The organism is Parafrankia soli (assembly GCF_001854695.1).
GTDB classification, from domain to species: Bacteria; Actinomycetota; Actinomycetes; order Frankiales; family Frankiaceae; genus Parafrankia; species Parafrankia soli.
Map to the genome: position 1 here is coordinate 1 of NZ_MAXA01000036.1, position 57,671 is coordinate 57,671.

The 57,671-nt window shown below is 72.8% G+C and carries 46 protein-coding genes and 2 riboswitches (1 of these 48 running past the window's edge); of the genes, 29 read left to right on the top strand and 17 right to left on the bottom strand.

Going from position 1 to position 57,671, the window contains the following annotated elements; translation table 11 throughout:
• A partial coding sequence (locus BBK14_RS04835; protein WP_131802166.1) for an RNA-guided endonuclease TnpB family protein occupies positions 1 to 475 on the top strand: 475 nt, incomplete at its 5' end.
• A 431-nt stretch (positions 476 to 906) separates the two neighbouring features.
• Complete coding sequence (locus BBK14_RS04840) at positions 907 to 1,710, top strand: MFS transporter (protein ID WP_241831140.1); 804 nt, start codon at positions 907 to 909, stop codon at positions 1,708 to 1,710.
• A 117-nt stretch (positions 1,711 to 1,827) separates the two neighbouring features.
• On the opposite strand, the gene BBK14_RS04845 is transcribed toward BBK14_RS04840, so the two are convergent.
• From BBK14_RS04845 to BBK14_RS41180, 3 genes are all read right to left on the bottom strand, one after another.
• Entirely contained in the window at positions 1,828 to 3,042 is a 1,215-nt protein-coding gene (locus tag BBK14_RS04845; protein ID WP_071059998.1) for an ABC transporter substrate-binding protein, read from the bottom strand.
• A 1,581-nt stretch (positions 3,043 to 4,623) separates the two neighbouring features.
• Positions 4,624 to 6,756, bottom strand: coding sequence for a serine/threonine protein kinase (locus BBK14_RS04850; RefSeq protein WP_071059999.1), 2,133 nt, complete (start codon positions 6,754 to 6,756; stop codon positions 4,624 to 4,626).
• Between the two features lie 80 nt (positions 6,757 to 6,836).
• A complete protein-coding gene (locus tag BBK14_RS41180; RefSeq protein WP_275078444.1) occupies positions 6,837 to 6,971 on the bottom strand; it encodes a hypothetical protein in 135 nt (44 codons plus the stop codon).
• A gap of 78 nt (positions 6,972 to 7,049) precedes the next feature.
• On the opposite strand from BBK14_RS41180, the gene BBK14_RS04855 reads away from it, so the two are divergent.
• Positions 7,050 to 7,820 (top strand): dienelactone hydrolase family protein, encoded by a 771-nt coding sequence (locus BBK14_RS04855; protein WP_071060000.1) that lies wholly within the window; start codon positions 7,050 to 7,052, stop codon positions 7,818 to 7,820.
• A 56-nt stretch (positions 7,821 to 7,876) separates the two neighbouring features.
• Here BBK14_RS04855 and lysA read toward each other — a convergent pair whose 3' ends face one another.
• Positions 7,877 to 9,190, bottom strand: a complete 1,314-nt coding sequence (lysA, locus tag BBK14_RS04860; RefSeq protein ID WP_071060001.1) for a diaminopimelate decarboxylase — start codon at positions 9,188 to 9,190, stop codon at positions 7,877 to 7,879.
• 709 nt (positions 9,191 to 9,899) lie between these two features.
• Between lysA and BBK14_RS04870 the strand changes: the two genes are divergently transcribed.
• Both BBK14_RS04870 and BBK14_RS04875 read left to right on the top strand, forming a co-directional pair.
• On the top strand, positions 9,900 to 11,312 hold the full coding sequence (locus BBK14_RS04870) for an esterase-like activity of phytase family protein (RefSeq protein WP_116429998.1): 1,413 nt from the start codon (positions 9,900 to 9,902) through the stop codon (positions 11,310 to 11,312).
• A gap of 449 nt (positions 11,313 to 11,761) precedes the next feature.
• A complete protein-coding gene (locus BBK14_RS04875; protein WP_071060003.1) occupies positions 11,762 to 11,992 on the top strand; it encodes a hypothetical protein in 231 nt (76 codons plus the stop codon).
• A 453-nt stretch (positions 11,993 to 12,445) separates the two neighbouring features.
• Here BBK14_RS04875 and BBK14_RS04880 read toward each other — a convergent pair whose 3' ends face one another.
• Positions 12,446 to 13,939, bottom strand: a complete 1,494-nt coding sequence (locus tag BBK14_RS04880) for a class I adenylate-forming enzyme family protein (RefSeq protein ID WP_071060004.1) — start codon at positions 13,937 to 13,939, stop codon at positions 12,446 to 12,448.
• 353 nt (positions 13,940 to 14,292) lie between these two features.
• On the opposite strand from BBK14_RS04880, the gene BBK14_RS04885 reads away from it, so the two are divergent.
• The 11 genes from BBK14_RS04885 (at position 14,293) to BBK14_RS04935 (ending at position 24,925) form a co-directional block, all read left to right on the top strand.
• Positions 14,293 to 15,516, top strand: coding sequence for a CaiB/BaiF CoA transferase family protein (locus BBK14_RS04885; protein WP_071060073.1), 1,224 nt, complete (start codon positions 14,293 to 14,295; stop codon positions 15,514 to 15,516).
• Positions 15,513 to 16,016: a Zn-ribbon domain-containing OB-fold protein gene (locus BBK14_RS04890; protein ID WP_071060005.1), complete on the top strand. Its 504-nt coding sequence runs from the start codon at positions 15,513 to 15,515 to the stop codon at positions 16,014 to 16,016. The genes BBK14_RS04885 and BBK14_RS04890 overlap by 4 nt, the downstream gene beginning before the upstream one ends.
• Entirely contained in the window at positions 16,013 to 17,215 is a 1,203-nt protein-coding gene (locus tag BBK14_RS04895) for a thiolase family protein (protein WP_071060006.1), read from the top strand. Before BBK14_RS04890 ends, BBK14_RS04895 begins: the two co-directional genes overlap by 4 nt.
• 100 nt (positions 17,216 to 17,315) lie before the next feature.
• Positions 17,316 to 18,785, top strand: a complete 1,470-nt coding sequence (locus tag BBK14_RS04900; protein WP_071060007.1) for an aldehyde dehydrogenase family protein — start codon at positions 17,316 to 17,318, stop codon at positions 18,783 to 18,785.
• A gap of 29 nt (positions 18,786 to 18,814) precedes the next feature.
• Positions 18,815 to 20,023 (top strand): amidohydrolase family protein, encoded by a 1,209-nt coding sequence (locus BBK14_RS04905; RefSeq protein ID WP_071060008.1) that lies wholly within the window; start codon positions 18,815 to 18,817, stop codon positions 20,021 to 20,023.
• 1 nt (position 20,024) lies between these two features.
• Positions 20,025 to 20,276, top strand: a complete 252-nt coding sequence (locus BBK14_RS04910; protein WP_071060009.1) for a ferredoxin — start codon at positions 20,025 to 20,027, stop codon at positions 20,274 to 20,276.
• A gap of 5 nt (positions 20,277 to 20,281) precedes the next feature.
• Entirely contained in the window at positions 20,282 to 21,061 is a 780-nt protein-coding gene (locus BBK14_RS04915) for an SDR family NAD(P)-dependent oxidoreductase (RefSeq protein ID WP_071060074.1), read from the top strand.
• A gap of 4 nt (positions 21,062 to 21,065) precedes the next feature.
• Positions 21,066 to 22,313 carry a cytochrome P450 gene (locus BBK14_RS04920; protein ID WP_071060010.1) on the top strand — a complete coding sequence of 416 codons (1,248 nt, stop codon included), beginning with the start codon at positions 21,066 to 21,068 and terminating at the stop codon, positions 22,311 to 22,313.
• Between the two features lie 31 nt (positions 22,314 to 22,344).
• Complete coding sequence (locus BBK14_RS04925) at positions 22,345 to 22,779, top strand: nitroreductase family deazaflavin-dependent oxidoreductase (RefSeq protein WP_071060011.1); 435 nt, start codon at positions 22,345 to 22,347, stop codon at positions 22,777 to 22,779.
• A 44-nt stretch (positions 22,780 to 22,823) separates the two neighbouring features.
• Positions 22,824 to 23,891 (top strand): phosphotransferase family protein, encoded by a 1,068-nt coding sequence (locus BBK14_RS04930; RefSeq protein ID WP_071060012.1) that lies wholly within the window; start codon positions 22,824 to 22,826, stop codon positions 23,889 to 23,891.
• Positions 23,888 to 24,925, top strand: a complete 1,038-nt coding sequence (locus BBK14_RS04935) for a phosphotransferase (RefSeq protein WP_071060013.1) — start codon at positions 23,888 to 23,890, stop codon at positions 24,923 to 24,925. The genes BBK14_RS04930 and BBK14_RS04935 overlap by 4 nt, the downstream gene beginning before the upstream one ends.
• Positions 24,926 to 25,006: 81 nt before the next feature.
• Here BBK14_RS04935 and BBK14_RS04940 read toward each other — a convergent pair whose 3' ends face one another.
• On the bottom strand, positions 25,007 to 25,717 hold the full coding sequence (locus tag BBK14_RS04940) for a TetR/AcrR family transcriptional regulator (RefSeq protein WP_071060075.1): 711 nt from the start codon (positions 25,715 to 25,717) through the stop codon (positions 25,007 to 25,009).
• A 338-nt stretch (positions 25,718 to 26,055) separates the two neighbouring features.
• On the opposite strand from BBK14_RS04940, the gene BBK14_RS04945 reads away from it, so the two are divergent.
• Together BBK14_RS04945 and BBK14_RS04950 are read left to right on the top strand one after the other, a co-directional pair.
• On the top strand, positions 26,056 to 27,243 hold the full coding sequence (locus BBK14_RS04945) for a cytochrome P450 (RefSeq protein ID WP_071060014.1): 1,188 nt from the start codon (positions 26,056 to 26,058) through the stop codon (positions 27,241 to 27,243).
• Positions 27,244 to 27,658: 415 nt separating this feature from the next.
• A complete protein-coding gene (locus BBK14_RS04950) occupies positions 27,659 to 28,219 on the top strand; it encodes a VOC family protein (RefSeq protein ID WP_071060015.1) in 561 nt (186 codons plus the stop codon).
• A gap of 97 nt (positions 28,220 to 28,316) precedes the next feature.
• On the opposite strand, the gene BBK14_RS04955 is transcribed toward BBK14_RS04950, so the two are convergent.
• Together BBK14_RS04955 and BBK14_RS04960 are read right to left on the bottom strand one after the other, a co-directional pair.
• On the bottom strand, positions 28,317 to 29,768 hold the full coding sequence (locus BBK14_RS04955) for an extracellular solute-binding protein (RefSeq protein WP_241831142.1): 1,452 nt from the start codon (positions 29,766 to 29,768) through the stop codon (positions 28,317 to 28,319).
• 128 nt (positions 29,769 to 29,896) lie between these two features.
• Entirely contained in the window at positions 29,897 to 31,528 is a 1,632-nt protein-coding gene (locus BBK14_RS04960) for a serine/threonine-protein kinase (protein WP_241831143.1), read from the bottom strand.
• Between the two features lie 278 nt (positions 31,529 to 31,806).
• Here BBK14_RS04960 and BBK14_RS04965 point away from each other — a divergent pair, with 278 nt between their 5' ends.
• Positions 31,807 to 32,463, top strand: a complete 657-nt coding sequence (locus BBK14_RS04965; protein WP_071060017.1) for an AMIN-like domain-containing (lipo)protein — start codon at positions 31,807 to 31,809, stop codon at positions 32,461 to 32,463.
• On the opposite strand, the gene BBK14_RS04970 is transcribed toward BBK14_RS04965, so the two are convergent.
• Positions 32,464 to 33,921 carry an NHL repeat-containing protein gene (locus BBK14_RS04970; protein WP_241831153.1) on the bottom strand — a complete coding sequence of 486 codons (1,458 nt, stop codon included), beginning with the start codon at positions 33,919 to 33,921 and terminating at the stop codon, positions 32,464 to 32,466. It lies immediately after the preceding gene.
• Between the two features lie 817 nt (positions 33,922 to 34,738).
• Here BBK14_RS04970 and BBK14_RS04975 point away from each other — a divergent pair.
• The 5 genes from BBK14_RS04975 (at position 34,739) to BBK14_RS04995 (ending at position 42,297) form a co-directional block, all read left to right on the top strand.
• Entirely contained in the window at positions 34,739 to 35,713 is a 975-nt protein-coding gene (locus tag BBK14_RS04975; protein WP_071060019.1) for an AAA family ATPase, read from the top strand.
• Positions 35,710 to 37,371 carry a DUF58 domain-containing protein gene (locus BBK14_RS04980; RefSeq protein WP_071060020.1) on the top strand — a complete coding sequence of 554 codons (1,662 nt, stop codon included), beginning with the start codon at positions 35,710 to 35,712 and terminating at the stop codon, positions 37,369 to 37,371. Before BBK14_RS04975 ends, BBK14_RS04980 begins: the two co-directional genes overlap by 4 nt.
• Positions 37,368 to 39,860 (top strand): transglutaminase TgpA family protein, encoded by a 2,493-nt coding sequence (locus BBK14_RS04985; RefSeq protein ID WP_071060021.1) that lies wholly within the window; start codon positions 37,368 to 37,370, stop codon positions 39,858 to 39,860. Before BBK14_RS04980 ends, BBK14_RS04985 begins: the two co-directional genes overlap by 4 nt.
• 160 nt (positions 39,861 to 40,020) lie before the next feature.
• The gene (locus BBK14_RS04990) at positions 40,021 to 40,923 is read left to right on the top strand and encodes an acyl-CoA thioesterase (protein WP_241831144.1); all 903 of its coding nucleotides are present in this window, start codon (positions 40,021 to 40,023) and stop codon (positions 40,921 to 40,923) included.
• 165 nt (positions 40,924 to 41,088) lie between these two features.
• Positions 41,089 to 42,297, top strand: coding sequence for an amidohydrolase family protein (locus BBK14_RS04995; protein WP_071060023.1), 1,209 nt, complete (start codon positions 41,089 to 41,091; stop codon positions 42,295 to 42,297).
• A 27-nt stretch (positions 42,298 to 42,324) separates the two neighbouring features.
• Here BBK14_RS04995 and BBK14_RS05000 read toward each other — a convergent pair whose 3' ends face one another.
• A complete protein-coding gene (locus BBK14_RS05000; RefSeq protein WP_071060024.1) occupies positions 42,325 to 43,002 on the bottom strand; it encodes an enoyl-CoA hydratase-related protein in 678 nt (225 codons plus the stop codon).
• Positions 43,003 to 43,105: 103 nt separating this feature from the next.
• On the bottom strand, positions 43,106 to 43,531 hold the full coding sequence (tnpA, locus tag BBK14_RS05005) for an IS200/IS605 family transposase (RefSeq protein WP_071060025.1): 426 nt from the start codon (positions 43,529 to 43,531) through the stop codon (positions 43,106 to 43,108).
• Positions 43,532 to 43,552: 21 nt separating this feature from the next.
• On the opposite strand from tnpA, the gene BBK14_RS05010 reads away from it, so the two are divergent.
• Positions 43,553 to 44,794, top strand: coding sequence for an RNA-guided endonuclease InsQ/TnpB family protein (locus tag BBK14_RS05010; RefSeq protein WP_241831145.1), 1,242 nt, complete (start codon positions 43,553 to 43,555; stop codon positions 44,792 to 44,794).
• A gap of 90 nt (positions 44,795 to 44,884) precedes the next feature.
• Here BBK14_RS05010 and BBK14_RS05015 read toward each other — a convergent pair whose 3' ends face one another.
• The 3 genes from BBK14_RS05015 to BBK14_RS05025 form a co-directional block, all read right to left on the bottom strand.
• Positions 44,885 to 46,444 carry a serine/threonine-protein kinase gene (locus tag BBK14_RS05015; RefSeq protein WP_020458294.1) on the bottom strand — a complete coding sequence of 520 codons (1,560 nt, stop codon included), beginning with the start codon at positions 46,442 to 46,444 and terminating at the stop codon, positions 44,885 to 44,887.
• Between the two features lie 95 nt (positions 46,445 to 46,539).
• Positions 46,540 to 47,610 carry an iron-containing redox enzyme family protein gene (locus BBK14_RS05020; RefSeq protein ID WP_083390724.1) on the bottom strand — a complete coding sequence of 357 codons (1,071 nt, stop codon included), beginning with the start codon at positions 47,608 to 47,610 and terminating at the stop codon, positions 46,540 to 46,542.
• Positions 47,607 to 48,461 carry a hypothetical protein gene (locus BBK14_RS05025; protein WP_071060028.1) on the bottom strand — a complete coding sequence of 285 codons (855 nt, stop codon included), beginning with the start codon at positions 48,459 to 48,461 and terminating at the stop codon, positions 47,607 to 47,609. The genes BBK14_RS05020 and BBK14_RS05025 overlap by 4 nt, the downstream gene beginning before the upstream one ends.
• Positions 48,462 to 48,761: 300 nt before the next feature.
• On the opposite strand from BBK14_RS05025, the gene BBK14_RS05030 reads away from it, so the two are divergent.
• Positions 48,762 to 49,025 carry a hypothetical protein gene (locus BBK14_RS05030; RefSeq protein ID WP_071060029.1) on the top strand — a complete coding sequence of 88 codons (264 nt, stop codon included), beginning with the start codon at positions 48,762 to 48,764 and terminating at the stop codon, positions 49,023 to 49,025.
• Positions 49,026 to 49,148: 123 nt separating this feature from the next.
• Here BBK14_RS05030 and BBK14_RS05035 read toward each other — a convergent pair whose 3' ends face one another.
• Complete coding sequence (locus BBK14_RS05035) at positions 49,149 to 49,556, bottom strand: ChaB family protein (RefSeq protein ID WP_071060030.1); 408 nt, start codon at positions 49,554 to 49,556, stop codon at positions 49,149 to 49,151.
• A 434-nt stretch (positions 49,557 to 49,990) separates the two neighbouring features.
• Positions 49,991 to 50,084, top strand: a riboswitch (glycine riboswitch).
• Between the two features lie 3 nt (positions 50,085 to 50,087).
• Positions 50,088 to 50,201, top strand: a riboswitch (glycine riboswitch).
• Positions 50,202 to 50,287: 86 nt separating this feature from the next.
• Between BBK14_RS05035 and gcvP the strand changes: the two genes are divergently transcribed.
• From gcvP to BBK14_RS05050, 3 genes are all read left to right on the top strand, one after another.
• Positions 50,288 to 53,530, top strand: coding sequence for an aminomethyl-transferring glycine dehydrogenase (gcvP, locus tag BBK14_RS05040; RefSeq protein ID WP_071060031.1), 3,243 nt, complete (start codon positions 50,288 to 50,290; stop codon positions 53,528 to 53,530).
• A 295-nt stretch (positions 53,531 to 53,825) separates the two neighbouring features.
• Entirely contained in the window at positions 53,826 to 54,569 is a 744-nt protein-coding gene (locus tag BBK14_RS05045) for an FkbM family methyltransferase (protein ID WP_235013541.1), read from the top strand.
• A gap of 58 nt (positions 54,570 to 54,627) precedes the next feature.
• Complete coding sequence (locus BBK14_RS05050; protein ID WP_071060032.1) at positions 54,628 to 55,080, top strand: MaoC family dehydratase; 453 nt, start codon at positions 54,628 to 54,630, stop codon at positions 55,078 to 55,080.
• 99 nt (positions 55,081 to 55,179) lie between these two features.
• Here the strand turns inward: BBK14_RS05050 and BBK14_RS05055 are convergent, their stop codons facing one another.
• Positions 55,180 to 56,448 carry a class I SAM-dependent methyltransferase gene (locus BBK14_RS05055; protein WP_071060033.1) on the bottom strand — a complete coding sequence of 423 codons (1,269 nt, stop codon included), beginning with the start codon at positions 56,446 to 56,448 and terminating at the stop codon, positions 55,180 to 55,182.
• A gap of 165 nt (positions 56,449 to 56,613) precedes the next feature.
• On the bottom strand, positions 56,614 to 57,671 hold the final stretch of the coding sequence (locus BBK14_RS05060) for an MMPL family transporter (protein ID WP_071060034.1). It continues 1,531 nt past the right edge of the window; only the last 1,058 of its 2,589 coding nucleotides appear in the window; the start codon falls outside the window, past its right edge; it ends in the stop codon at positions 56,614 to 56,616.

Consider the following 57,671-nt stretch of genomic DNA (forward strand, 5'->3'; position numbering starts at 1 on the left):
CCTGTCCCGCAAGGCGAAGGGCTCGGCGAACCGGGTGAAGGCCCGCGCGAGGGTCGCGGAGATTCACGGCAGGATCGCGGATCGGCGCCGGGATCATCTRCACAAGCTGTCCACGAGGATCATCCGCGAGAACCAAACGGTGGTCGTCGAGGACCTGTCCGTCCGCACCATGGTCCGCAACCACTCGCTGGCCCGYKCTRTCTCCGACGCATCCTGGTCGSAGTTKCGGGCGATGGTGGAGTACAARGCCGACTGGTACGGTCGCACCGTGATAGCGGTCGACCGTTTCTACCCGTCGAGCAAAACGTGCTCGGCCTGCGGATCGGTCGTGGAAGACCTGCCGCTGGACGTCCGGGGGTGGACCTGTCGTTGTGGCGCGGTCCGCGACCGGGACATCAACGCGGCACGGAACATTCTGGCCGCGGGGCTCGCGGTGTCTGCCTGTGGAGATGGAGTGAGACCGCCTCGCTCCTGAAGCGAGGAGGCGTCCGTTGACGAAGCAGGAACCCGGATCGCGAGGTACGGGAACCCCCGGAGTTCACACCGGGGAGGATGCCAAGGAACGGTCCGCCGCCCGGGTCCCGGGTTGCGCCGGGTGCCGGGTTGCGGTGGGTCCTCCCTTGCGCTGAGTCCGCCGTCACATGCTGGTCCGCGTCCTTGAACCGGAAGGATTTCCTCCGCTTGTGTTAGCTTAACCGGAAGAGATCCTTCCGTTAATGACCTAGGTCGTGCGGCCGGTCGCAGCGGCGCAGGGCCAGGCCGACGCGACCCACGAAGGGCCGAACATGACCGATCTGTCCACGCAGGCGGAGCCCCGCTCGGCGCAGGCCCGCGCCCGCGCCCGCACCTCACCGGGGCGGGCGCGGGCCGAGCTCGTCGTCGTCGGATTCGGCGCTCATGGTGTCCATGTCGCAGTCCCTGCTCGTGCCGGTGCTGCCGACGCTGCCCGCCGAGCTGAACGCCTCGGCCAGCGAGGTCGAGTGGCTGCTGACCTCGACGCTGCTCGTCGCCGCCATCGCGGTGCCGGTGTTCGGGCGGCTGGGTGACATGTTCGGCAAGCGCCGGCTGCTGCTGGTCGCCCTCGCCATGCTCGTCGTCGGCTCGCTGCTCGCCGCCCTGACCGACAACATCGCGCTGCTGATCGTCGGCCGTTCGATGCAGGGCGTGTCGACGGCGGTCATCCCGCTCGGGATCAGCCTGCTCAGCGCGTTGCTGCCGCGCGAGCGTGCCGGTTCGGCCATCGCCCTGATCAGCGCGACGCTCGGGGTGGGAGCCGCGGTGAGCCTGCCGATGGCCGGCCTGCTCGCCGACCACTTCGACTTCCACATCCTGTTCTGGATCACCTTCGCCGGCGGCGCCGTCGCGCTCGCCGGCGTGTTCGCGATCGTGCCCGAGGCGCCCAACCGCCGCGGCGGCCGGATCGACTTCGTGGGGGCCGTGCTGCTGAGCGCGGCGCTGGTGGCGCTGCTGCTCCCGCTCGCCGAGTCCGCCAACTGGGGCTGGGGCTCCGCCCGGGCGATCGGCAGCTCGCTGGCCAGCGCCATCGGCGGGAGCATCCTGGTGGCGGAGACGATGACCGTCGGCGCGGCCGAGCTGCCCTCCCTCACCGGCTACCGGGAGCTGTTCGGCCTGTGCGCCGGGGCAGCGGTGGCGGCGGCGGTCGCCGCGCTGGCGATCCCGCGCCACCGGGCGGCCACGCCCGCCAGCTGAGATCCGTCCCGAACGGAAGCGGCTGTCCCGCGGGAGTCGACTCCCGCGGGACAGCCGCCTGCTCGTCGGTCGAGGTCCCGGCCGAACGGCCGACCGTCCAGCCGGGTGGTCGGCTGGTCAGGAACTGGAGCCGTCGGCGCAGAGCCGTCGGTTGGCCACCTCGAACGCGGCGCCGGCCTGGTTGATCCGGACGAACGCGTTGCACTGCAGCGGCTGGGTGGCGTTGGTGCCGAGGTTCACCGGTTCGATCAGGCCACCGGCGTCGTAGTTGGTCACCTTCCGCAGCCCGCTGATGAAGGCCTCGCGGGTGGGGCAGTCACCGGCGATCTCGAGCCCGCGCAGGAACAGGTCGGTGTACAGGTAGGCGTACATCGCGAACTGCTGCTCGGGAACGACGGTCTCGGGCGCGAAGCGGGTCATGGCGTCGCGGTAGCGCTGGATGGGGGCGTCACCCATCTCGAACGGCTTGAAGTTCACCCCGAACGAGACCCCGGCGAGGGACGGCCCGAGCTGGTGCAGGACGTTGCGGTCGTACCCGGTGAGCGAGAGGCTGCTGACGATCCGCACGTTGGCGGCGCGGGCGGCCCCCAGCACGTCGGCGAGGTCCTCGGGAGTCGAGAAGCCGATCAACGCGTCGGCGCCCATGCCGGACAGCTGCTGCGCCACCTGGGCCGGGCTGTCGGTGCTCCGCGCGAAGGAGATGGTGTCGCCCGTCGCGAGCCCGACCCTGCCGAAGGCGGCCTTGTACCGCTCGATCGTCTGCAGCGTGAAGGCCCCCGATCCGGTGATCAGGAAGGCGACCTTCTTCGCGCCGCTGAGCTGGAGGTATCGCCCGGCGGTCTCGGGCGCGACCTCGTACATGAACGAGAAGAGGTTCGGGTAGTTGGCCCAGGCCGGCTGGATGAGGCCCGAGACGGGGATCTTCTGCGCTGCGAGGCTGTCCACCGAGCCGCTGAGGAACGCCGTGGCCGTCACCAGTCCGAAGACCGAGCGGTCGCGGACGAGCTCCGTCGTGGCACGGGCGTCCTCCGTCGCGGACGAGCCGTCGTCGCGCCACTCGTAGGCGATGCGGCGGCCGTGTACCCCGCCCTCCTGGTTGGCCAGCCCGATCCGGGCGTCGAGACCGGCGCGGGCCGAGGAGAGCGCGCTGCTCCCGGTGCCCGAGTCGGAGTACACGAAGCCGATCTTCACCTGGTCGGGCGTCACTCCGGGGCTGTTGCAGGCGGCCGGCGAATCGCCACCGCCGCCCGTGCTCGAGCACCCGGTCACGGCGACAGCGAGGGCCGCGACCGCCGCCACGCTGAGCCGTCTTGTCAATCCGCCTAAGCGCACCAGTAACCCCACAGAAGATAAACAGCGACTTGACGGGGAGGCGCGTGGCGGTCCGCCTCCGGCCCGCGCCCAGGTCGGCGCTCCCCGTCCAAACCTTCATCGTTTATGAATCGTCTGGATGTTAGCAGGGCGGAGATAGCGGCAGTCGCGGCGGGTCCGCCGTGCCGCGCGATGCTCGGGCCGCCTTGCGCCAAATCGCGGAAGGGGCCGGAAGTACCCTCCAGAAACGGATCTGGTAAGGCGCCGGATTCATGATTTCCGTCACTGCAGGACGGCGTTCTCTCGATTCCTTCCGGGGCACCCGGGCCATGGTGGCCGTCGGGGATGAATCGGATCGGGCCGAATGTGATGGATTCAGCCGATGGTGTTGCCGCGGGCGTGCTTCCGGGCGCCCCAGGTCGACTGGACGGCGGCCGGCCGGAGCGTGGATTCGGCGGAATCGGATGGTTTAGCGGGAATCGTTCCGGCGGGCCGTGTCCGTGACGCCTGCCGGTCTGCCTGGACTGCCCGGCGCGGGCCGTGACGTGTGCTCGCGAAACGTACGCGGGCGAATAGGGGTGCCAGGTGCGGCCGACGGAAGGCGGTGGGCCGCCCGTGGGTTCGGCGGCGCGCCTCCCTTGGGCGAATGTCCGGCCTGGGAGCTGGGACGTCACCCCCTGTGGTGATTGGACGGTCGCGGGTGCGCGGCCTGCGTGGAACCGGCTCGGGAGCCGCCGGTCGACGGGCCCCACGGTTGCCCCGGGCCGCGGGCGGCGCGGCTCGTCGTACTTGCGCCAGGTGCTGGGATTTATGTAGTTAAGCGGCCGTAAATGTCCCATATGTGAGCGCGGATGATGTGTGACCCTGCACACTTCGCGGCTGGCGGGTCGGTGCGCATCTCCTGCGGGTCATCAACGCTGCTGGACGGAACGCGTCCGAGCGGTGGCCGGCCCGATCCTGGTGTCGTCGCCGCAAAGGATCGCCTGACGGTGCGCCGAGCCGGTGTCGGTCTTTCTGTTCCTGGTGGGGCTGGAGCGCCTCTTTCGTCGGTGACGGTCGGTTCTGAGTGCCTTCTGTGGGACGGGCGTCGCCAGCGGATTTCGGGGTATCTAGAACCTGGTTTCATGGAAATATGAAAGCTTTAAGGCGACGGACTCCTTTCGTGGATGATGTTTTTTGTGGCGTGTTTGCGGGTCGGCGTTCCCGCTCAAGAGAACGGGGTTTTTAGACTTTGTCCGCCGGAAGTAAATGGCCTGGGAAAGCGATCTGAGGCGGCGTGGCGCCCGTCCGGAGCGGTGCCGCTTGTGATCCCGGCGCCGGGTTTTTACGCGGCGAAAATGATGATTTCTCTCGATTGTGGCTGCGGGCGCGGCAGGCCCGTGGTTGCGGTGCGTCCCGCGGCGGATGACCGGACCGCCGTGCCCGTTCCGGGGCGGGCACGGCGAGGGCGCCCGACACCGGGGCCGGTGGCCGTGGTCCGCGCCGTCGCCCGCGTGCGCGGACGCCAGTGCGCTCATCGGTGAGACATGTCTCGGTTCCCCGCAGGCGTTGACAGGGGGCGGGGTCTTGCCCCACCCGGCCCGGGTCAGCCGGGGTCGGGGATCAGCAGTTGTTCGCCTGGAGCCGGAGGTCCACCGCCGCGGACGTGCCCTGACTGGTCCCGGGCGCCGGCGACTGTGTGACGACCGTGCCGAGGCTCGCCGCGCCCAGGCACTCGTACAGGTACGGGATGTTGGTGAACCCGAGCTGCCGCAGCGTGGTCGCGGCGTCGTCCAGCGACATCCCGCGGACGTCCGGCACGGTCGCGCAGTTCTGCGCCTGCAGGTAGAGGTGCACCGGGGCCGTGGGGGCCAGCCGGGCGCCGGCCGCCGGCTCCTGCCGGACCACGTTGCCCGTGTTCGCCGATCCGTAGCAGTCGTACAGGTACGGGATGTTGGAGAAGCCGGCCGCCTTCAGCGCGGAAGAGGCATCGGCGAGAACCATGTTCAGCACCCCCGGCACGGCCACAAGCCCATCACCGGGTAGCTGCTCGGTGACCGCTGATCCACCGGTCGGCTCGTCGCCCTGCCGGGGCGCCGGCTGCTCGCCGGTCGAGGCGGTCGAGGCGGTCGAGCCACCCGCGGCCGCTGACCCGGCCGCCGGTGATCCGGCGGCCTGGACGGGAGCGGCTGGGGCCGGGCCCGCGGTCGTGCCCGGGCCGGTCGCCGCCGGCGCGGACCCGACCGGGGCGGCCGGGTCCGCCGGCGCGGTGGCCGATGCCGACGAGGCCACGGCCGGCGCGGACGTCCTGATGGCGGCCCGTACCTCGGCGAGTTCCTGGGCCGTGCCGGAACCGCCCCCGCCCCCGACGGCGTCGGCGAGCGCCCACGACCCGGCGGCGAGGACGACGGCGGTGGCGACGGCGGCAGCGGCCCAGGGCAGCCAGCGTGGCCGGGCCCGCCGCCCGGGCCGCCCGGTTTCCGGGGACGATCCGAGCAGGTCGTCGGCGGTCCCGGCGGTCCCGGCCGCGGCAGCCGCGGCAGCCGCGGTGGTCTCGACATGCGCGGTGGTCGTGGCATGCGCGGTGGCCGGGTCGGGGGAGCGTGCCGGCACGGGGGACACGGGGGAGAGGTCGCCCGGCAGGGGAGACAACAGGGTCTCGTGCGCGTGGTCTCCCGCGGCGGGCTCCGCCGCATTCCCGGGCTGGCCTTCCAGGCGGACCCCGACCGGTGACAGGGACATCCCGGGCCGTGGTGAGATGACCGTGTCGCCGGGAGCGCCGGGAGCGCCGGCGGGGTCGGCCTCGTGGGGTCCGGCGGGGGCGGTGTCGGGACGGCGGTCCGCGATCACGGCGCCTGGGCCGCCACCCGGGACGCTGATCATTGTCGCCTCGGGTGCGTCCAGGCCCGCCTCGGCGAGGTTCGCTTCACCGAGGGCCGCGTCGGTGCCCGCCAGCGCCACCGTCAGCTCGGCGCGGGCGTGGCCGGCCGTGGCCGGGCGATCGCCGGGGGACTTCGCGAGCAGGCGGGCTATGACGGCCCACAGCGTTCCGGGCAGGGCCTCGAGGGGAGCGGGCGTCTGTTCCAGATGCGCCCGCAGCATGGCGATCGGATGTTCGGCGTTGAACGGCGGCCGGCCGGCCAGCAGCTCGTAGACGACGATCCCGATGCTGTAGAGGTCGGCGGCCGGCGTGGCCCGGGTCCCCTCGGACAACTCCGGGGCCATGTACCTCGGCGTCCCGATCAGCCCGGTGAGCCGGGTCATCGACGGGCCGTGGGCGATCCGCGCGATCCCGAAGTCGGTCAGCATCGCCCGCGGGTGCTCGGGGTCCGTGGTGTCGATCAGGATGTTGTCCGGCTTGATGTCCCGGTGGACCACACCCGTCCGGTGCACGGCGGCGAGCGCGTCCAGCACCTGGCTGACGAGGAGCACGGCCTCCCGCGGCGCCAGCACCTCTCGCGCGCGCAGGTACTTGCGCAGGTCGACACCGTCGACCAGGTCCATCACGATCGCGAGAGTGCCGCCCTCGACGACGAGGTCCCGGACCTTGACCAGGTGCGGGTGGTCGAAGCCCAGCAGGAGCTCACGTTCCCGCAGGAACCGCTCGACGACGTCGCTGTCGTCCGCGAGCTCGGCGCGAAGGATCTTGGCCGCCACCGGCGTGGCGTCAGCCTCGCGCTCGCCCCGCCACACCTCGCCCATGGCGCCGCGACCGAGTGGTGCATGCAGAACGTACTGCGAACCGAGTCGGCGCATCGCCGGCGTACCCCCCGCCGTAAGCCATGTGGCGGAGAGTGAGTCTAATCCGCCCAGGTCAGCGGATCAGCCGCTCCGGATCAGGTGGCCGGGAAGGTCGAGGCGAGCCAGCGGCGCCAGCCCTGCTCGTCGCGTTCGGCGACGGCGGCTGCCGCGGATGGAGCGCCCGTAGCGCCCGGAGCGGGCGGGGTGGATGAGGGGGACGGGGTGGGCATGGGCACTCCTCGGGTGAGGTGCTCCCGCCTTTGCCGATGGGGGCGCGCCATCCATGGTGCGTTCGCCATGATGTCGCCATGACGGTGGAGACGGTCAGCCTGCGCCTCGGCCGCGGCGGGAACGGGGTCGGGAACGAGAACCGGGGCTGCGCGGACGCCCCTGGCGGCACCGTTCCGGTGAGCGTCGCGGCGCCCGCTTCGGCAGTGTCGCCGCGTGGCGGGGTCATCGTCATCCCCGATGCACGCGGAATCACGAACTATGTGCTCTCGGTGTGCGAGCAGCTGTGCGCCGAAGGCTGGCTCGCGCTGACGCCGCACCTCTACCACCGGGACGGCCTGACCGAGGTGCCGGTGGCCGAGGGTTCGTCGAAGATGCTGACGCTGACCGCGGCCGGCATCGCCGCCGACGTGGACGCCTGCCTGGAACACCTGGCCACGGTGGGGCTCCCGCCGTCCCGGGCCGCGATCATCGGGTTCTGCATGGGCGGCACGGCGGCGTTCCTCACCTCCGTGCGGCACCGCCTCGGCGCCGCGGTCTCCTTCTACGGCGGCGCGGTCAGCACCCCGTACTGGACGGGCGCCCCGCCGCTGCTGGACGTCGCGGACCAGCTGCGCACGCCGTGGCTGGGGCTGTACGGGGAGAACGACACCTGGGTCACGCCGGACGAGATCCGGTCGCTGCGCGCCGCTGCCGCACGGGCGCCGGTGCCGACCGAGCTGATCAGCTATCCAGGCGCCCAGCACGCCTTCCACACACCCGAGCGGCCCTCCACCCACGACCCGGTGGCCGCCCGCGACGCATGGGCCCGGATGCTCCGCTGGCTGGAAACCCACGTAGCCACGACCTGAGCCACGCCGCCGGCGCCCTGCCGGGGGTGCCGGGCGGTGGGGTCAGAGCGGTGGCGTCAGAGTGGTGGGGTCAGGCCGTCGAGGAGCTCGAGGGCGACGAGGTCGTCGTAGGTCTCGCGGCGGCGGATGAGATCCGCCCGGCCACCGCGGACGAGAACCTCGGCCGGCCGGAGCTGGCTGTTGTAGTTACTCGTCATAGTCATTCCGTAGGCACCCGCACTGAAGATCGCGATGAGATCCCCGGAAACCATCGCCGGCAGGGCCCGGCCTTTTGCCAGATAGTCGCTCGACTCGCAGATCGGGCCGACCACGTCGTAGTCGACGAGGTCATCGATCGACTGCTGGTCCCGTGAGCGGGGAACGGTGCCGTTCACCGGAGTCACCGGCCACATGAAGTGGTAGCTGTCGTACATCGCCGCGCGGACTATATGGGTCATCCCGGCGTCGATCACGACGAGCTCGCGGTCGCCCGCGCGCTTGCGGTAACGGACGGTGGCGAGCAGGATGCCGGCGTTGGCCGCGATCGTCCGGCCCGGTTCGAAGACGACCTGCCCGCCGCGGTCGACGAAGCCCTGCAGTCGGGGGCAGATCGCCTCCGCGAAGTCGTCCCAGCCCGGGGCGCTGCCCTCGGTGTACTCGGCGGGGAAGCCGCCGCCCACGTTGAGGGTGGTGACGCTGTGCCCGTCGGCCTCGAGCCCGGCGGTGAGCGCCAGGATGCGGTCGAGCGCCGTCGCGTAGACCCCCGGGTCGAAGATGGGGCTGCCGATGTGCACGTGGAAGCCCTCGGCGCGCAGGAATTCGTCGGTGGAGGCGGCCCGGAACAGCGCCGCGGCCCGTTCGATGTCGACCCCGAACTTGGCGCCGCGGATGGCGGTGGTGGTCCGGGCGGGGGTGCGCATGTCCGGTGCGATGTCGGGGTTCACCCGGATCGCCAGGCGCGGCCGGCGGTCCTCCTCGCGCGCGACGCGCGCCAGCAGCTCGACCTCGGCCTCGGACTCGACGTTGATGCAGCGGATGTCGTGGCGGACCGCGGCGCGCAGCTCGTCGACGGACTTGCCCACCCCGGCCAGCACGATCCGCTCCGGGTCGACCCCGGCGACCAGCGCGCGGTGCAGCTCCCCGCCACTCACCGTGTCGATGCCGGCGCCCTGCCCGGCGAGCAGCCGGAGCAGGTGAACATTGCTCAGCGCTTTCGCGGAGAAACAGATGAGCGGGTTGATCGACTCGAATGCCTTCGCGAACCGCACATAGTGATCGACGAGGGTCGCCGCAGAGTAGACATAGGTCGGCGTACCGAATTTTTCGGCCACCTCGCGTAGCTCTGTCTGCTCACACCACAACGTGCCGTCGCGATAGGAGAACTCGTCCATCTGCATCCTCACCGTGATGGCCAGCGCCAGCCTGCCCGGCCCTTATCACCGGTCTCGGTGGTAAAGGCTCATTGAAGGCTACGGTACAGACCGCTCGCTTCCCCCTCGTGGATCTGCCGGTAGTGCCTGTGGACCTTCCGGCAGCGCTCCGCGGGCTCCGGTGTGCCGCCATCGATCCGGCGGTGGGCGGGCCGGCGGCTGTCCGCCGCCGGCCCGTCGCCGGGTGTGGGACGCCCGGCGCGGGAGGCCGGGCGTCGGGGTCGGCTGCGCGACCGGCGCGTTCCCAAGGTCGAACTCGTGCTGAACGTGAGTTTTCCGGCGTTCGCCCGCTGTGCGAACAGTTCGTGACGCCGGCCCGGGTGCTTCGCCGGCGGGGGCGAAACGCCCTGGTAGGGCGATATGAAGAGGCGCGTGCAGTCCACGGGCGGCAGGTCCGGGGGACTCCGGACGGCGCAGGGGAGATCTCGTGGGGCAAGTGGGGCGTTCGGAGCGCCGTCGGCGGACTGCTCGGGCGTCGGCCGCGGTCGTGACCGCGGCCCCGGCGGGACCGTCGCCCGCCGCGAAGTAGTCCCGCCGACAAGCGGGCCCGCCGCAAACCGGCAGGCCACCGGCCAGCAGGGATTCATCGGCGGGCCATTGCGGCCACCTGACGTCCGATTCCGGTCGCGTGGGCGGCTGGAACTCCACAACAGAGCAGAAAGGGGTACCGATGTCGGGTACTGGGGGGAAGACCGCGGCGCGCAGAGCGACCCGCGTGTCGGCGGTCGTGGGTTCGGCGGTCATGGGCATCGCGCTGGCGGTGCCGTTCGCGGTCGCCGTCGGACCGGCGGCGTCGGCGGTGGCACCGGCGGTGTCCGCGGGCGGGGACGCGGCCAGGGGGGCCGGGCCGGCCGGATCGGCCGTGCCGACGGTGCTGTCCACCGCGACGCTGCCCGACATCCCGTTGGCCGACTTCTCCAACGGGCTGATCCGAGGATCGGTCGACACCGACCGCGGGGTCGACCTCGGCGGGATCGGCAGCGACCTGTTCCCGGCCGGCCGCCCGAACGAGTTCTGGACGATCACTGACCGGGGCCCGAACGGGCAGATCAAGATCGACGGCAAGAACCGGCGGACCTTCCCGGTGCCCGGCTTCGACCCGGCCATCGTGCGGGTCCGGGCCGACGGCTCGACGATCAAGGTGCTGGACGCGCTGCCGATCACCACCGCGCACGGCAGGCCGGTCACCGGGCTGTCGAACATCAACGGCTTCGACGAGACCCCGTACACCTGGGACGCTCAGACCCCGCTCCCGTTCAACCCGAACGGTCTGGACACCGAGGGCCTGATCCGCACCCGGTCCGGTGAGTTCTGGCTGGTGGACGAGTACAGCCCGTCGCTGCTGCGGGTGAGCGCGCGCGGCCAGGTCCTGGCCCGCTACATCCCCGCCGGCGTCAGTCTGACCGGGGCTGACTACCCGGTCGTCGCCTCGCTGCCGGGCGTCCTCGGCGGGCGCAAGATCAACCGTGGCTTCGAGGGCATCGCGCTGGCTCCGGACGGGCGCACGCTGTACCTCGCAGTACAGAGCCCGCTGCAGCTGCCCGACGCCGACACCGGAAACGCCTCCCGCAACGTGCGGATCTTCCGGTTCGACACCGCCAGCCGCAAGGTGACCGGCGAGTACGTCTACCGCTTCGAGGACGTCGCCACCTTCGACCCGGACGCCGACGGCGACCCGTCCGAGATGAAGATCTCCTCGCTCGCCGCCGTGGACGGTAACACCCTGCTGGTCAACGAGCGGACCGACGCCGTCTCCCGGCTCTACAGCGTCGACCTGCGCCGGGCGACGAACATCCTCGGCAGCCGGTGGGACCGCACGGCGACCGCTCCGTCCCTCGAGTCGCTCGCCGACCCGGCGACGGCCGGCGTCACCGTGTTGCCGAAGCGTCTCGCTGTCGATCTCGAAGGCGTTGCGGGCATGCCGGACAAAATTGAGGGCATTGCGATCGTTGATCGACGGACGATCGCCGTCGCGAACGACAACGACTTCGGGCTCGGATCGTTCAGCGAGGCCGGCCAGCTCGTGGATTCGGGTGTCGAGAGCAAGATTCTCCAGCTGCGGCTGAACCGACCGCTCGGCTGATTCCGGGCCTCGCCCGAGGCTCCGTTTCCGGGCCTGCTCCCAGCTCCGACCCGTTCGCCGCCCGTCGGTAGGTGGTCCTCGGCCGTAACACGCCGGCTACCTTTCATGCCCGACTGGCAGACGCTCCACTCGCTCCCACGGAAGCCTCTACGGTTCCACTATCCCAGTCGGGGGCGGGCGGCGACGAGGTCGGCGGCTCCTGGCGCCCCGCCCGTCGGCACACCTGCCCTGTGTGCCGGCGTGAATGCGGTAGATCCAGTACAGCGCAGGCCATCTAGCGAAACGGAGCGGTCATCGATGGGTGGAGAAGACGGCACCGTCTGCCCCCGGACAGGCGCGGCCACCGTGTCTGCGGCCGGCTCGGCCGAGGTCCTCACATCAACGCGATCCCAATGGGAGATGGCCGGCACTCTCCCGGGCTTCTCCGCTCGCCGCGGGTCCCGCGAATCATGAGCGGCCGGCACAGCGCCCGGCGCCGGGCCACCCGACGTCCCCACGTGCGCCGCGTCGACCGGGCCTACCGCGTCTACCGGGCCCACGTCGCCGACCGGGCATATCTCGCCGAGCGCGCGGACGTCGCCGATCGCAGGTCGGCGTTCCTCGCCACCACCGCGAGCCTGGCCGTGATCGTCGCCGCCTTCGGAATGCTGGGCCTGATGGCCCTCGGTACCGCGGCGTGACCGGCCCCCTGTCCGCGGGCCGGTGCGCCGGCGGCGTCGCGCCGCGGCGGCTGGAACGACCCAGGGAATCCCCCCGCCCGCGCCCGCGAATCCGGGCGAGCGTGCCGCTTACCCGCGGCTGCCTGATGCCGTCGGGGGTTCCCGCCCGACGTCGCGGGGGTGGCGCCCGCGAGATCTGAACCGTACTGCCCACGATCCAGCGGGGTGATGATCGGCGTAGTGCGGATCATCGCCCCGCCGGGTGAGTGGCTCAGGCTTTGGCGGGCAGCTCGACCTCGTCCGGGAGGAGATCCGCGGCGTTCTTCGCCGCGATGCTCCGCACGGCGTCGACGTCCCGCGGGAGCACGTACCCGCCGTCGACCGCGCGGTCGAGCGCTCCCGTTCCTACGAGTAACCAGCCCGGGACCGCCGCACGGACTCTTTCCGGTGCGGGTGCGGGTGCGGGTGCGGGTGTCAGCGGGCGGCGCCGGTGTTCGCGGTGGGGACGGCTTCGTCGCGGGCGGCCACCATCGCGCCGCGGTTGACCTTCGTCGCCTCGCTGCGGGGGATGGCGTCCACCAGCTCGACCGTCTTGGGGACCTTGTAGGGGGCGAGCCGGCTCTTCGCGTAGCTGATGACCTCGCTCGCGGTGGGCGGCGCCGCGGGGTCGGCCGGTTCGATCACGGCGTGCACCCGGCGGCCCCACTCGGGGTCGCGCAGGCCGATGACCACGACGTCGGCGATCTTGGGATGGTCGATGAGCGCGGCCTCGACCTCGGCGGGGAAGACGTTGGCGCCGCCACTGATGATCATATCGACGCGGCGGTCCACCAGGTGGAGGTAGCCGTTGCCGTCGAGGTAGCCGAGGTCGCCGGCGCTCTGGAAACCGTCCGCGGTCCGGTGCAGCTTCGGGGCGGCGCCGAGATAGTGGGAGCTGGTGTCGGAGCCCGGTGTCCGCAGGTAGATCTCGCCGATCTCGCCGGTGGGCAGCTCCTTGTCGTCGGCGTCGAGGATGCGCACCTCGGTTCCCCGGATCCCGCGGCCCACGCTGCCCTGGTGCTCCATCCACTCGTCGCCGCGCAGCGCGGTGAGGCCGAGGCCCTCGGTCATGCCGTAGACCATGTGGATCTTCTCGGCGCCGACCAGGCCGGCCCAGCGGTGCACCAGCGACGGCGGCATCGGCGCCGCGCCCTGCGTGAACCACCGGATGCTCGACAGGTCACGCCCGTCCACGCCGGGCAGGTCGGCGATGCGTTGCAGCATCGTCGGCGTGGCGGTGAAGGTGGTGATCCGGTGGCGCTCGATGACGTCGACGACGCGGGCCGCGTCGAACTTCTCCATCACCACCAGGTGGTCGCCACCGAGCAGGTTGTAGAGCGTGGTCAGGCCGTTGGCGTGGTACATCGGGGCCAGCACGAGCACCGTCTGCGGGCGCGGTACGGGGCCCCAGCTCTCAGCGAGCGGCGTGGCCATCCGCGCGACGTAGACGGACGGCCGGTCACTCACGATGACCTTGGGTGTGCCGGTGGAGCCGCTGCTGCAGATGCCGTGGATCTGCGGCGAGGTCGCGTCGGGCAGGTCGGGCACGTCGAGGCGCTCGGTCGAGTCGATCCACGCGAGGTCCTCGCCGCCGAGATGGACCCGGGGTTCGATGACCTCCTTGAGCCGGCCCAGCTCCCACTCCGGCACGTCCCAGCGCACCGGTATCGGCACCGCGCCGAGCTTCCACGCCGCGAACACGGCCAGGACGAACTGCGGCGAGTTGCGCAGTCCGAGCCCGAGGTGCTCGCCGAAGCCCAGGCCGCGCTCGGCCAGCGCACCGGCGAGCTGGCTGGAGCGCCGGTCGAGCTCGCGCCAGGTGAAGGCGGGCTCCCCGCCGTCGAGCGCGATGTGGCGCAGGGCCAGATCGTCGGGGCGCTCGGCGGCTAACTGCCGGATGCGCCGAGCACTGCTGACCTGTTCTTCCACGGCATGCTCCTCTGACCGGTCCTGGCAGCGGCGTGTCACGGGGGGACGTCGGTGGGACGTCGGATGGGGAGAGCCCCCGGCGCGTTCGCCGGCCCGGGGCATGGCGGCGCGCTGAGAGAGTTCAGCTGGTTCACGGGGGGCGTCGCACGGAGACCGCCGGGGCCGCTCGGGCACCGGGCCATGGCTGTCTCAGGCACGGCATTTGGCGGGTGAATGCATGCTTGCAACCCAGATGTGCGAAGTCAACCTCTAGTTTTTCGACACCGATGGACTTCCCAAAGACGAGAGTGTCGTTCTACAGTGACGCCGGACACGGTGGCGACGGAGCCGACGCGACGGAGATGGGGTGGCCGATGGAGGACAGCGCTTCGGAGGGCGCGTTCAAGGGCGTGCGGGTCGTCGAGCTCGCCCAGTGGGTCTTCGTGCCCGTGGCCGGCGCGCTCCTGGCTGACTGGGGCGCGGACGTCATCAGGGTCGAGCGCCCGGAGGGCGACCCGTACCGGGCGCTGGCGACCCAGGGGATCGGGACCGACGGCGGCGGGGTGAACCTCTCGGTCGCCCTGGCCAACCGGGGCAAGCGCTCGGTCGCGCTCGACCTGCGCGGCGAGCAGGGCAAGGCGATCCTCCACAAGATGCTGGAGACGGCGGACGTCTTCCTCACCAACTTCCGGCCGGGCGCGCTGCGCCGGCTGGGGCTCGACGCCGACGAGCTCACCCGCCGGTACCCCCGGCTGGTCTACGCCCGCGGGCACGGCTTCGGCGCCCGCGGGCCTGACGCCGACCATCCCGGCTACGACTCCTCGGCGTTCTGGGCCCGCGGCGGGATGGGGTACACGCTGACCCCCGAGGAGCGGGAGTACCCGATCAGCCAGCGGGGCGCGATGGGCGACCGCAACGGCGCGATGGCGCTGGCCTTCGGCATCGCCGCCGCCCTGCTGGGGCGCACCCGCACCGGCCGGGGCACCGTCGTCGACGTCTCCCTGCTCGCGACGGCCATGTGGACGCTGTCCTCCGACCTCCTCGTCGCGCTGACCGGGCAGGCCCCGCGCATCTCCAGCGGCCCCGGTGACGGCCCGAACCCGCTCGTGGGCGCCTACCGGACGAAGGACGGCCGGCACATCCAGCTGGTGTTCCTCGAGTCCGACCGCTACTGGGCGCCGTTCTGCGAGCTGATCGGGCGCGGTGACCTCGTCGCCGACCCGCGGTTCGCCGACCTGCGGGCCCGCGGCGAGAACCGGGTCGCCTGCCGGGCCGAGCTCGAGGCGGCGTTCGCGACCCGGACCTTCGAGGAGTGGAAGGGCCTGCTCGCGGGCATCGACGCGCCGTGGGCCCCGGTGCAGTCCGTCCTGGAGCTGGTAGACGACCCGCAGGTGGTGGCGAACGGCTACGTCGGCGAGGTGCAGCTCGACGGCGGCGGCTCCTACCGATTACCAACTGTCCCCGTCCAGTTCGACTCCCAGCCCCCCGTGCCCCGGCGGGCCCCGGAGCACGGCGAGCACACCGAGTCCGTACTGCTCGAGCTCGGCTACACCTGGGAAGAGATAGCCGCCCTCACCGAGGCCGGAGCGATCCCGTGACGGCCGGCCCGGCGGCGGCGTCCGGCTCGTCCGGCCCGGCGGCGGCGCCCGAGCCGACGCGGCCGGTACCGGCGCCGGACGAGCGTTCGGCGCCGTACTGGGCGGCCGCGGCGCGGCACGTCCTCACTGTCGCCCGCTGCGCCCGCTGCTCCACCTACGTCGTGCCGCCGGACCACACCTGCCCGCACTGCGGCAGCACCGATCCCGGGTTCGCCTTCGAGCCGGTGAGCGGCAGGGGCACCGTGCGCTCCTGGACCGTGGTCCGCCAGTCGTTCCTGCCCGGCTTCCGCGGCGAAGTGCCCTTCCTCCTCGTCGACGTCGAGCTCGCGGAACAGCCTGAGCTGCGCGTCATCGGCCGGCTCCTGGACGGCCCCGACACCACCCTGCGCATCGGCGCACCGGTGGCGGTGGCCTTCGAGGACGTCGCCGACGGCGTCTCCGTCCCCGCGTTCGCCCTGGCCGAGCCGAGCGCCACTGGCCCCGGCGAGGTGCGGTCGTGAGCGCGCGGCCGGGCTCCAAGGGCCAGGTGGCAATCGTCGGCTACGCGCACAGCGACGTCACCCGGCACGCGGGACGTCCGCTCGGCGCGCTCGCCGTCGACACGGCACGTGCGGCGATCGCCGACGCCGGTCTCACCGCCGGGCAGGTCGACGGGTTCGTCACCTCGGCGCTGTTCCCGACCGCCGGCGCGCACGCGGCCGAGGACGGGGTCAGCCTGGTCTCCGCCGACTGGCTGGCCCAGCGTCTCGGCGGCTCGCCGCGGTACGTGGCCGGCTTCCAGGGCATCGGCCAGATCCCCGGCTCGGTGGCGCTGGCGGTGAACGCCGTGGCGAGCGGCGCGGCCGACTACGTGGTGATGCACCGCGCGCTGCACAACCCGAAGGGGAGCTACCACGCCAACCCGATGCGGACCGCCGGCGGCGCGCAGCAGTGGACGGTGCCGCAGGGCTTCTTCGGCCCGCTGTCGATGATCGCCCTGCCCTACAACGAGTACCTCCAGCGTTACGGTGCCAGCCGGGAGACGACGGCGGCCGTGGTCGCCGAGGCGCGCAAGAACGGCGCGCGCATCCCGTGGTCGTACTGGCACGACCGGCCGCTGACGACCGAGGAGTACCTGGCCGCGCCGCTGCTGAGCGACCCGATCTGCCGCTACGACTGCGACATCCCGGTCGACGGCGTCGCCGCCTTCGTCTTCACCTCGGCCGAGCGGGCCCGTGACCTGCCGCACCGCCCGGTGTACGTCGCCGGCCAGGCCTCCTCGGCGCCTCCTCGGCGCCGCCTGCCGCTGCACTGGCCGCTCGACGACATCATGGCCGGCGGCACCGCGCTGGCGAAGCGACTGTGGGAACAGTCCGGGGTGAGCCCCGCGGACGTCGACCTGCCGCAGGTCTACGACGGCTTCTCGCCGTTCGTCTACTTCTGGCTCGAGGTCCTCGGCCTGTGCCCGGTCGGTGAGGCGCACCGCTTCGTGCTGGACGGCGGGATCGACAGCGACCGCCCCGGCGCGCTGCCGGCGCTCTCCGGCGGCGGGGCCCTGGGCAACGGGCGGATGCATGGCATCCCGCAGATGCTCGAGTGCTACCTGCAGCTCGCCGGCCGGGCCGGGGAGCGCCAGCGCGAACGGGCGACCGTGGGCGTCGCCTGCGCGTCCTCGCCGCACTTCGGTGGCGCGGTCGTCTACAGCACCGCGCCCCGCTGACCCTGGCCTGCTGGCCCGGCCTGCTGACCCCGACCTGCCGCACCTGAACCAGTCACCCGACGCCCCGTGTGGGCATGTGCACCGAGAAGGGAACGAGCCCGTGGCAGCGATCATCGCGGAGCGCCGCTCGTACGTGGCCGGCACCTGGGTCGAGGGCGACGAGGTCTTCGCCGTCGAGAACCCGGCCGACGAGACCTCGGTGGCCGACGTGGCGGCCACCCCCCTGCCCGAGATCGAGCGCGCGATCACCGAGGCCCGCCGCTCCTTCGACGAGGGCGTGTGGGCGGACCGCCCGCCGGCCGAGCGGGCGAAGGTGCTGGGCGCGTTCCTCGACTACTTCCAGTCCGCGCGGGCCGAGCTCGTCGCCACCATGGTCGCCGAGGCGGGCCAGCCCACCGGGTTCGCCGAGCGGGCGCAGTTCGGCGCCGGCCTCGGCCTGGCCCGCGGCACCATCGACCTCTACCTGTCGATGTCGCACGAGGAAGCCAACCCGGTACCGCTGGACGACCTCGTCCGGGCCGGGGCGAGCCTGAGCTTCCGCCGGCACGAGCCCGTCGGCGTCGTCACCGCGATCACCCCCTACAACGGGGCGATCATCATGGCGATGCAGAAGATCATCCCAGCGCTGATCGCCGGGAACTCGGTGATCCTGCGGCCCAGCCCGCTCACCCCGCTGTCGTCGCTGGTCTTCGGCGCGGCGGCGGAGGCGGCCGGGCTGCCGCCGGGCGTGCTCAGCGTGGTGGTGGAGGCCGGCGCCGCCGGTGCCGAGCTGCTGACCACCCACCGGGCCGTCGACATGGTCTCGTTCACCGGCTCGACCGTGGTCGGCCGGCAGATCCTCGCCCAGGCCGCCCCGACGGTGAAGCGGGTCGCCCTCGAACTGGGCGGCAAGTCGGCCCAGATCTACCTGCCCGACGCCGTCGGGAGGGCCACCGCCGGGGCCGTCGCGGTCGTCGCCGCCACCGCCGGCCAGGCGTGCGTCGCCGCCACCCGGATGCTGGTGCCGCGCGAGCGCAAGGATGAGGTCCTCGACGCGGTGTCGCGCGCCTACGACGCCCTCACCGTCGGCCCGCCCACAGACCCGTCGGCGAAGCTCGGGCCGGTCATCAGCGCCGGCCAGCGCGACCGGTGCGAGCGCTTCGTCCGGCTGGCCGAGGAGAACGGCGGGAAGGTCGTCACCGGCGGCGGGCGGCCCGCCGGGCTGGAGCGCGGCTACTACTTCGAGCCGACCGTGCTCGACCTCCCCGACAACGCCAACCCGGCGGCCCAGGAGGAGATCTTCGGGCCGGTGATCAGTGTCCTGGGCTACCGGGACCTCGACGACGCCGTGCGGATCGCCAACGACAGCGACTACGGGCTGTCCGGCCAGGTCTACGGCGCCGACGTCGCCGCGGCGGTGGGCGTCGCCCGCCGGCTGCGGACCGGGGCGGTCAACGTCAACACCGCCGTGTTCAGCGCCTACGCGCCGGGCGGCGGCTACAAGCACAGCGGCCTCGGCCGCGAGCGCGGGCCGGACGGCATCCGCGCCTTCCAGGAAGTCAAGCACCTCGCCATCGGCGAGCTCCGCTGAGCTCGCTCCCGGACCGGAGGGAACCACTGATGACGTCATCACTGCCGCTGGACTGGCTGATCTCCGTCGACGACCACGTCCTGGAGCCGCCGAACCTGTGGACCGACCGGCTCCCCGCCAAGGACCACGACCGGGCCCCCCACATGGTGATCGACGACAAGGGAATGGACTGCTGGGTCTACGACGGCAAGCGTTTCCCGAGCTCCGGGCTGAGCGCCGTCGCCGGCAAGGAGAAGGAGGAGTTCAGCCCCGAGCCCCTCTCCTACGCCGAGATGCGGCCCGGCTGTTACGACGCGCGGGCCCGCCTGGAGGACATGGACCGGGCCGGCATCCTGGCCTCGCTGTGCTTCCCGACGGTGACCCGGTTCTGCGGGCAGATGTTCTCCGAGGCGAGCGACCGCGAGTTCGGCCTGGTGTGCCTGAAGATCTACAACGACTGGATGATCGAGGAGTGGTGCGGCAGTGCTCCCGGCCGCTACATCCCGCTCACCCTCATCCCGCTCTGGGACCCGCAGCTCGCGGTGAAGGAGCTGGAGCGCTGCGCGGCGAAGGGGTCCACCACCTTCGCCTTCTCGGAGAACCCGGCCCCGCTGGGCCTGCCGACCATCCACGACCGCGACGGGTACTGGGAGCCGGTGATGGCTGCCGCGAACGACCTGGAGATGGTCGCGTCGATGCACGTCGGCTCCTCGTCGCAGGTGCCGAAGATCGCTCCCGACGCGCCGTTCATGGCGAACCTGACCTGGGGCGCGATGCGTACCTCGGGCGCCATGCTCTCCTGGCTGTTCAGCGGGATGTTCCAGCGGTACCCGAAGTTGAAGATCGCGCTCTCCGAGGGCGAGATCGGCTGGATGCCGTACTACCTGGAGCGCGCCGAGCAGGTGATCGACAAGCAGCGCCACTGGGTCAAGCGTGGTGTCCGCTTCAACGAGCACGCCGGGGCGGACGCCCTCGACCTGGACACCCTCGACATCCGCGCCAGCTTCCGTGAGCACGTGTTCGGCTGCTTCATCGACGACGCGCACGGCATCGCCAGCATCGACGAGATCGGCGAGGACAACATCATGTGCGAGACGGACTACCCGCACTCCGACTCGACCTGGCCGAACTGCATCGACGTCGTGAAGAACCGGATCGGCCACCTGTCAGAGGAGGTCCAGTACAAGATCCTGCGCGGCAACGCCGAGCGGCTGTACCGGTTCACGCCGGCCGAGCCGCCTGTGCTCGCGAAGGCCTGACATGGCAGGGCGGACACCGCTCGCGGTCGTCGACCGCGAGCGGTGCATCGGCAGCGGCATGTGCGTGGACTACGCGCCGGGCACCTTCACCCAGGACGAGCAGGCCAAGGCGGTCGTCCTCGCCGAGGCCGACGACCCGRCCGACGTGGTCGGCATCGCCGTCGAGTCGTGCCCGACCGGCGCGCTGCGCCTGGCGCACGACGCGGGCCTGGCGCAGAACACAGGCCTGGCGCAGGACGGAACAGGAGCGTGACGAGCATGATGCTCGACGGCAAGATCGCCGTGGTGATGGGTGCCGGCTCAGGGGTCGGCCGCGCCTCGGCACTGCGGTTCGCCGAGGAGGGCGCCCGGGTGCTGTGCGCCGACATCCGGCCCGAGGGGATCAAGGAGACGGCGGCCGCGATCGAGGCGGCCGGCGGCACCGCGGCGGCAGCCGAGTGCGACGTCTCGAAGGAGGCCGACGTGGCCGCCGCGATCGAGGCGGCCGTGGCGCAGTTCGGCCGGATCGACATCGTCTTCAACAACGTCGGCGTCCCGACCCCGCGGCTGGGCGCGAAGCTGGAGGACCACACCGCCGAGGATTTCCAGCGGCTGGTCGCGGTCAACTTCGGGGGCGTCTTCAACGGCTGCAAGCAGGCCGTCCTGCAGTTCAAGCGGCAGGGCGGGGGCGGGGCGATCCTCAACACCGGGTCGGTCGCCGGCCTCGTCGCCTGGGGCGGCTCCGTCTACGGCGCCACCAAGGGCGCGGTGCACCAGCTGACCCGCGCGGTGGCCATCGAGGGCGCGCCGTTCGGCATCCGGGCGAACGCGATCTGCCCGGCCGGGATGCCGCACACCAACTTCATGGCCGCCGGCGGGCTCACCATCTCGGGGGACGCCCGGGAGAAAATGGTGGAGAACGTCGGGGCCACCCATCCGCTCGGCCGCCCGATCACGGCCGAGGACTGCGCCGAGGCCGCCGTCTACCTGGTCTCCGACCGCGCGCTCAACATCACCGGTGTGCTGCTGCCGGTCGACGGCGGATACGTGGCCAGGTGACCCGATGAGCACGACGGCCACTCTCGACCGCGAGCGGGTCCGGCAGCTGTTCGACCTGCGCAGCAGCTACAACGTGCACATGGGCGGCGGCTACCGGGAGGACCCGTACCCGGTCTGGCACCGGCTGCGCGAGCAGGCCCCGGTGCACCCGGGGATCGTCCACGAGCTGACCGGCTTCGACGGCCCGGCGATGTTCTCCGGTCTGCCGTACCCCGACCGCCCGCACTTCTCCGCCTTCAGCTACGCCGCGTGCGACGCCGCCTACCGCGATCCCGAGGTGTTCGCGTCGGCGGCCGGGCCGGTGGATCCCAACAACGGCCCGTACGGCGCGACGAACAGCATGCTGTCGATGGGCGGGAGGCAGCACCGCCGGTACCGGGGGCTCGTACAGCCCTCGTTCGTGCCGGGCAAGGCGAAATGGTGGATCAGCAACTGGATCGAGGAGACCGTCGACCTGCTCATCGACGGGTTCGTCGACGCGGGGCGGGCCGAGCTGAACGTGGACTTCTGCGCGGCCATCCCGGTGCTCACGATCACCAGCAGCTTCGGCGTGCCCGTCGACCAGGCGCTCGACATCCGTGCCGCGCTGACCAGGCCCGACGAGATCGTGCGGATGCTCGAGCCGATCGTCGCCGCCCGGCGTGCGGACCCGCAGGACGACCTGATCAGCATCCTCGTGCAGGCCGAGATGACCGACGAGAACGGGGTCACGCACCGGCTCACCGACGCCGAGATCTACTCCTTCTCGGTGCTGCTGCTGACCGCCGGCTCCGGCACCACCTGGAAGCAGATGGGCATCACGCTCACCGCGCTGCTGCAGCACCCCGAGGCGCTGGCCGCGGTGCGCGCCGACCGCTCGCTGCTCCGGCTGGCGATCGAGGAGTCGCTGCGGTGGTCACCCACCGACCCGATGTTCTCCCGCTGGGTGACCGAGGACGTCGACTTCTTCGGCGTGCACATGCCGGCCGGGTCGGTGCTGCACCTGTGCATCGGCGCGGCCAACCGCGACCCGGCCCGCTGGGACCGCCCGGACGAGTACGACATCACCCGCGCCCTGCGGCCGTCCTTCGCCTTCGGCGGGGGCGCCCACGTCTGCCTGGGCATGCACGTGGCCCGCGCCGAGATGCGGGTCGGGATCGGGGCGCTGCTCGACCGGCTCCCCGACCTGCGCCTCGACCCCGACCGCGAGGCACCCCGCTTCATCGGCATGTACGAGCGAGGCGCGACCGAGATCCCCGTCGTCTTCGGGTGACCCCGAGACCTCGGGGGTGAGGAGACATCCCATGAGCGAGACYGGCTACACCGCCCCGGACCTGAGTCTGCGCGGGGCCGAGCACATCGCGCGTTACCGGGAGACCGACGGTGAGGTCGGCTACCTCTGGAACGGTGTGCCGACCCTGCTGCTGACCACGGTCGGCCGGCAGTCAGGCGAGAAGCGCACCTCCGCCCTGATCTTCGCGCGGGACGGGGACGACTACCTCGTCGTGGCATCCACCGGCGGAGCGCCGAAACACCCGGCCTGGTACTGGAACCTGACGGCGCATCCCGAGGCCGAGATCCAGGTCCGTGGCCTGCACCTGCCGGTGGTGGGCCGGACGGCGTCCGAGGACGAGAAGCCCCGGCTCTGGAAGATCGTGACCGCGAGCTGGCCCAACTACGACGTGTACCAGACCCGCACGGACCGGGTCATCCCGGTCGTCGTCCTCACCCCGTCCTGAGAAGCCGGCCTGCTGCCGCGATCGCGATGAAAGGAGCAGTACGGATGAGCGTCGCACCGGTCTTCTCCAAGGGCCGCGACCTCGACGCCACGGTCGAGGTCCTGCGCCCGTGGCTCGCGGCCCGATTAGGCGTCGACGACGTCACGCTGGGCGAGCTGACCTATCCGACCGGGGCCGGGGTCTCCAACGAGACGATCCTGCTCGAAGCCCGCTCGGCGGGCCGCGTCGACGACCTGGTCCTGCGGATCGGGCCCAGGCCCGAACACCAGATGTTCCTCGACCCCCGGTTCCGGATGCAGTACGACCTGCTGGCCGCCCTGCGCCGCAACGGCTCGGTGCGCGTCCCGGAGACGCTGTGGTTCGAGGACGACGCCGCGCTGCTCGGGCAGCCGTTCTTCGTGATGCGCCGGATGCGCGGCCGGGTGCCGGTCAGCATGCCGGTCTACAACAAGACGGGGTGGCTGACGGAGGCGACACCCGCCCAGCGGCGGACCCTGTGGGAGAGCGCGATGCACCAGTTCGCCGCCATCCACATGATGCCTGTGGACGAGGTGGGCTTCGTCGACCTCGCCGAGCTGGGCAGCACCGGCCCCGAGCAGCAGCTCACCTACTGGAACCGCTTCGCGGCGTGGGCGCTCGAGGACGAGGCGCCCGATGCCGTGCGCACCCTGTTCGAGTGGCTGGCCGCGAACCGGCCCGCCGAGCCCGTGCCGGGCCTGTCCTGGGGCGACGCCCGGATCGGCAACATGATGTTCGGCGACGACTTCGAGGTCGTCGGCGTCATGGACTGGGAGCAGGCGTCGCTGGCCGGCCCGATGGCCGATCTCGGCTGGTGGCTGCACTTCGACGAGATCCACAGCTCCTTCCAGGGCGTGCCGCGCCTCGACGGTCTCGGCACCCGGCAGGAGACCATCGACCTCTGGGAGGAGCTGACCGGCCGGCGGGTCGAGAACCTGCTCTGGCACGAGGTCTTCGCCTGCGTCAAAACGGCCCTGCTCGGCCTGCACACCCGTCGGTCGATGCGGCTCCCGCTGGCGGGCAGGTCGGAGCGCGGCCCCTACCTGGAACGCGCCTACCGCCTGCTCGACCTCGACCCGGAGGAACTGTCATGAGCATCCCGGGCGGCCCCGCGCCATGGGACGAGGAGGTCGTGCGATCGCCCGAGTGGCTCACCGCGGTACTGGGTGAGTCGTGGCCCGGGGCGGTCGTCACCGGCACGACGGTGACGCAGCGGCTGCAGACCGTCGCGACGAAGGTGCGCTTCCAGGTCGAGTACGCGCAGGCGGTCGACGGCGCGCCGGCGGCGCTGTGCGCCAAGGGGTACTTCAACCCCGCCGTGCGCGGGCGAGGCACCCGCGTCGAGGCCGACTTCTACCGGCAGTGGGCCTCCACCCTGCCGGTGCGGACCCCGCCGTGCGTGCACGCCGCGGTCGACGAGGAGACGAACCACGCGCTCGTCCTGATGGAGGACCTGGTCGAGGCCGGTGCCACCTTCCTCGACCCGCTCGTGGGCTACGACGCCGAACAGGCCACCGGCACGCTCGACCAGCTCGCGGCGCTGCACGCGGCGACCTGGGAGGACAAGGGCGAGCTGACGGCCGCGTTCCCGCCCCGGCTCGCGTCGCTCGCCCGGGTCCTGGCGCCCGAGCAGCTCCAGACTCAGCTCGACGACGGCCGGGTGCCGGCGGTGCCGGATGACGTCCGCCGCGCGGACCGGCTGCTGGCGGCGATGGGCAGACTGGCCGGGATCAGTGACCAGCCGCGCTGTCTCGTCCACGGAGACCTGCACACCGGCAACGTCTACGAGCTGGCCGACGGTTCCCCGGGGCTCATCGACTGGCAGGTCGCCCAGCACGGCGTGTGGGCGTTGGACGTCGGCTACCACCTGGCGGCGGTCCTGGACCCCGATGAGCGGGCCCGCTCGGAGCGTGACCTGCTCGACCACTACCTCGGCCGGCTGGCCGCACACGGCGTCACCCCGCCCGCGCGCGACGACGCCTGGTGGGCGTACCGGGCTCACCTGCCGTACGGCTTCTACCTGTGGGCGATCACCCGGGCGGTGGACCGCCCGATCGTCGAGCACCTGACCGCCCGACTCGGCCTCGCCGTGGCCCAGCACGGGAGCCTGGACCTGCTCGGAGTCTGACAGCCGCCCGTCTCCGGCGCCCACCCGTGGCTGCTGGAGACGGGCGTGCCCGCGTTCGGGGCCGGGCTGTGGGGCTGGTGTCTACCGCGCGGCCTGTGGCAGCGGTCGCTTCCGCGCGGCCGCGGGAGCCTGCTGCGGCAGGACAGTCTGAACGGCGGGAGTCGCCGATTCCGGCGGCGGATGCGTCCGGGCCGGCTCGGCGGGCTGCTCCGCCTCCGGGCTGCCGCCGAGGGCTGCCAGGCAGAAGGACCACAGGTAGTCGCCGATCGACTCGGCCGTCTCGTCCGTTCTGGCGAACGCATAGTGGTGGTAGACGGAGGTCACCAGTCGGGCGACCACCGTGGCGTCGCGCTCGATGTGCCGCGGGGCGAGCAGGCCGGCCTCCTGCGCCGCGGTCAGCTCACGAGCGACCAGGTCGGCGAACGGCCGGGTCGCGTGCGCCAGCTCCTCCGGGTACAGCTGGTGCAGGCGCCAGTGCTCGGCGGGGATGAACCGGGCCCCGGCACCCTCCCAGCCCGGCGCGTTCAGCGACGACACCGCGGACCGCACGTAGTGGCGCAGCCGGGCGACCGGGCCCGGCAGGTGCTGCGCGGACGCCTCGTAGCGCGCGGTCTGGTTGGCGATGATGTCCTCGATGACGGCCAGCAGCAGCTGATCCTTGCCGGTGAAATGCCGGTAGAAGGTCTGCGTCGCGATGCCGGCTTCCTTCACGAGCTCCTGCGTCGTGAAGCGGGCACCGTTGAGCAGGATGAGCCGCTCGGCGGCCTCGACGATGACCTTCGCCTGCCGCATGCTGCGCGATCTCGAACGCTGGACCGACGGCGAGCGGTCGGCGGCGCGTTCGGCCCAGGACACTCTCCGACGTTACCAGTGTCGGCGTTCACACCGTTCGTCCCCGAGGGATCTCCGTGCGCACCGCACCTGTATTCCCGCCCGCCCGGTCCGCCCCTGTCGCGACCGGACCGCAGCCGGAGCGCGACCGACCACGACCGGGCCGGACTCGGGGCCATGGTGGCGCAGGTCACACCGGTATTCGTCGTTTGTGTGGGCTTGGCCGGGCGACTAAGACTGTCTTCTGGAAAGTGCCAGTGGACGCCGTGCCTGTGAACGCGACGAGGAGATCTACGACAGTGGCCGAATTATACTGGGATCCCTTCGACGAGGTGATCGACGTCAATCCGTACCCGCTCTGGAAGCGGATGCGTGACGAGGAGCCCGTCTACCGCAACGACAAGTTCGACTTCTACGCGCTTTCCCGGCACGCCGACATCGACGCCGCCCACGTCAACGCGGACACCTACAGCTCCGCGCACGGCACGATCCTGGAGATCATGACGCCGGAGCCGATGCCGCCCGGCTTCATGATTTTCACGGATGCCCCGGCCCACCACCTGCTGCGGTCGCTGGTGTCCCGCGCCTTCACCCCGCGCCGGATCGCCGCGCTCGAGGAGCACATCCGCGTCCTGTGCGCGGAGATGCTCGACCCGCAGATCGGCGCGGGCGGGTTCGACTACATCAGTGACTTCGCCGCGCAGCTCCCCTCGAAGGTGATCTCCCAGCTGATCGGGGTCGACCCGGCAGACCGGGAGGAGGTCCGCAGGACCATCGACCTGACCTTCCACATCGAGGAGGGCGTCGGGATGGTCAACGAGACCTCCCACGCCGCCACGATCAAGCTGCGCACCTACTTCGCCGGGCTGATCGAGGACCGCCGCAGGTCGCCGCGTGACGACATGATCACCGGTCTCGCCGAGGCCGAGGTCACCGACGGGAACGGCGAGCGCCGCAGGCTGACCACGCCGGAGGCGGCGTCGGTCACGAACGAGATCGTCAGCGCCGGGACGGAGACCGTCGCCCGGCTGCTCGGCTGGGCGTGTGTGCTGCTCGAGGCCCATCCCGACCAGCGGGCCGAGCTGGCCGCCGACCCGTCGCTGTTGTCGAACGCCGTCGAGGAGACGTTGCGCTACGAGGCGCCGTCCCCGGTGCAGGGCCGCATGCTCAAGAACGACGTCGAGCTGCACGGGACGACGATCCCGACGGGCGCGAAGGTTCTGCTGCTCACCGGATCGGCCGGCCGGGACGGGCGCAAGTACACCGACCCGGACCGTTACGACATCCACCGTAAGTTCGACGGCCACGTGGCGTTCGGCCGCGGCGCCCACTTCTGCCTGGGCGCGGCGCTGGCCCGGATGGAGGGCCGGATCGGGATCGAGGAGACCCTGCGCCGCTTCCCGAACTACCAGGTCGACCACGACAGCGCGGTGCGGCTGCACACCAGCACCGTGCGCGGGTACGAGCACCTGCCGCTCGTCGTCTGAGCGTCGTCCCGGTCCGGGAGGCCACGTCAGGGATCCTCCCGGACCGGGGTGGAGCCGGCGGGCTCAGGTGACGGGCTCAGGCGGGTGGTGGCGGCGGCTGGCTGAAGCCGGCGATGAGAGCGGTGATGTCCTCGGTGACGACGTCGGCGAACGACCGCGGCGCGTAAGCGCCGGCCGCCCAGTGGCGGGCGCCCTCGCTGACCAGCGACTGCGCCAGCCGAGCCAGCCGCGCCGCGTCGACGTGACCGGCCCAGTTCCAGCGGCGATGAGAACAGATGAGAACAGTTGACGCATTTCCGCCGGCACGGCTAGCGTTCCCCCGCGTCGCGGGACTGGCCGCTGTTGCGGAGCTCGGTCCCGGTCAACCCAAGCCCGCGGGTCCGGCCGGAGCCGCGTCAGACCCGAGGAGCGGACCGTGACCACCTCGCCCACCACCCCGCCCACCGCCGTCAACCCGGACGTCCTGCCCGGCGTTGCGCGCCAGATCGGCTACATCGTCCGCGACCTCGACGAGGCGATCGCCTCCTGGCTGAGCCTGGGCGTCGGCCCCTGGTACGTGCTGCGGGAGCACCCGCAGGCGGGGCTCTTCCGCGGCAAGGACTGCGAGGTGACCATGTCGGTCGCCTTCTCCAACACCGGCGACATGCAGGTCGAGCTGATCCAGCAGCACGGTGACGCGCCCAGCATCTACACCGAGTTCCTCGAGTCCGGGAAGGAGGGCTTCCACCAGCTCGCCTGGTGGGCCCCGGACTTCGACGCCACCATGAGCTCGATCGAGGCCGCGGGCTGGCCGATCGTCTGGACCGGCGGCGGTGACGGCGCGACCCGTTACGCCTACTTCGAGCCGCCCGCCGGCCCGGCCACCATCATCGAGATCATGGAGCTGAACCCGGCCACGGAGGGCATGGCCAAGTTCGTCCGCGCCGCCACCGAGGGCTGGGACGGCACCGATCCCGTCCGCACCCTCGGCGTCTGAACACATCCCGAGTGGGAGATCATCGTCCCGGTGCGGCGATCTCCCACTGGCCGTGGTGAGGGTGGTGCCCGGGGTCCGAACTGTCCCGAGCGGGAGATCACTTCACCAGGGTGGCGATCTTCCGCTGGGCCGCGGTGAGGGTGGTGCCGGGGTCGGCTCCTGTCATGATTGCGACCACCTCGTCGTTCAGCGCGTCGTGGACCTCGCCGCCGCGCTCACCGCCCCAGGCCGGCGCCTGGACGAGATCCGGAATCAGCGCGTCGAACTGGGTCAGCTCCGGGAACTCCCGGTAGAACGGCGCGAGCTGCCTGCGGGCCTCGGTGTCGACCGGCAGGAAGCTGAACGCCTCGGTGCCGGCGGCGATCACGTCCGGGGCGAGCAGCGCGACGACCAGCTCGGTGGCCATCTCCCGCTGGCAGCGGTCCGTCGACAGTACGGACAGCCCGTTGCCGCCCGCGACGGGGTGCTGAGTGCCCCCGGGCAGGGTCGGGAACGGGGCGACACCCACCTTGAAGCCCTGCGCGCCCTGATCATGGACGTAGCGCAGCCCCGCGGCCAGCGACGGCAGGGTGACCGCGCTGATCGCCGTCTCTTGCCGGATGCCGAAGCGCAGCAGGCCCTGCGTGGTCGGGTCGCTCGACTGTGTTCCGTAGGTGCCCACCTTGGCCAGGAACGCGGCGGCCTCGCGGACGGCCGGGCTGGTCAGGTCGGGCTGGCCGTCCGCCTTCATCGCGGGGGTGTTCTTCGAGCTGGCCAGCGTGGTCAGGTACCACTGGGCGAACCCGCCCGTCGGCAGGTCGATCGGCTGGATCTGCTGACCGGAGTTCCTGATCCGCTCGGCCGCGGCGAGCACCCCCGTGGTCGTGCCCAGCGTCTTCGGGTCGACCCCGGCCTTCGCCAGGACGTCCGCGTTGTAGACGAGTGCGAGCGTGGACACCTGCTGCGGCACCGCGACGAGCCGGCCGCCGTACTCGCCGAGCGGCAGGAACCGCTGGTCGTAGGACGCCCGCAGCAACCGGGGCGACAGCGGCTGCGCGCCGAGCTTGTCGGCGAAGGTCGGCAGCAGGTCGAAGCCGGCGACCGCGACGTCCGCCGGGCGCCCGGCGGCCCGGTCCGCGCTGATCTGCTGGACGAGCTGGGGGTAGCCGGTCGCGTCGGCCGTGAGCTCGACGGTCAGGCCGGGATGGGCCTTTTCCATGTACGCCTTGCCCGACTTCGCCGCGTCGTTGAGCGACCCCAGGGCGAACATCCGCAGCGTCTTCACCGCGGCGGCGCACTCCGGCGACGCCTTCGCGCCGGCGACGTCGTCCACGTTCGCGGTCGCCGGCCGTGCCGTCGGGCGCAGGCTCTCGGCCGGATCGGTGGCCGCGCCGGAGCCGCCGCCGCAGCCCGCGAGCAGGCCGACCGTGACCGTCCCGGCGAGCAGCGCGCCCAGCGGCCCGGCGCGGCGTGGGGACGAGCCGGCCCGGCGGGTGCCCGGGCCCAGGCGGGTGCCCGGACCTCGCGGGTCCAGGTGCCGTGGGCGGGGTTCTGACACGTTCCCGAGCATCGTCGCTCCCTTCGGTGGGCATGCCCTCGGTCCGCTGCGGGTGCCCGGTTTCCGTCGGTGACAGCATCGCCCCGGACCGGGCCGAAAGCCCAGGCCGCCACCCGACAGGGGCGCCCCTACCGGCGCGCTCAGCCGGGGAGGACCCGCAGCCCGCAGGGCGGCTCGGCGAGGTAGACCTGGTCGGGGCCGCCGGCGTCCAGGGTGATTGTCGGGCTGTCCGGGCGGGCGGTGCCGTAGTTGAGCATCCGGCCGTCGGCGGCCGAGTGGAGCTCGAGGGTGCAGTCCTCGCTGCCGCTGAAGTCGAAGACCTCGACGGTGACCGTGCCCTCGGTGCGGAAGGCCTCGGTGTCACCGATGTACGGGACGGTCGCGAACGGCAGCGACGCGTCACCCGCGGTCTCCAGGCCCTGGACCACGCAGCCCGGGTTGTTCACCCCGAAGCGGAACGTCCCAACCTGTGAGACCTGGTAGATCTTCTCCCCGTAGACGCCGGGGATCGAGCGGCTGTCGCCCGTCGCGGTGTCGGTGACGGTGACCGTGCAGCCGGTGTCGTCGGTGCCCTGGATCTCGTCGGAGATCCGCAGCCGCCATGGCGCGTCAGCGGTGAAGTCGGCGGTGAAGGTGGTGGTGTCGGACGTGCCGTCGTCGCCGCCGGAGGTGGTCAGCAGGGCGGCCGCCGTCCCGCCCGCGGCCAGCACGACCACGGCCGCCACGAGCGCGATGACCACCCGGCGCCGCCTGCGCCGTCCCGGCTGTGGTTGCTGCGGCGTCGACCGGTCGGGCCGTACCTGGTCGGACGTCGACTGGCCTGGCTTTGCCTGGTCGGGTGCCGGGTCGTCCTTGTCGTCTGTCGGCGGGATGGTCGCCGACCACGGCGGTGTCGCCGCCGCCACCGGCCGGGTCTGCAGGAACCGGGTGGCCGAGCCGTCGGCGCCGTCGGGCAGCGAACCCACCAGCTCGGTGAACAGGGCCTCGGCGGTGGGCCGGTCCGCCGGCTCGCGGGCCAGCGCGCTGGACACGAGCTGGCGCAGCCCCGGCGCGATCCGCTCGGGGTCTGTGGACGGCTCGGCCGCCAGCACCCGGTGCAGCACCGCCGCGCCGGGCCCGGTGCCGAACGGTGCCTCGCCGGTCGCGGCGAAACACAGCAGCGCGCCCCAGGCGAAGATGTCGGCGGCGGGGGTCGCCTCCGCGCCGGAGACCTGCTCCGGGGCGTGCCAGCCGGGAGTGCCGACGAACTGCCCGCTGAGGGTGATCACCGCGGCGTCGGCCGCCGCGGCGATGCCGAAGTCGATGACCTTCGGCCCGTGCGCCGTCCACAGGACGTTCGACGGCTTGAGGTCCCGGTGGATCATCCCGGCCGTGTGGATCGAGATCAGCGCGTCGGCGAGCCCGGCCGCGAGCACCGTCTGCTCGTCCGGGCCGAGCGGGCCGTGTAACCGGACGTGGGTCGACAGGCTCGGCGCGTCGACGAGCTCGGTCGCCAGCCAGGGCCGGTCGGCGTCCAGCTCGAAGTCGACCAGGCGGACGGTGTGCGTGCCGCCCACCCGGAAGCAGGCCTGGACCTCGCGCTGGAACCGGCGGCGGAAGTCCGGGTCGTCCGCGAGCTCCTCGCGGACGAGCTTCACCGCGACCCGGCCGAACGGGCCCTCGGCCAGGTAGACCACGCCCATGCCACCGGCACCGAGACGGCCGAGCACCCGGTGCCGTCCCAGCGAGACAGGGTCACTCGGTCGCGATGGTTGAACCTCGACGCCGCTCATGCTCACGGTCCGCGTACCCCCCAAAGCCCCAGACCAGGCCACCGTCCGGATTCCCGGCACGATTCGAGCGAATCGTACTGCGACACATATATCCGCAGGTGGGACGGCATTGATTTTCGTAGGACGCGGCCCACACTGCGGATATCGCCCCGTTCCCGCACGTCCGCCCGGAGGCCCTCGTGGAGCGCTCTCTCACCCCCCACCGCCTCAGTCCGCACCGCCTCGGCCCCCGCTGTCGCTCGCGGCGTGTCATCCGTCCCGGGACGGGCGGGGCCGCCGTGCTGGCGGTCCTGCTGGGTGCCGCCCTCACCACGCTCGCCGCGTGCGGCGACGGCACGGGCGGATCGGGGCCGGACGGGGCGCCGGCACCGCGCACCAGCGCGGCGGTCTCGTCCGGCCCGGCCGGCACGTCCCCGTCAGCCGGCCCCGCCGGCACCCCCGGATCGGGCGGTCCGTCCGGATCGGTCGGGGCGGAGGGGCCGGCGGCGGCCCCGTCGACCTGGACGACCCGCGAGGTGCGCGCTGAGCACCAGGTCACGCCGCCGGCGCGGCTGGTCGCGCTGCGCGCCGCGCGCAACGTGCAGGGGGGCGCTGCCTACAACCGGCTCGTGCTCGAGTTCGCCGGCGGCCTGCCCGGCTACACAGCGGGCTATGTCGACCAGGTGTTCCGTCCCGGCTCGGGGGCGCCGCTGCCGCTGCGCGGCCCGGTCACCTTCGAGATCGTCGTCACCCCGGCCGTGGCGCACGGCGACGCGGGGGAGTCCACGCTGACCACCCCCCAGTTCGGGGGTGAGCTGTCCGGCCCGATCAGCTACGCGCTCGCCGGTGACTACGAGGGCTACGTGCACATCGGCGTGGGGCTCGGCTCCCGGGTCGGCTTCCGCGTCGTCGAGCTGCGTGACCCCGCCCGGCTGGCGATCGACTTCGCGGGCTGATCACCCGAGGTCGGTCCCGGGCGGTGTGGTGGTCGGCCGGGGCACGACGGTCGGGGAGGGGAGCGGCGGCGGCGTGCCGTCCGGCGGTGCCGTCCGCGGTGGTCCGGTTGGTGGTGGCCCGGTCGGCGGGGGTGGAGTGGGTGGCGGCACGATGGTCGGCTCGGGCGTGGTCCGTCCGGGCGGGGTGGGCGGCCCGGTGGAGGTGGTCCGCGGCGCGGCCGTCCCCGTCGGCGCGGCTGGTGCGGTCGGCGTGGCCGGCCCCGGATCGCGGGCCGGGCCGGGCGCCGACGGCCGCCTTGCCGTCGGCAGCGGCGGCGCAGGCGGGAGCGGGCGGGCCGCCTCGGTGGCCAGACCGGCGAGATCCGGCGGCTGCTTGGCGATCGCCGTCCGCCCCCGGCCGTCGATGAGGACGGCGTTCGGCCCGGCCAGGTCGTTGATCCACACCAGGTCGCCGTCGACGGCCACCGTGAGCCGCGGTTGGTCGGCGGGCGCGGCGACCGGCACCGGATCGCCGAAGCCGCCGCGGGCGATGTCGTAGTCGAGCACCACGCCGAGCGCGGAGTCCGGCACGTACCCGTGACCGGCATGGACCACCGGTGTGCCGAGCTGGCCCGATCCGGGGATGTCCGGGATGGTCACCGTGGTCACCAAGCCCTGATCGACGTCCACGAGGAACAGGCGGCGGGTGGCCGGGTCGAGGAGGGGCACGGGGCCGCCGTCCGTGCGCGGCGGCGCCAGCAGGCCGGGGAGCGGTCCGCTGGTCGGGCCGGCGGGCGGCAGGGCGATCACGCGGCCCGTGTCGGGGGCGGTGACGGTGGCGGCGGTGGTGTCCACGGCGAGCGGGTGCCCGCCCGCGAGGACCACGTCGACGGCGTTGCCGGGCGGGGCGACCGGGTGCGGCGGCTCGGCGGCGCCGTCCCGCAGGGCGACGACTGTGCCCGCGGACCGGACCGGCACCCACAGGGTTCCGTCGTCGGTCAGCGCCGCGCGCCCCAGCGGCGGCGGGAGCTCCAGGACGGGGCCGGCGCCGGCGAGGTCGTCGCGGGTGAGCCGCCGGACCCGCCCGGACGCCGGGTCGACCGCGTAGGCCGCCGTCGCCGAGGTGACGATCGTCACCCCGGGTCCCAGATCCGCCGAGCGGACGGAGGCCAGCCGGGCAGGGTCGACCAGGTGCACCTGGCCCGAACCGGGGTCGGCCACGAGGACCGCCGCGCCGGTGCGGGCGACAGTCAGGTCACGTCCGACGGCGCCGGGCACGGTGACCGCGGCGTCGGCCCGCCCGGCTGGTCCGCTCAGGTGGGTGAGGGTGCCCGTGCTGGTGGTGGCCAGCCACACGCCGCCGTCGGTGAGCTCGAGCTCGGTGGGTGCGGCCCCGCGACCGGTCGCGACGAGGGCCGCCGCGGCGCAGAGGAACAGCACGCCCAGCCCGGCGCGGGCACGCCCACCGCGTGCCGGCATGAGGAACCGCCACGCGAACTGCCGAGAGGGCCGCCACGGGAGGCGCCGCCAACTGCCGGGAATCGTGGACCTCCAGGGGCGTCGCGGCTCCGCGGGCGGTTCGCCGCGGGCGGATCTTCGCGGGCGGCGAACCGCCCGGGCCGGGCGGTTCGGGCTCGGGGCGTGGCTGGTTGGTGTGTCGGGGCTGCGATCGGGGCTGCCGAGGCCTCCGCCCGGCTGGAGGGTGACCGGGCGGAGGCCGGCGACGGGTCGCCAGGCACGACCAGAAGACACAACCAGACACAACTGATGGTTGTTGTCAGATTGTGTTGCTGTCGTGACATGGATCGGGCGTGCGGTAGCCCCCGGAGGCCCGCGGCCCTCGAGGTGACCCGTCAACAGGTCTGACGCGCTGCAGCCTCGACTGGTTGCGACAGGATTTGGTCGAAGCGTGACATCTGTCGCCGGATGTGGCCGGATCGTTCCTCGGTGACCTGCGGGTGTGCGCCCGCGCGCGCGAGGGCGACGTAACCCTCGTCACGATTCCCACAATAGTTTCCGGACGGAGGACAACGAATCAGGCGACTCGGTCGTCTACTGCATCGGAACGGTTCGGCTCCGTGGCAGCGACGCCGCGGTAAAGGTCGCCAGCGGCACCGCCAGGTGGTGCTGGCCGGTGGTGCCGGTGGGCACTGGCGGCCAATCGCGGGAGGCGCGCCAGGAGCCGAGCCGTTCCCGGGCGGCACCCCCCGCCGCCCGCGGCGGGCCGCGCCGGTCGCTCCCCCTCGACCAGCGCGGCCCGCCACATCACGCAGGCCTCACCAGCAGGAGGTTCGGCATGACGGTCGAGGCGGATCGGGGCATCCCGTTCGCGGTCGCGTTCGACGACGTGGTGGCGAACGTCGAGCGGGTGATCCGCGGCAAGCGCACCGCTGTCGAGCTCGCGGTGATCTGCCTGTTCGCCGAGGGCCACCTGCTGGTCGAGGACGTCCCCGGCCTGGGCAAGACGACGCTCGCCCGCAGCCTCGCCGCCTCGGTGAACGCGGGCTGCCACCGCATCCAGTTCACCCCCGACCTGCTGCCCGCGGACATCACCGGGACCAACGTCTTCAACCAGCGGGCCGCCGAGTTCGCGTTCCGCCCGGGCCCCGTCTTCGCGAACCTCGTCATCGCCGACGAGATCAACCGCGCGTCGCCGAAGACCCAGTCCGCCCTGCTCGAGGTCATGGAGGAGCAGCGCGTCACCGTCGACGGGACCCGCTACCCCGTCCCGCTGCCCTTCATGGTCATCGCCACCCAGAACCCGGTCGACATGGATGGCACCTACGCCCTCCCCGAGGCCCAGCTCGACCGCTTCCTGATGCGGCTGCGCATCGGCTACCCCACCCTGGACGCCGAGCTGGAGATCCTCGAGGGACGTCAGGTCGGCCGCCGTGTCGAGGACCTCCGCCCGGTGATGCGCGCCGAGGACGTCGTCGCCCACGCCGAGCGCACCCTGGCCGTGCACGTGGCCCCGGCGGTGCGCCGCTACGTCGTGCAGGTTGTCGCCGCCACCCGGACCAGGCACGACGTACTGCGGCTGGGCGCGAGCCCGCGCGGCAGCGTGGCGCTGCTGCGCGCGGTCCAGGTCCGCGCCGCCTCGGCTGGGCGTGCCTTCGCCACCCCCGACGATGTCAAGGCGCTCGCCGGTCCGGTGCTCGCCCACCGGCTCGTGCTCAGTCCGGAGGCCGAGCTGCGCCGGGTCACCGCCGAGGACGTCGTCGCCGAGGTCCTGGACGCGGTCCCCTCGCCCCGTCGCCTCGTGGGCGCGTGAGCGAGCCGACCCCCCGGACGCTGCCGGGGTTCACGCCCGCCGCCTGGGGGCTGCTCGCCGTGACGGCCGCCTGCGCCCTCGGGGCGGTGCTCCTGCGCTACGCGGAGCTCGCCGCCTTCGCCGGTGCCGGCGCGGCGGCGCTGTTCACCGCGATGGCAGCGGTGGCCCGTCCGCCGCGGGTCACCGTCACGACACGGGTCACCCCTGCCGCGGTCACCCGCGGGGACGACGCCGCCCTGGTCATCTCGATCGTGAACCACTCCCGCTGGACGTCTCCCCCGTTCGCCCTACGCCTGCCAGCCGAGCCGGCCCAGCCGGGCGAGGTGCCCGCCGAGCCCGCCGAGCCCGGCGGGTCTGTCGGGTCCGGCGGGCCCGAGATCGCCGTGGACATCCGCCCGTTGCGCGGTGGCGCCAGCCGGGAGATCGTCCTGCCGCTCGACACCGCGGCTCGGGGAGTCCGCCAGATCGGGCCCCCGCAGGTGCACCGGTCTGATCCGTTCGGGCTGGCCCACCGCCACCAGTACCTCGGCACGAGCCTCACCCTGCGGGTCCGCCCCCGCGCATACCCGCTGGTCCCACCGCCGGCCGCCCCGGCCCGTGACCCCGACGGGCAGAGCGGACGTGGCGCGTCCGGGGGGCTGATGTTCCACACCCTGCGCGAGTACACCCCCGGGGAGGACCTGCGACTGGTGCACTGGGCCGCCAGCGCGCGCACGGGCACGCTGATGGTCCGAACGCACCTGGACCCCAGTGAGCCCGCCTCCACCGTCGTGCTGGACACCCGCCGGCGGGCCTACCCGCCCGGCCCGGTCGGGGCGGCCGTCTTCGAGGACGCCGTCGACGTCGCCGCTTCCGCGGTGCTCGCCTGCGCCCGCAACTCCTACGGCGTCCGCCTGGTCACCTCGGGCGGGGTGCGGATGACGGGTCGCCGACGCTCCACCGACGCCGAGTCCCTCCTCGACGAGCTGGCCGACGTCCGGCCGGACGAGGGTGTGACCCTGGATGTCCTGCGTACCCTGCGCCGCGGGCCCGTCGGCACCCTCGTTTTGGTGACCGGCGCGCTCGACCGGGACGCGGCGGCGGCGCTCGCCCCGGTGGCCCACGTGTTCGGCCAGGTGATCGTGCTTCGGATGGGCCCGCGCAGCGAGGCCGCCGCGCTGGCCCGGGGCCGGCGCGCCCCCGGTGACCGCCCACGCCTGCGCCCGAGCATGGAAGCGGTGGCACGGGCCCGCGCGGAACGAGGCGGCCCGGTCGCCCCCGCCGAGCCCACCCGCTCGACGGGATCGGCGGGCGCGGCCCGTACGGCAGGTGCGACCCGCATGGCCGGTGTGGCCGGTGCCGCTGGCGTGGCAGGGTCGGTTGGCATGGTCGGCACCGCCGGTTCGGGCCGGGTGCGGATGATCCACCTGGGCTCACCCGCCGACCTGACCGACGTCTGGCCTGCCGCGCCCCTCCCGCCCCGGGCGCCGGCCGCGGACCAGGCGGCCGCGAGTCCAGCGGCAGTGGGCTCGGCGGGATCGGGTTCAGCGGGATGGGGCCAGGCCGAAACCGAGCCGGACCTGGCGGGACCGCTGCTACCGGTGGCCTCCCTGGCATCGGCCGGCCCCGGCCCCGGCCCTAGTCCCAGGACTGGGCGCGGCGCGGGCGGCGGATCGTGACCGGCGCCGCGGGCCCGGCCCGCCGAGCCACCTTCGCCCCGGGCGAGGCCGGTCTACGCCGTATCGCCGCGCTGGCCGTCGTCGCCGCCCTCGCCCTGGTGGCCGGGACGGGATTCACCCGCCTCTTCCCGACCCGGGACCTGTGGGTGCTGCTGCCGGTGGCGGCGGTCCTGCCCGTCGTCCTGGTCGGCGCGCTCTCCCGGCACGGCCGCCCGGTCTCGCCGGCGCTGACCGTGCCCGTATGGCTGGCCGGCTTCGTAGCCTGGACGGCCTACACCGTCGCCGCCGGATCGGGCGATCTCATGGCCCGCCTCGATGTGGTCCGCACAGGCGTCGTCGACGGGTGGGCCCGGGTCCTCGACATGGGTGTCCCCGCCCCGGCCGACCCCGACCTGCTGATCGTCGCGCTCGCCCCCACCTGGCTCGCCGCGGCGCTCGGCGCCGAGCTCGTTGTGCGGACCCGCGCGGCGCTCGCCCCGGCACTGCCCGCCGCCGTAGCCCTTCTCGCCGCGTCCGCGCTGGCCGTCCCCGCCCCCGGGGGCAACCTGGYCCGGGCCGGTGCCCTCGCCGCCCTGACCGCGCTGTTCCTCATGATCAGAGCGCCCCGGGCCGCGAGCCGCGGCCCGCGCCGTGAGCTCGCGCGCCGGGGCGGCGCGACACTGCTCGTGGTCGTGGTCGGCGTGTTCGCCGGCACGGCCGCGACGAGGGCCGGCGGCGGGGACCCCGTCGACCCCCGCACCCACCGCTCGACACCACCGGTGAGCCAGACCGAGCCGAGCCCGCTCAGCGCACTCGGCGGCTGGACCGCCCATCCGGACGAGGTGCTCTTCCGCACCGACGTCAGCGGGCCGGCCCCGGCCGAGCCGGTGACCCTCCGGCTCGCCGTCCTCGACTCCTACGACGGCGCCCAGTGGCGGTCGACCGCCCGTTTCGTTCGGGCCGGCTCGGGGCCACCCTCGTCGCAAGCCGGGATCGCCGACGACCCGGCCGGTGATCCCGCTGCCGGCGACCGGGCCGCTGATCCAGCAGGTGACGGGCCCGGCCCGGCACCGGTGGGCGAGATGCGGCAGGTCATCGAGATCGCCGGACTGGGCGGGCGGATCCTCCCGTCGGACGGGCGTCTGGTGGGCGCCCCCACCGGTGTCCGGGTCGATCCCGGCACCGGAACCCTGCTGAACGACCGTCCGCTGCTTCCCGGCGACCGTTACGAGATCACTTCAGCGCCGGGCCCCCGGCCCGCGCCGGCGGATCTCCCCAGGTTCGACGCCGGCACCGCCCGAACGGGCGGGCCCGATCCCGACCTCGAGGTCCCCGCCGACCCGCCGGCCATCCTCGGCCGTCTGGCGGATATCGCGACGGCCCGGGGGAGCACCCCGTTCCAACGGGCCGCGCTGCTGCGGCAGTACCTGAGCGCGACCTTCACCTTCGACCCGGCCGTCCCACCCGGACACTCGTACGGGCACATCGACCACTTCCTCGCCCACACCCACCGCGGGACGTCCGAGCAGTTCGCGACCGCCTTCGTCCTCGCGGCCCGCATCCTGGGGCTGCCCGCCCGGCTTGCCGTGGGATTCACCGCGCCCCCCGCGGTGGACGGCCAGCCCCGCACCGTGCACGGCGCCGACGCGCTCGCCTGGGCCGAGGTGCGCTTCGACGGCGCCGGCTGGCTGCCGTTCTTCCCCACCCCGCCGGCCGCGGACGCCCGCGGCGCGAGCGTGGCGGGATCGAATCCGGGCGAGACCCCCGAGCAGGCGGAACTGATCGACGTCGCCCTGCGCTCCGCGGTCGAGACCACGGCACCGGCCACCCGGGCCACGGAGGACTCCACCCCGGCGGCCACGCCGCCCGGCCCGGGTGCCTGGTCACGTTGGGCCATCCGGAGCGGCCTGGCGATCGCCGGCGCCGCGGCGCTGTATCTCGCGCTCGCCGTCGCGCTGCCCTCGCTCCGGCGGGGCCGCCTGCGCCGCGCGGGCCACCCACGACGCAGGGTGGTCGACGCCTGGCGGCAGGCCGTCGACGCGCTCGCCGACGTGGGCCTGCCCGTCCCGGCCGCCGCGAGCCCGGGAGAAGTCGCCCGGCTCGCCGCGGCCGAGGTGGGCCCGTCCGGCGAGACGGCGATCCGCGAGCTGGCCGAGATCGTGACCCTCGCCCTGTTCGCCCCCGTGACCGCGGTGGAATGGGAGGGCACCCCCGGCCGCCGCGCCGCGGACGAGGCCTGCCGCCTCCTCGACCGGTTCGAGCGGGCCCTGCGCGAGCGCACGACACGCCGAGCGCGGATCCGCCGGACGCTGGCCCCGAGCACCGTGGCCACCGAGCTCCGCCGGCTGCGGGACGCACGGGATCCGCGGGATCCGGGAGATCCGCCGACCGGGGCCGCGGGGGACCCGGACGGCCCGCGCGACCCCGGCACCGACCAAGGGCGGCCCGATCCGGGCACCTCGCCGGCCGGGTATGTCTCGGACGGGAAGCGCTTTGCCCCGGCGGCGTGATCCTGGCATCCCCGACCTCGACCCCACCCAAGCCGCCGCCCGCCGGGAACGCCCACCGGACGGCCCATCCACCCGCGATCACCGGACTCCCGGGCCGAGGACACCGGGGCTGGTCCGCGAGGTTCGCCTGACGCCGCTCCGGATAACCGTGGACAGGGTCGTGCGTCGCGGTGCCGCCCGGCCACCGGCTCGGGGCACCGCACCGACCTTTCCCGGCGTCGCCGAGCTCGAGGCCGTCGACCGCGACGTCTTCCGGGGCGGCACCAGGGGCGTGCCCGTCCACCTGGGGCAGATCGCCGTCCAGGGGCAGCTCGCGGCCGGCCGGACGGTGGGCTCGGGGCATCCCCTGCATTCGGTGCAGGCCCAGTTCCCGCGCCCTCCGCGCGAGGAGCACTCGGTCGTGTACCTCGTCGACCGGGTCCGGGACGGGGCCACGTCCGTGACCCGGCGGGTGACGGGGGTGCAGGCCGGTGAGGTGGTCTGCGCGATGCACCTGTCGTACCAGCGGAGCTGGCGCGGCGGACACCAGTTGCGCGCTCCCCGCGTGCCACCCCCCGAGGCCCTGGAGCGCTGGCGTACCGACCCCCGGGAGCTGGGCGACCTGCTCGTCGACCTACGGCTGGCAGCCGGCCCGGCCCCCGCCGCCGGACCGGGCTCCGCGGCCGGCCCAGGAACCGCTGCCGGTGGTCCAGCGGGTAGGGGCGCCCGGTCTGGTGGGAAGGGGCCGGGGCGCCCGATCGCCTGGGTGCGCCTCGTCGAGGGGCTACCGGACGACCAGCGCCTGCACGCCGGCGCGCTGACCTACATCGCCGGCCACGCCGCGGCCGCCCTCGCCAACTGGCCGCCGCCAGCTGCCCGCGCGCCGGTCGGCGGGGAACCGTCCCGGGCGGCGGCGCTCGACCATGCCGCCTGGTTCCACCGCCCGTTCCGGGCCGACGAGTGGCTGCTCCTCGTCCAGGACAGCCCGTCCGGCGCGGGCCCGCGGACGTTCACCCGGGCCACCTTCTTCGACCGGGACGGCCTGCTGGTCGCCTCGACCGCCCAGGAGCTGGCCCTCGGCTGATCCCGCCCTGACCCTGGCCTCGGACCACCCGCCTCGGACCACCCACCTCGGACCACCCACCTCGGATCGGGGGCCCCGAACTTGCGGGTGCGGCCAGGATCATAGAGAGTAAACGCTCGCGAACAATCGCTGGCGCGTCTGATCGGCGAGAACTAGGAGCGCATCATGCCGAGGCCGAACTGGCAGCTGCTTCCGGACCCAGAGCCGCAGGAACGCAGCTACTCGATCGTCTCGGTGGACGATCATCTGACCGAGCCTGCCGACATCTTCGTCAAGCGGTTCCCGGCGAACCTTCGGGACAAGGCACCTCAGGTGATCACGACGCCGGACGGTTCGGAGGCCTGGGTCTACCGCGACCGGCTCTACCGTGACAACGGAATGAGTGTCGTCGCCGGGCGCCCGCAGTCCGAGTGGAACCTCGACCCGCTGAACTTCAGCGAGATGCGCCGGTCCGCGTGGGACGTGCATGCCCGTGTGAAGGACATGGACCTCGACGGCATCTGGGCGTCACTGTGCTTCCCCTCCGGGGCGTGGGGCTTCACCGGCCGCGTGCTGTCGATGAACAACGACCAGGAGGTCGGGCTCGCCGCGGTCCGGGCCTGGAACAGCTGGATGATCGAGGAGTGGCACGGGGCGTACCCGGAGCGCTTCATCCCGATGCAGCTGCCCTGGTTCAAGGACCCCGAGGTCGCCGCCGAGGAGATCCGCCGCAACGCCGAGCTCGGCTTCACCTCGGTGTCGTTCCTCGAGTCGCCGCATCTGCTCAAGCTTCCGCCGATCACCAACCACAGGCACTGGGAGCCGTTCTTCAAGGCGTGCGAGGAGACCGACACGGTCATCTCGCTGCACTGCGGCGCGAGCGGCTTCGTCCTGCAGGGCTCGCCGGGCGGCGGCCTGAACGTGCAGACGTCGCTCTTCCCGGCGGGCGCGTTCTGCGCGGCCGTGGACTGGGTGTGGGCGGGCATCCCGGCGCTCTACCCGAACCTCAGGATCGCGCTGAGCGAGGGTGGCATCGGCTGGGTGCCGATGGCGATCAACCGCCTCGACTACGTGCTCGAGCACTCCGGCAGCGGCGGCACGCCGTGGACGTACGACGTGACGCCGAGCGAGGCGCTGCGCCGGAACTTCTACTTCTGCATGCTGGACGACCCCGGCACGCTCGACCAGCGTCACATGATCGGGATCGACCACATCCTGTTCGAGACGGACTTCCCGCACGCCGACTCGACCTGGCCGGGCTCGCAGGACCTGCTGCGCAAGCGTTTCGCCGACATCCCGCGGCACGAGGCCGTGATGATCGCCGGTGGCAACGCCGCGAGGCTGTTCCGACACCCGCTCCCGCAGGGCGGCGACTGGCCGGCGATCACCCCGTAGGCCAGCGGATCACCCGGTCGACGGGCGTCAGACCGGGACCTCGACGGCCTCGCCCGACACGAGGCCCGCGACCGCGGTCGCGTACAGCCTCGACTTGATGGTCCCCAGCGTCCGTGACGCCTTGCCGGTGAGTGGGCGGGCCATCGCGATCGCCGTCGCCAGGACCTTCTCCTGGTCGGCGACGCCGTCGATGATGCCGGCCGCGAGCGCGTCGTCGCCGCCGTACCTGCGGCCGGTCGTCATCGCCTCGTGCGCCGTGCGCACCGGCATGCGCGCCCGGATCAGCTCGGTGATCCCGATGCTGAAGGGGATGTCGACGTCGACCTCGGGCAGACAGAAGTAGCCCCGGTCGACCCGCATGACCTGTTGGTCGTGGGTCAGCGCGAGAACGGCCCCGGCGCCGAAGGCGTGCCCGCCGACCGCGGCGACGGTCGGCAGCGCCAGCGTCACCATCCGCGCGAACAGCACCCGCACCGACTGGATGAACGGCCCGATCTCACCGGGGTTCGCGGTCATCCACGCGAGGTCGAACCCGTTGCTCCAGAACTTGCCCTCGGCGGTCGTTACCAGCGCTTTCGGCCCGGCCGCGGCGGTCACCTCGTCGAGGCGGGCGTTGATGGCGGCGACCGCGGCCGGGTTCAGCCGGTTCTCCCCGTCGCCCAGGTCCAGGACGAACACGTCACCATCGCGGTCGAGTCCTGCCACGTGCGCGCTCCTCGCGTAGTCGCCCCGGCCGGGTGCCGGGTGCCGGGTGTGCTCGTGCTGACCAGGAAAACGTAGCGCGCAAGCCCCGTCCTTCGGAGTGGGGTTAGCGGGTCGGGGCTGGTCGCCGTTGCTCCTCGATGTACTCGCGTACGAGTGCCAGTGGGGCGTCTTCGGCCGAGACTGCGAGGTAGGACGGTGACCAGAAGTGGCCGCGTATGAGGTGCTGGTTGACCCGGTCGGTGAACTCGGTGCGCAGCCGTCGGGCGGACACGCCTTTGAGGCTGTTCACCAGCGCGGAGACCGCGACCTTGGGTGGGTACTCGACCAGCAGGTGGACGTGATCGTCTTCTCCGTTGAACTCGGTGAGGGCTGCGCCGAAGTCGGAGCACACGCTGYGCATGATCTGTTCGCAGCGGGTCAGCATCGCGTCGTCGAGTACTCCACGCCGATACCTGGTCACGAAGACCAAGTGGGCGTGCAGCGAGGAGACCACATGTCTGCCTCGCCTGTAGTCGTCTGCTTCCGTCATAGACCAAATATGCTGGATGGTGTGGCAGTCGTTCGTTACCGCTACCGTGCCTACCCCGGGCCGGGGCAGGCACGGGCGTTGGCGCGGGCGTTCGGCTGCGCCCGGGTCGTGTTCAACGACGCGATCCGGGCCCGCGACGAGGCGTACAAGGCCGGCGAGAAACTGTCGGACACCGAGGTTCAGCGCCGGGTGGTCACCCTCGCGAAACTCACCGACGAGCGAACCTGGCTGTCCGAGGTGTCGTCGGTGGTACTCGTGCAGGCGTGCCAGGACGCACGCCGGGCGTTCCGGAACTGGTTCGACTCGCTGTCCGGGAAGCGGAAAGGCCGGCAGGTCGGCCATCCGCGGTTCCGGTCACGGAAGGACAACCGGCAGTCGATCCGCCTCACCCGCAACGGCTTCACCGTCACGCCCCGAGGGGTGCGGGTGGCGAAGGTCGGAGATCTGCGGCTGGCCTGGTCGCGTCCGCTGCCCTTGGTTCCGACGTCGGCGACGGTGATCCGGGAGGCGGACGGCAGGTACTACGTGTCGTTCGTCGTCGACGTCGACGACGTCCCCTCCCCGGCGACAGGCGCCGAGATCGGCGTCGACCTCGGGTTGGACCGGCTCGCGACCCTGTCAACCGGACAGATCGTCGCGAACCCGCGTCCTCTGCGGTCGCGTCAGCGCAGGCTCGCCCGCGCACAGCGGGCACTGGCCCGCAAGCGGAAGGGTTCGGTGAACCGGCGCAAGGCGGTCCGCCGGGTCGCGGTCGAGCATCGGAAGGTACGGGACACCCGCCGGGATCATCATCACAAGCTCGCTGCTCGGCTGGTCCGCGACAACCAAGCGGTCTACGTCGAGGATCTGGCGGTAGCCGGGCTGGCCCGTACGCGGCTGGCCCGGTCGGTGYACGACGCGGGCTGGTCGATGCTGGTCGGTCTGCTCGAGGAGAAAGCGGCCCGGTGTGGCCGGGCCGTGGTGAGGGTGGGCCGGTTCTTCCCGTCGTCGCAGGTCTGCTCGGCCTGCGGCCACCGGGACGGCCCGAAGCCTCTCCAGGTCCGGACGTGGACCTGTCCGGGGTGCGGTGTCAGCCACGACCGGGACCTGAATGCCGCGCGGAACATCCTCGTCGAGGGTCAGCGCCTGGTCGCCGCTGGGCGGAAAGGCGTGGCTGCGATGCCACGTCAGGCGGAGACCGTAAACGCCTGCGGAGCCGACGTGAGACCCGGACCCGTCCGGGCAGCTGGCTGTGAAACAGGAACCCACCGAGGTGCCGCGTGAACCCACGCCGCACGGCAGGAACCCCCAGCCTTCAGGCCGGGGAGGACGTCAATATCGTCGATCGGTCGGGTCCGACGCACCCGGCGTCTCTCAGAGTGGTCCCGGGCAGGCCGGGACGCCGCCGACCGGCTCGCCCTGGACGCTGTCACGCACCGCCGTCGCGGGCAGGTAGCCCCAGCTCCCGGTGTACCCGAAGGCGTTCGGGCGGGCGAGGTCCCCTTGGGTGTAGAGCCACCAGGTGTTCGTCCTCCCGTCCAGGACGGGGTTCGGTCGCCCCTCCAGCTGGCAGATCACCCAGACCGTGGTGGACGCGCGCATGAGCCCGGAGTCGTCGAGCGGCTGGCCGTCATCGGTGGCGACGTTCGCGTAGACGGGGGAGTCGACACTGGTCGCGCACATGAACCGTTCCTCGAACCGTCGGTCGCGGTAGTCGGCCGCCGTGGCCGCCTGGTATCCGCAGGAGCCCGCCGGGCCGGCCGGGCCCGGCGAGGTCCCCGCCGGGCCCCCGCCGGGCGACGACGACGGGCCGGAGGGTGGCGTCGGCCCGGTCGTCAGGCCGGCTCCCGGTGACGTGCCCGGCTGCGTGGCCCCGGGATCGACCGACGGCGACGTGCCGTCGGCCTGGTCCGTGCCGCCGCCGGTGAGCACGACGAGCAGCAGCGCCGCCAGGGCCAGCAGCGCCACCGGCCCGGCGAGGAGCACCCACCGTGGCGGGAACCGTCGCCGCGGTGTCGTCTGGCGCGGTGTCGTTCGGCGCGGCGGCCGCGGCTGTCCGGGAACCTGGTTGTCGGGAGGCTGTCCGGGAAGCCGGTCGCTGGCGTCCGGGAACGGCCCGGCGGGCGCGCCCACGGCGTCCACGGCGGCCAGGACGGCGTCGAGCTCGGCGGCGATCTGTTCGGTGCCCGGCCGCCGCGTGGGCTCCGCGGCGAGCATCCGGCGCAGCAGGTCCGTCAGCCGCACGGGGATGTCCTCCCGGGTGGTCGACTCCATGTCGTCGGCCTGGATGCGGGCCACGATCTGCACGACCGTCCGCCCCGGGAACGGGGTGGAGCCGTTCAGCAGGGCGAACAGTGTGGCGCCGAGCGCGAAGACGTCCGAGGCGATCCCCGGCTGTTCGCCCAGCATCACCTCCGGCGCCGCGTATCCGGCGGTGAACGCGGCCGAGACCGTGGCCGCGTCGGCACCCTCGCCGACGCTGGCGATGCCGAAGTCGCTGAGCACCGGATCGCCGGGCCCGCGCAGCAGGATGTTCGCGGGTTTCAGATCGCGGTGCAGAATGCCGTGCCGGTGCGCCGCGCCGAGCGCCCGGGTGATCGGGATCATCAGCGCGACCGCCTCCCGGACGGGCAGCGGCCCTGATTCGCGCAGCCGCTGGCTGAGCGTGCCGCCGGGAAAGTACTCCATGGCGATGTAGGGCCGATGATCGGACGTCGTGCCGGCGTCGAACACCGTGATGATGTGTCGATTCCCGGTGAGCCGCCCGGTCGCCCGGCATTCCCGCACGAAACGCCGCTCCGCGTCCGGATCGCGCAGGTCGGCATGCATGATCTTGACCGCGACCCGCCGGTCGAAGATCTCCTGTTCGGCGAGGTGGACGGTGCTGAACCCACCGTGGCCGATGTCGTGGAGGAACCGATATCCACTGATCATCGCGGATGTCCTCCACCCGGGACGTGAGCCAACATCGAGCACGCTACACCGGGTGATTCGCCGCACATCGTGCCGTGCCGCGGCCGGATATCCCGCTAGCGGGCGCCCGGTTCGTCCCGACACGGGAGCAGGGCCGTTTCCCCGCGGTCCCAGGCGGCGAGGATGTTCTCCGTGCAGTAGCCCTCGACGGCCATGGTCGCCCGGGCACCGAACAGGACGTCGCGGGCGAGCGCCGGCTCGGCGCGGACAAGGCCACCCGCGAGTGACTCCGCCGCGAGATTCTGGTGGTGGGCGTCGGCGACGACGTGGACCTCGAAGAAGTGCCGGGCGCTCCAGGGCAGGCCCAGCCGCCGCAGGGCCGCGGCGTAGGYGCCCATCGGCTCGACCGATGTCATCTCGAAGACCGCCAGGTGCCCCACGAGCGCGCCCCGCCACCGCCGGTGCAGGCCGAAGAAGCTCGGGACGTTGGCGGTGGCCAGGGTGCCTCCGGGCAGGCGGTCGACGTAGGCGCCGTACGAGGGGTCCAGGCCCAGCTCGAGCATGGTCAGGCCGAAGAGGTTCTGGTGCATGTCCCGCTCGGTGCCACCGCCGTACTCGTCCGCCTGGATCTCCACGAGTGCGGCCTTGGCGGCGCCGGTGAGGCGGGGAACGGCCCAGGTGTGCGGGTCGGCCTCCTTCAGCTGGAGGAGCGAGCGGTGCGCCGCGTACTCGCGGAACTGATCGAGGCTGCCCCGCTCGGCGAGGCGGCCGGACAGGGAACGGCCTCCCGGCTGGGAGATCACCCGGCGCAGCTCCGCGGCGATGTCCCCCGCGGGGGACGGGTCCGGGCCGGCCAGGTCGATCAGGCGGCGCTCCAGGTCGCCCTCGAGCTCCGCCCGCAACGCGAGCAGCGAGGGCTCCCACTCGAACCGGTCGTCGACCCCGCGGAAGCCCCGGTAGTGAAGCTCGTACAGGCAGTGCAGCGCGAGGGCCCCGTCCTCGCCGAACAGCGCGTCGTCCGCCGGCTTCGGCCACCCGGCGGCGGGCCGGACGTCGCCGCCGAGCAGTTCGACGAGGTACTCGGAGAGGGGGCCACGGGGAACCGGGAGCGGCGGCGCCTCGAGCACCGCCGGGGTGAACACGGTCCCGTATCCCGCGGAGTGGTCCGGGGGCCGCCCCGTCCTCATCGCCCGACCGGCTGTGCTGTCCCGGCCCGCGCCGCCGTCCCGGCCCGCTTCGCGGCTCCGGCCTGCGCTCCCGCCACAACCCGTTCTGTCCCGGCCGGAGCCCCCACCACGGCCCCGCCCGCCCGGGGTTGCGGGTCGGCGACCTCCGACGCCCGGCCGGCGGCGCGCAGGACGTCCCCCAGCACGGCGCTCTGGTCCCGGGCGCCGGCGTCGCGCACGAAGGTGACCCCGGCGATCAGGTACGAGTGGGGGGCGAAGAACGCCTGCTCGCGGCCGGCGAGATCGCCGATGCGGGCGCGGACCCCGGCGTCCCGGCAGAACCTCCCGAAGCGGATCGGCGTGACCATCCAGTCGGTGACGGAGTAGCCCCGATCACGGGCGAACCGGAGCACTCCCAGCGGGTCGGCGATCGAGGAGACGATCAGCATCGCCAGGTCGAGCCCGCAGTCCAGGACGTCCTGGGTGACCTCGGCGCCGCGGGGGCCGCCCCAGAGGTCCGGCGCGCAGGACGTGCCCGGCTCGGCCGGGAGGTACGGCGGGTTCCCGATCACGCAGCGCTGGGCGGCCGTCGGCACCGCGGTGAAGAAGTCGCCCTCGTCGACGACGTAGTTGCGCAGCGGGGTCAGCCCGATCGCGCGCCGCGCCGTCGCCGCCGCCCCCGGGTCGCGCTCGAATCCGTGCACCCGCGTGTCGGAGCCGGAGCGCAGCAGGGCCCGCACCACCGGCACGGCCGTCCCCGAGCCGATCTCCAGGATCCCGCCGGCCAGGCATCCGCCGTGCTCCGCGGTGGTCAGCAGACGTTCCACACACCAGCCGTAGAACGTCGACTCGACCTTGTCGTAGAAGGACATGGCTCGCCTCTCGTCGCGCGGCCCGTCGCCAGAGCGCGCTCGGGATACGACCTCGTCGCGTCCCGAGGCCGGCGCGGGCTACATGTCCGTCCGGGCCCCGGAAAAACCTCTCGGCGCCGCGGGACAGGCGGGGGTGATGAGGGCGCGGTCCGGGCATGTCGACAGTGGCCGGATCGCGGCCGGCTCGTCGCGGCCACGGTGATCAGCCATCGGAACGGGTGAATGCCGGCAGGGATCAGCCACCGGAACGGGCGAATGCCGGCAGGCCGGTGCCGCCGGACGGATGGTGGGAGGGCGAGCATGGGGCAACAGGCCAGGAACGACACGAAGACCAGGACGGGACAGCCGGTACGGCCCTCGGCCCGCGAGGCCCGGCCGCGTGCCCGTGCCGCCACCCACACCGCGCCGGCCGGCCAGGGGCTCTCCGACGAGGAGATGGCCCGCCAGGTGACGGACCAGACCTCACACGACCGCCTTGCCGAGTCGTTCTTCGAGGGGGAGCGCGGTGGCGCGCGCAGCGACGTCGAGGCGGCGAAGTTCCGCGACGCGAAACAGCCGGAGTGACCGCCCCGGAGTGACCGCCGGAGCCCCGCCGGAGCCCCGGAGTGACCGCCGCCGGAGGTATTGACCGGCAGGTGGCGGCCCGGCAGGCGGCCCCCGGCGGTGTTTTCCGCCGGGGGCCGGGAGTCAGCCGCGGGCGGCCGCGGTGGCCCGCCGGTTCGCCTTCCTGACGGCTTCGATCAGGTCGGCCTTGTTCATCGTCGAGCGGCCCGGTATGTCGAGCTGCCGGGCGATTTCCCGCAGGTGCTTCACGGACGCCTTCTCGTCCACGCCTTCGGCGGTGGGAAGCGGGTCGGAAAGTGCCTTGTCGGTGGGGCGCGCGGCCTGCTCGTCGGAGGGCCCGCGGCGGCCGCCCTCCTTGGGGGCCCAGTTGTCCCCGACCTTCTCGTGCGTGTGCTTGAGCGCTGCGAACGCCGTGCGGTGCGCACGCTCACCCTCGCCGTAGCTCTCGACCGCCGAGTCGTGGGTCTCCTTCCAGGTACGCACGGCCTTGTCGTCGGAACGGGCGACGGTGGAAGGGACGTCCGTGCGCATACGCGCCGTCTTCGCCCGCTTCGCGCTCCCGCCGTTCCTGGAGGACTTCCTGGACTTGGTCCCTCGGGCCATCCCGTTTCCCTCCTTCGCCGGCCGGCCGCCCCGCCGGCCCCTTTGCCCGACCGTCCTCGGGCCCTGTCGCGGCCATGGCTTCCGGCCGCCCGCGGCCCTGGATGCCGCCTTGAGGACACTTCCCCGGTCACGGCGCGTGAACCGCACGGCGGTACGGCGGTACGGCGGTGGCCGCGAGGCACGGGAACCGCCGCCGCGAGGCACCGACGCCCCGGGTGTGAGGCAGTTCTCAGCCTGGTCGACATCGTGTTTCGTGCCTGTTTCGAGATCGCCGGGATCGTTGGCCGCCGGGACCGAGGCCGATTAGCCTGGCCTCAGGACGGCCCGCTCGCCGCGGGCTGACAACTTCACATCGCGCCGCTCACACCCGTGCGGGAGAGCTCCGGGCCGTGGCCCGGAGCGCCGAAGGAGCAAGAACTCCCCGCAAACTCTCAGGCCCAAGACCGCCGGGTCAGGCGACTCTGAAAAGCGGACGCGCAAGCGTCCCGCCGACGGTGCAAGCCGGCCGCCGCGTCTCTCGGGAGGCTCCGGGTGGCATGGCAGGCCGGCGAAGCTCTCAGGCCCATGACAGAGGGGGAGGCCCGCCGCGACGCGGGAGCGCCGCCGTGACCACCGATCGCGGGGGTGCCTCCGGCGTTGCTCGACCTCCGGAGCGCGCGATGACCATCGAGACCACCACACAGACACCGATTTCCGACACCGCGGCACCCGCCGTGGCGACGGACGCGGCCAGGGAGATTGCCGCCGAGGCCGCGTCCGGGAACGGCGGCGACACGCAGGCCCGCCAGGCCCCGCCGCGACCGGAGTCCACCGGGCCCGCGCGACCGGAGTCCACCGGATCCGCGCGACCGGACACCGCCGGGCCGGGGCTGCCGGCCGGGTTCGTCCCGAGGTTCACCGACCGGCACGTCGGCCCGGACCAGGCCGACCGCCGGGCGATGCTCGACCTGCTGGGGCTGGGCTCGCTGACGGGGCTGACCGACGCGGCGGTGCCGGCGGCCATCCGGGACACCGAGCTGGACCTGCCCCCGGCCGTCGACGAGACCGAGGTGCTCGCGGAGCTGCGCGGGCTGGCCGGGTACAACCGGCGGGTCACCTCCATGATCGGTCTGGGCTTCCACCCGGCGGTCATGCCCGGGGTGATCCAGCGCAACGTCCTGGAGAACCCGGCCTGGTACACGGCGTACACGCCGTACCAGCCGGAGATCTCCCAGGGGCGGCTCGAGGCCCTGCTGAACTTCCAGACGGTGATCACGGATCTGACCGGCCTCGCCGTGGCCGGCGCCTCGCTGCTGGACGAGCCGACGGCGGCGGCGGAGGCCATGCAGATCGCCCACCGGGCCGCCCGGGGCCGCCGCTCGACCTTCGTGATCGACGCCGACACGCTGCCGCAGACCATCGCGGTGGTCCGGACCCGGGCGGAGGCGCTCGGCATCACCGTGCTCGTCGTCGACCTCCGCGACGGGCTCACCGGACGTCCGTCGCCGGCCCCGGGCGAGCGCCCGGCCGCCGGACCGGCCGCTCCCGCGCAGTCCGCCGCGCCGTCGGCACCGTCCGAGGTGCCTTCGGTAGTGCCGTCCGACGTGCTCGGGGACGCCTTCGGTGTGCTGCTGTCGTACCCGGGGGCCGGTGGGGAGGTGCGGGACCTGCGCGGGGTGATCGCGCAGGCCCGGGAACGCGACATCGTGGTGACGGTCGCCGCGGACCTGCTCGCGCTCACCCTGGTGCGCTCGCCGGGCGCGCTCGGCGCGGACATCGCGGTCGGGAGCACCCAGCGGTTCGGGCTTCCGCTGTCCTTCGGCGGGCCGCACGCCGGCTATCTCGCCGTCCGGTCGGGTCTGGAGCGGACGCTGCCCGGCCGGCTCGTCGGGGTCTCGGTGGACGCGGCCGGCAACCCCGCCTACCGGCTCACGCTGCAGACCCGTGAGCAGCACATCCGGCGGGAGAAGGCGACGAGCAACATCTGCACGGCGCAGGTGCTCCCGGCGGTGCTGGCGTCGATGTACGCCGTCTACCACGGGCCCGAGGGGCTGGCCGGGATCGCGGCCCGGGTGCACGGGCACGCCGTGAGCCTCGCCGCCGGGCTGCGCGCCGGCGGGGTGGAGATCGTCCACGACGGGTTCTTCGACACGGTGCTCGCCCGGGTGCCGGGGCGTGCGGCCCAGGTGGTCGCCGACGCGCTCGCGCACGGGGTGAACCTGCGTCTCGTCGACGGCGACCATGTCGGCGTCTCCTGCAACGAGACGACCGTGGCGGCCGACCTGCGGGCCGTCTGGTCCGCCTTCGGTGTGGGTGGTGTGGACGGGCCGGCCGCGGCCGTCGGTCCGGCGGCGGGCCCGGCCCTCCCGGCGGCGCTGATCCGCACCGGGGAGGAGCCGTACCTGGCGCATCCGGTGTTCCACGCGCACCGGTCCGAGACGGCGATGCTGCGCTACCTGCGCCGGCTCGCCGACGTCGACTTCGCGCTGGACCGCGGCATGATCCCGCTCGGCTCCTGCACGATGAAGCTCAACGCGACGACCGAGATGGCCGCGGTCACCTGGCCGGACTTCGCCGACATCCACCCGTTCGCCCCACTGGACCAGGCCGCCGGCTACGTGTCGATGATCCGGGATCTGGAGGAGTGGCTGGCCCGGATCACCGGGTACGCCGGCGTCTCGGTGCAGCCGAACGCGGGCAGCCAGGGTGAGCTCGCCGGCCTGCTGGCGATCCGGGCCTACCACCGCGACCACGCCGCGGCCGGGAACCCGGTGCGCGACGTCTGCCTGATCCCGTCGTCGGCGCACGGGACGAACGCGGCGAGCGCGGCGATGGCCGGCATGCGCGTGGTCGTCGTCGCGTGCGACGCGGAGGGCAACGTCGACCTGGACGACCTCACCGCCAAGGCGGCCGCGCACGCCCCGGCGCTCGCGGCGCTGATGGTCACCTACCCGTCCACCCACGGGGTGTACGAGGAGGGCATCGCGCGGGCGTGCGCGGTGGTGCACGACGCCGGCGGGCTGGTCTACGTCGACGGGGCGAACCTGAACGCGCTGGTCGGGCTGTCGAAGCCGGGCCGGTTCGGGGCGGACGTGAGCCACCTGAACCTGCACAAGACCTTCTGCATCCCGCACGGCGGCGGCGGTCCGGGGGTCGGGCCGGTGGCGGTCGGCGTGAAGCTGCTGCCCTACCTGCCCAACCACCCGCTGCGCCCGGAGGCGGGCCCGGAGACCGGGGTCGGGCCGATCTCGGGGTCACCGTGGGGGTCGGCCGGCATCCTGATGATCCCGTGGGCCTACATCCGGCTGATGGGGGCGGAGGGGCTGCGCGAGGCGACCTCGGTGGCGGTGCTCAACGCCAACTACGTCGCCCGCCGGCTCGCGCCGCACTACCCCGTCCTCTACACGGGACGTAACGGCCTGGTCGCGCACGAGTGCATCCTCGACCTGCGGCCGTTGACGAAGGAGACGGGCGTGACCGTTGACGACGTCGCCAAGCGGCTGATCGACTACGGCTTTCACGCGCCGACGATGTCGTTCCCGGTGGCGGGGACGCTCATGGTGGAGCCGACCGAGAGCGAGGACCTCGGCGAGATCGACCGGTTCTGCGACGCGATGATCGCGATCCGGGCCGAGGCGGCGAAGGTCGGCGCGGGGGAGTGGCCCCGCGACGACAACCCGCTGCGCAACGCCCCGCACACCGCGGAGATGGTCACCGGGGACGAGTGGGCGCACCCGTACCCGCGGTCCGTCGCGGCGTACCCGGTGGCGTCGCTGCGCGCGGCGAAGTACTGGCCGCCGGTGCGGCGCATCGACGGCGCCTACGGCGACCGCAACCTGGTCTGCACCTGCCCGCCGGTGGAGGCGTTCGACGTGACGGCCGAGCTGGTGCGGGTGCCCCTACCTGCGGCGACGCCGGCCTGACGCCTGCACCGCCGGATGTGGAGAGCCGCTCCATTACCAGGTTCGTCAGGTAACGGAGCGGCCTTCTGTCGTATCTCGGTTGTGTCTCCCGAGGGGTCGGCGATGGGCGTGTCGTGCGTCCTTGGCACAATCGGCACGACGGCACCAAAGTGCGGCGTTCGTGGTGTTGCACCACGGACGCCGCACTCCTGGACAACCAGCCGGACGGGCGGGGCCCCACGGCCAGCGGAGCTGGCGGTCGGCCGGCACCCGGACCGAAGGCTCGCGAAGGGGACTTTCCGCGATGCAGGAGCAGATGAACAAGCAACTCGGCCAGCTGCGCCAGACCGCGGTCGAGCTGGGCCTGGGTCCGGCGCTGAAGCTGGTCCGCCGCACCGTGCTCCCCAGCGCCCGGCGTAACGCGGTCGATGACCGCCACCTCGCGCTGCTGCTGTCCTTCGTCCTGCAGGAGGACTCGAACTGCATCGACGTCGGCGCCCACCGCGGTGACGTGCTCAAGTCGATCGTGCTGCACGCCCCGCGCGGCGAGCACATCGGCTACGAGCCGCTGCCGCACCTGTTCGAGTACCTGTGCCTGGAGTTCCCGACCGTCACGCTCAAGCAGGCCGCGCTCGCCGAGAAGGCCGGGGTGAGCCCGTTCGCCTACGTCCGCAGCCGGCCCGCGTACAGCGGCCTGCTCCAGCGGACGCCGGACGGCGCCGAGGAGGTCGAGCAGATCGAGGTCGTCGTCGAGGTGCTCGACGAGACGCTCCCCCCCGACCACCGGCTCGACCTGATCAAGATCGACGTCGAGGGCGCGGAGTACGGCGTGCTCAAGGGCGGCGAGAAGCTGCTCTCCGCGAACCGCCCCTATGTGATCTTCGAGTTCGGCGCCGCCGCGCGGAAGTACGGGACCACCGCCGAGGACATGTACCGCCTCGTGGACGGCGACCTCGGCCTGCGCATCTTCGACATGGACGGCACCGGCCCCTACACCCTTGGCACGTTCCGCAAGACGTTCGACAACGGCAACCGCTTCAACTTCGTCGCGCACGCCTGATCGGGCGGTCGCGGGGCGAAGCCGAGCGCGTCGGCGCCCGCTCCGGGATACTCACCGGGTGGCGACGATCGACGGCATCGACGAGCTGAAGCGGGTCCAGGGCCAGGAGCTGGGAACCAGCTCCTGGCTCACGGTGACCCAGGATCAGATCAACACCTTCGCCGCGGCGACGGGCGACTGGCAGTGGATCCACACCGACGTCGAGAAGGCCAAGGACGGGCCGTTCAAGACGACGATCGCGCACGGCTATCTCACCCTGTCGCTGCTGCCGGTGATGGTCGCGGAGATCGCGCAGGTCACCGGCATCACCATGGCGCTGAACTACGGCCTGAACAAGGTTCRCTTCCCACAGCCGGTCCCGGTCGGCTCCCGGGTCCGCGGGACGCTCCGCAACATCTCGGTCGAGGAGATCCCCGGCGGCGCCCAGGCGGTCAACCAGCTCACCATCGAGCTGGAGGGCGCGGCCAAGCCGGCCTGTGTCGCCGAGTTCGTCGCCCGCTACCTGGTCTGACACCCGGACTGACCGGACTGCACCCGGACTGCTGTCTGTTCCGCGGCCGGCTCCCGCCGGGCCCGCCACCGGCCTGACGGCTGCCCGTCAGCGTCGGGCTCAGGCGGACGGGTCGGTCACGACCGCGGTGACGACGCGGATCGTCGGGCGCCAGTGCAGGCCGCCCGCGTCGGTGGACGGGGCGTGCCACCGGGTCAACTCCTCGATCATCGCCGGGCCCTCGGCGTCGGAGACCTTCTCCAGCATGGACCGCAGCGCCGTCCCCCAGGCCCAGCGCCACCAGTGGGCCACATCGCGGAACACGAGGTCGGTGGCGACCAGCTCGTCCCGGGTGAGGGTGAAACCGGTCGCGGTGAGCGCGTCGGCGAGCGCGCCCTCCGCCAGGATGGCGTGCCCCGGCCGGCGCTCGGCCGCACCGACCGAGGTCGCCAGCCGCAGCGGGTAGTCGGGACGGTCCCACAGCGGGTCCGCCGGCCCGAAGACGGTCACGGCCAGCCGCCCGCCGGGCCGCAGGACGCCGCGCCACCGGGCGAGCGCCGCCACCGGGTCGGGCAGCAGGAACAGGCCCATCCCGCAGAGGACGACATCGACCGAGCCCGGCTCGACGGGCGGGTCCATCGCGTCGGCGATCGTGACGTCGACCCACGGCAGCTGACGGGCCGCGACGTCGGCCGCGGTCAGCTCGACCATGGTCGGCGCCAGGTCGAACGCCCGGACGGAGCCGGCCGGCCCGGTCGCCTCGGCGGCCGGGAACAGCACGGCACCGCGCCCGCAGGCAAGGTCGATCACGTTCTCCCCGGGGGAGATGCCGGCCGCGGCCACCAGGGTCTTGCCCAGCGGACGGAAGAACGGCACACCGTGGACGTCGGCGTCGTAGTCGTACGCCGCACGGTCGAACACCGTGGCCGGGTGGGCCTGATCGACCTGCTCGGCCGGGTCGCCCGCCTCGTCCGTCTCGTCCGCCGGTTCGTACTCCGCCACCTCGGGACCCGCCGATCCGTGTTCCACCGGCGCATAGTCCGCCGGTTCGTGCTCCGCCAGCTCGAGCTGTGTCAGCTGGTGCTCTGCCGGCTCGAAACGGGCCGGCTCGTAGTACGCCGTCTCGTATTCTGTCGACTCGCGTGCCGCGGGTACAGCCGGCCGGTCGCGCTCCGTCCGCGGGGCGAAGTAGGTGTTCTCCGCGGAGGGCGGGTAGATCTCGACCCCGCCATCCCTGATCAGGATCTCTATCGGGGCGTTGTCCCGGCCCCGGTGCCCACGCGGCAGGATCCGCTCCACAGTGATTTCCTCGATGGTGAAGCCACCCATCGTGATCGCCGACATCGCGACCCCGTCCACGGTGAGCCCGTCCATGGTGAGCCCGTCCACGCCGCGTGCCCTCTTCCGCCATGCCGCCTGGGCGGCGTTCTGTCTCTGGCGTCTCAGCTAACCAGGACAGAACGACACATTCCGTCACCCAGATGGTCGCCGGTGGGGCGTCCGAAGTCCCGCGGCGGGGCGTTGTCAACCGCTCTGACCTGCAGAAATGTAATTTCACCGCTGAAGTTCGCGGCCCTTCACCCCCGGGTCCACCGGTTCGGACGAGACCTGTGCGGGGATGCCTGAACCGGCCATCGCGCTGCCTGAAGAGCCCTGGAGGTGGTCGGTCGTCCCGGGATCGGTGGGCCCGTCGCCGTCGTCGCCGCCGTCGGTGGCGGTCTCCCGGGCGGTCGCGCGCTCCCGGGCTGGCCCCGCCTTTCGGGACGATTCGGACTTACTGGGCGTAACCGCCGTGCCGAGGGCCGTGGACCCGCCCCCCGCGGCGAGCTTGTCGGACTTCGCGGACCTCCCGGGCCGGCCACCTGGCCCACCCGAGTTCCCCGACCCACCGGACCCGCCCGACCCGTTCGGCCCCGACCTGGACGGCCCAGTCGACCCGGACCCGGACGCGCCGCCGAGGCCGGTGGTCGCGCTCGCGAACCGCTCACCGTGGATGTCCACCCGCGGCAGCAGGACGTCGACCCATCTGGGCAGCCACCAGTTCGCCCGGCCCAGCAGCGCCATCGTGGCCGGGACCAGCACCATCCGGATCACTGTCGCGTCGACCAGGACGGCGACCGCCATCCCGACGCCGACCATCTTCACGGTCACGTCCGGGTCCAGGGCGAAGCCCGAGAAGACGGCGATCATGATGAGGGCGGCGCTGGTGATCACCCGGCCGGTCGAGGCGAGCCCGCGGACGATGCTGCCGTGCGGGTCGCCGGTGGCGACCCAGTCCTCCCGGATCCGGGAGAGCAGGAAGACCTCATAGTCCATGCTCAGGCCGAACAGGACAGTGAACATCAGCACCGGCAGCCAGCTCGACATCGGGACACTGTGCGGCAGGCCGAGCAGGTCCGTTCCCCAACCCCACTGGAACACCGCCGTCACAACGCCGTAGGCGGCCGCGATGGAGAGCAGGTTCATCACCGCCGCCTTGATCGCCACGACCGGCGAGCGGAAGACGACGGTAAGCAGCAGCACCGACATCCCGACGACGAAGCCGACCACCCACCACAGCCGCTCCGAGAGCAGCCTGGAGAGATCGACGAAGATCGCCGTAGTCCCGGTGA

Excerpts from the sequence above, each read along its gene's own strand:
- BBK14_RS04970 (WP_241831153.1), bottom strand. The coding sequence starts at position 33,921 with ATGCCGGCACGCGGTGGGCGTGCCCGCGCCGGGCTGGGCGTGCTGTTC.
- BBK14_RS04870 (WP_116429998.1), top strand. The coding sequence starts at position 9,900 with ATGTCGGGTACTGGGGGGAAGACCGCGGCGCGCAGAGCGACCCGCGTG.
- BBK14_RS04875 (WP_071060003.1), top strand. The coding sequence starts at position 11,762 with ATGAGCGGCCGGCACAGCGCCCGGCGCCGGGCCACCCGACGTCCCCAC.
- BBK14_RS05025 (WP_071060028.1), bottom strand. The coding sequence starts at position 48,461 with ATGTCCTTCTACGACAAGGTCGAGTCGACGTTCTACGGCTGGTGTGTG.
- BBK14_RS05030 (WP_071060029.1), top strand. The coding sequence starts at position 48,762 with ATGGGGCAACAGGCCAGGAACGACACGAAGACCAGGACGGGACAGCCG.
- BBK14_RS04905 (WP_071060008.1), top strand. The coding sequence starts at position 18,815 with ATGACGTCATCACTGCCGCTGGACTGGCTGATCTCCGTCGACGACCAC.
- BBK14_RS04840 (WP_241831140.1), top strand. The coding sequence starts at position 907 with ATGTCGCAGTCCCTGCTCGTGCCGGTGCTGCCGACGCTGCCCGCCGAG.
- BBK14_RS04935 (WP_071060013.1), top strand. The coding sequence starts at position 23,888 with ATGAGCATCCCGGGCGGCCCCGCGCCATGGGACGAGGAGGTCGTGCGA.
- BBK14_RS04850 (WP_071059999.1), bottom strand. The coding sequence starts at position 6,756 with ATGCGCCGACTCGGTTCGCAGTACGTTCTGCATGCACCACTCGGTCGC.
- BBK14_RS04885 (WP_071060073.1), top strand. The coding sequence starts at position 14,293 with ATGGAGGACAGCGCTTCGGAGGGCGCGTTCAAGGGCGTGCGGGTCGTC.
- BBK14_RS41180 (WP_275078444.1), bottom strand. The coding sequence starts at position 6,971 with ATGCCCACCCCGTCCCCCTCATCCACCCCGCCCGCTCCGGGCGCTACG.
- BBK14_RS04855 (WP_071060000.1), top strand. The coding sequence starts at position 7,050 with ATGACGGTGGAGACGGTCAGCCTGCGCCTCGGCCGCGGCGGGAACGGG.
- lysA (WP_071060001.1), bottom strand. The coding sequence starts at position 9,190 with ATGGACGAGTTCTCCTATCGCGACGGCACGTTGTGGTGTGAGCAGACA.
- BBK14_RS04975 (WP_071060019.1), top strand. The coding sequence starts at position 34,739 with ATGACGGTCGAGGCGGATCGGGGCATCCCGTTCGCGGTCGCGTTCGAC.
- gcvP (WP_071060031.1), top strand. The coding sequence starts at position 50,288 with ATGACCATCGAGACCACCACACAGACACCGATTTCCGACACCGCGGCA.
- BBK14_RS04920 (WP_071060010.1), top strand. The coding sequence starts at position 21,066 with ATGAGCACGACGGCCACTCTCGACCGCGAGCGGGTCCGGCAGCTGTTC.
- BBK14_RS04930 (WP_071060012.1), top strand. The coding sequence starts at position 22,824 with ATGAGCGTCGCACCGGTCTTCTCCAAGGGCCGCGACCTCGACGCCACG.
- BBK14_RS05015 (WP_020458294.1), bottom strand. The coding sequence starts at position 46,444 with ATGATCAGTGGATATCGGTTCCTCCACGACATCGGCCACGGTGGGTTC.
- BBK14_RS04960 (WP_241831143.1), bottom strand. The coding sequence starts at position 31,528 with ATGAGCGGCGTCGAGGTTCAACCATCGCGACCGAGTGACCCTGTCTCG.
- BBK14_RS04955 (WP_241831142.1), bottom strand. The coding sequence starts at position 29,768 with ATGCTCGGGAACGTGTCAGAACCCCGCCCACGGCACCTGGACCCGCGA.
- BBK14_RS04940 (WP_071060075.1), bottom strand. The coding sequence starts at position 25,717 with ATGCGGCAGGCGAAGGTCATCGTCGAGGCCGCCGAGCGGCTCATCCTG.
- BBK14_RS05045 (WP_235013541.1), top strand. The coding sequence starts at position 53,826 with ATGAACAAGCAACTCGGCCAGCTGCGCCAGACCGCGGTCGAGCTGGGC.
- BBK14_RS05035 (WP_071060030.1), bottom strand. The coding sequence starts at position 49,556 with ATGCGCACGGACGTCCCTTCCACCGTCGCCCGTTCCGACGACAAGGCC.
- BBK14_RS04915 (WP_071060074.1), top strand. The coding sequence starts at position 20,282 with ATGATGCTCGACGGCAAGATCGCCGTGGTGATGGGTGCCGGCTCAGGG.
- BBK14_RS04995 (WP_071060023.1), top strand. The coding sequence starts at position 41,089 with ATGCCGAGGCCGAACTGGCAGCTGCTTCCGGACCCAGAGCCGCAGGAA.